59 protein-coding genes and 1 riboswitch (1 of these 60 running past the window's edge) are annotated in these 54,341 nt (G+C 69.3%); of the genes, 40 read left to right on the forward strand and 19 right to left on the reverse strand.

Annotated features, from left to right (window positions below; all coding sequences use genetic code 11):
• Positions 1–577: 577 nt before the first annotated feature.
• Together ASE10_RS20355 and ASE10_RS20820 are read left to right on the forward strand one after the other, a co-directional pair.
• Entirely contained in the window at positions 578–748 is a 171-nt protein-coding gene (locus tag ASE10_RS20355) for a hypothetical protein (RefSeq protein ID WP_157480988.1), read from the forward strand.
• The gene (locus ASE10_RS20820) at positions 745–1,902 is read left to right on the forward strand and encodes a sigma-70 family RNA polymerase sigma factor (RefSeq protein ID WP_055900927.1); all 1,158 of its coding nucleotides are present in this window, start codon (positions 745–747) and stop codon (positions 1,900–1,902) included. The genes ASE10_RS20355 and ASE10_RS20820 overlap by 4 nt, the downstream gene beginning before the upstream one ends.
• Positions 1,903–2,051: 149 nt before the next feature.
• Here the strand turns inward: ASE10_RS20820 and ASE10_RS16525 are convergent, their stop codons facing one another.
• A complete protein-coding gene (locus ASE10_RS16525) occupies positions 2,052–2,687 on the reverse strand; it encodes an EF-hand domain-containing protein (protein ID WP_157480989.1) in 636 nt (211 codons plus the stop codon).
• Positions 2,688–2,828: 141 nt separating this feature from the next.
• On the opposite strand from ASE10_RS16525, the gene ASE10_RS16530 reads away from it, so the two are divergent.
• The 4 genes from ASE10_RS16530 (at position 2,829) to ASE10_RS16545 (ending at position 6,105) form a co-directional block, all read left to right on the forward strand.
• Positions 2,829–3,572: an arginyltransferase gene (locus ASE10_RS16530; RefSeq protein ID WP_055900930.1), complete on the forward strand. Its 744-nt coding sequence runs from the start codon at positions 2,829–2,831 to the stop codon at positions 3,570–3,572.
• A gap of 113 nt (positions 3,573–3,685) precedes the next feature.
• Positions 3,686–4,015 carry a hypothetical protein gene (locus ASE10_RS16535; protein WP_056306801.1) on the forward strand — a complete coding sequence of 110 codons (330 nt, stop codon included), beginning with the start codon at positions 3,686–3,688 and terminating at the stop codon, positions 4,013–4,015.
• A 253-nt stretch (positions 4,016–4,268) separates the two neighbouring features.
• Positions 4,269–4,706, forward strand: a complete 438-nt coding sequence (locus ASE10_RS19760; RefSeq protein ID WP_082559562.1) for a hypothetical protein — start codon at positions 4,269–4,271, stop codon at positions 4,704–4,706.
• 178 nt (positions 4,707–4,884) lie between these two features.
• Positions 4,885–6,105, forward strand: a complete 1,221-nt coding sequence (locus ASE10_RS16545; RefSeq protein ID WP_082559585.1) for an endonuclease/exonuclease/phosphatase family protein — start codon at positions 4,885–4,887, stop codon at positions 6,103–6,105.
• Positions 6,106–6,860: 755 nt separating this feature from the next.
• Here the strand turns inward: ASE10_RS16545 and ASE10_RS20825 are convergent.
• On the reverse strand, positions 6,861–7,349 hold the full coding sequence (locus ASE10_RS20825; RefSeq protein WP_056305758.1) for a hypothetical protein: 489 nt from the start codon (positions 7,347–7,349) through the stop codon (positions 6,861–6,863).
• A gap of 48 nt (positions 7,350–7,397) precedes the next feature.
• Positions 7,398–8,597, reverse strand: a complete 1,200-nt coding sequence (gene purT / locus ASE10_RS16555) for a formate-dependent phosphoribosylglycinamide formyltransferase (protein ID WP_055900940.1) — start codon at positions 8,595–8,597, stop codon at positions 7,398–7,400.
• Between the two features lie 106 nt (positions 8,598–8,703).
• Here purT and ASE10_RS16560 point away from each other — a divergent pair, with 106 nt between their 5' ends.
• The 13 genes from ASE10_RS16560 to ASE10_RS16615 all read left to right on the forward strand — a co-directional run bounded on the left by ASE10_RS16560 (position 8,704) and on the right by ASE10_RS16615 (position 16,167).
• Positions 8,704–9,621 carry a hypothetical protein gene (locus tag ASE10_RS16560; protein ID WP_055900943.1) on the forward strand — a complete coding sequence of 306 codons (918 nt, stop codon included), beginning with the start codon at positions 8,704–8,706 and terminating at the stop codon, positions 9,619–9,621.
• 251 nt (positions 9,622–9,872) lie between these two features.
• Complete coding sequence (locus ASE10_RS16565) at positions 9,873–10,739, forward strand: SPFH domain-containing protein (protein ID WP_055900946.1); 867 nt, start codon at positions 9,873–9,875, stop codon at positions 10,737–10,739.
• Between the two features lie 3 nt (positions 10,740–10,742).
• Entirely contained in the window at positions 10,743–10,931 is a 189-nt protein-coding gene (locus tag ASE10_RS16570; RefSeq protein WP_055900949.1) for a hypothetical protein, read from the forward strand.
• Positions 10,928–11,110, forward strand: a complete 183-nt coding sequence (locus tag ASE10_RS16575; protein ID WP_055900953.1) for a hypothetical protein — start codon at positions 10,928–10,930, stop codon at positions 11,108–11,110. Before ASE10_RS16570 ends, ASE10_RS16575 begins: the two co-directional genes overlap by 4 nt.
• A 43-nt stretch (positions 11,111–11,153) precedes the next feature.
• Positions 11,154–11,300: a hypothetical protein gene (locus ASE10_RS20370; RefSeq protein ID WP_156087832.1), complete on the forward strand. Its 147-nt coding sequence runs from the start codon at positions 11,154–11,156 to the stop codon at positions 11,298–11,300.
• Between the two features lies 1 nt (position 11,301).
• Positions 11,302–11,847 (forward strand): hypothetical protein, encoded by a 546-nt coding sequence (locus ASE10_RS16580; RefSeq protein ID WP_055900955.1) that lies wholly within the window; start codon positions 11,302–11,304, stop codon positions 11,845–11,847.
• A 9-nt stretch (positions 11,848–11,856) separates the two neighbouring features.
• A complete protein-coding gene (locus tag ASE10_RS16585) occupies positions 11,857–12,657 on the forward strand; it encodes a M15 family metallopeptidase (RefSeq protein WP_055900958.1) in 801 nt (266 codons plus the stop codon).
• 28 nt (positions 12,658–12,685) lie between these two features.
• Positions 12,686–13,030 (forward strand): NIPSNAP family protein, encoded by a 345-nt coding sequence (locus ASE10_RS16590; protein WP_235565779.1) that lies wholly within the window; start codon positions 12,686–12,688, stop codon positions 13,028–13,030.
• A gap of 7 nt (positions 13,031–13,037) precedes the next feature.
• Positions 13,038–13,475, forward strand: coding sequence for a GNAT family N-acetyltransferase (locus ASE10_RS16595; RefSeq protein ID WP_200945820.1), 438 nt, complete (start codon positions 13,038–13,040; stop codon positions 13,473–13,475).
• Positions 13,476–13,490: 15 nt separating this feature from the next.
• Positions 13,491–13,976 (forward strand): hypothetical protein, encoded by a 486-nt coding sequence (locus tag ASE10_RS16600; RefSeq protein ID WP_055900961.1) that lies wholly within the window; start codon positions 13,491–13,493, stop codon positions 13,974–13,976.
• A 76-nt stretch (positions 13,977–14,052) separates the two neighbouring features.
• Positions 14,053–14,364, forward strand: a complete 312-nt coding sequence (locus tag ASE10_RS16605; RefSeq protein ID WP_055900964.1) for a hypothetical protein — start codon at positions 14,053–14,055, stop codon at positions 14,362–14,364.
• Between the two features lie 16 nt (positions 14,365–14,380).
• The gene (locus tag ASE10_RS16610; protein WP_055900967.1) at positions 14,381–15,481 is read left to right on the forward strand and encodes an acyltransferase; all 1,101 of its coding nucleotides are present in this window, start codon (positions 14,381–14,383) and stop codon (positions 15,479–15,481) included.
• On the forward strand, positions 15,478–16,167 hold the full coding sequence (locus ASE10_RS16615; RefSeq protein WP_055900970.1) for a methyltransferase domain-containing protein: 690 nt from the start codon (positions 15,478–15,480) through the stop codon (positions 16,165–16,167). The genes ASE10_RS16610 and ASE10_RS16615 overlap by 4 nt, the downstream gene beginning before the upstream one ends.
• Positions 16,168–16,286: 119 nt before the next feature.
• On the opposite strand, the gene ASE10_RS16620 is transcribed toward ASE10_RS16615, so the two are convergent.
• The 5 genes from ASE10_RS16620 to ASE10_RS16640 all read right to left on the reverse strand — a co-directional run bounded on the left by ASE10_RS16620 (position 16,287) and on the right by ASE10_RS16640 (position 20,774).
• Complete coding sequence (locus ASE10_RS16620) at positions 16,287–16,961, reverse strand: DNA-3-methyladenine glycosylase (RefSeq protein WP_055900973.1); 675 nt, start codon at positions 16,959–16,961, stop codon at positions 16,287–16,289.
• Between the two features lie 2 nt (positions 16,962–16,963).
• Positions 16,964–17,335 (reverse strand): DUF423 domain-containing protein, encoded by a 372-nt coding sequence (locus ASE10_RS16625; protein ID WP_055900976.1) that lies wholly within the window; start codon positions 17,333–17,335, stop codon positions 16,964–16,966.
• 177 nt (positions 17,336–17,512) lie between these two features.
• Positions 17,513–18,589, reverse strand: coding sequence for an SRPBCC family protein (locus ASE10_RS16630; RefSeq protein WP_055900979.1), 1,077 nt, complete (start codon positions 18,587–18,589; stop codon positions 17,513–17,515).
• A 290-nt stretch (positions 18,590–18,879) separates the two neighbouring features.
• Complete coding sequence (locus tag ASE10_RS16635; RefSeq protein ID WP_055900982.1) at positions 18,880–19,572, reverse strand: response regulator transcription factor; 693 nt, start codon at positions 19,570–19,572, stop codon at positions 18,880–18,882.
• Positions 19,569–20,774 (reverse strand): sensor histidine kinase, encoded by a 1,206-nt coding sequence (locus ASE10_RS16640; protein WP_055900984.1) that lies wholly within the window; start codon positions 20,772–20,774, stop codon positions 19,569–19,571. Before ASE10_RS16640 ends, ASE10_RS16635 begins: the two co-directional genes overlap by 4 nt.
• 193 nt (positions 20,775–20,967) lie before the next feature.
• Between ASE10_RS16640 and ASE10_RS16645 the strand changes: the two genes are divergently transcribed.
• The 10 genes from ASE10_RS16645 to ASE10_RS16690 all read left to right on the forward strand — a co-directional run bounded on the left by ASE10_RS16645 (position 20,968) and on the right by ASE10_RS16690 (position 30,885).
• On the forward strand, positions 20,968–21,582 hold the full coding sequence (locus ASE10_RS16645) for a GNAT family N-acetyltransferase (RefSeq protein ID WP_055900988.1): 615 nt from the start codon (positions 20,968–20,970) through the stop codon (positions 21,580–21,582).
• Positions 21,579–22,352: a septum site-determining protein MinC gene (minC, locus tag ASE10_RS16650; protein ID WP_055900990.1), complete on the forward strand. Its 774-nt coding sequence runs from the start codon at positions 21,579–21,581 to the stop codon at positions 22,350–22,352. The genes ASE10_RS16645 and minC overlap by 4 nt, the downstream gene beginning before the upstream one ends.
• Before the next feature lie 25 nt (positions 22,353–22,377).
• Positions 22,378–23,187 carry a septum site-determining protein MinD gene (gene minD, locus ASE10_RS16655; RefSeq protein WP_055901526.1) on the forward strand — a complete coding sequence of 270 codons (810 nt, stop codon included), beginning with the start codon at positions 22,378–22,380 and terminating at the stop codon, positions 23,185–23,187.
• Positions 23,188–23,189: 2 nt separating this feature from the next.
• Entirely contained in the window at positions 23,190–23,450 is a 261-nt protein-coding gene (minE, locus tag ASE10_RS16660) for a cell division topological specificity factor MinE (protein WP_055900993.1), read from the forward strand.
• Positions 23,451–23,564: 114 nt separating this feature from the next.
• Entirely contained in the window at positions 23,565–24,065 is a 501-nt protein-coding gene (locus tag ASE10_RS16665; RefSeq protein WP_056305759.1) for a hypothetical protein, read from the forward strand.
• Between the two features lie 1,089 nt (positions 24,066–25,154).
• Complete coding sequence (locus tag ASE10_RS16670) at positions 25,155–27,155, forward strand: M2 family metallopeptidase (RefSeq protein WP_056305762.1); 2,001 nt, start codon at positions 25,155–25,157, stop codon at positions 27,153–27,155.
• Positions 27,156–27,524: 369 nt separating this feature from the next.
• The gene (locus tag ASE10_RS16675) at positions 27,525–28,154 is read left to right on the forward strand and encodes a TlpA disulfide reductase family protein (RefSeq protein ID WP_082586130.1); all 630 of its coding nucleotides are present in this window, start codon (positions 27,525–27,527) and stop codon (positions 28,152–28,154) included.
• 1 nt (position 28,155) lies between these two features.
• Positions 28,156–28,380, forward strand: a complete 225-nt coding sequence (locus ASE10_RS16680) for a hypothetical protein (protein WP_055901004.1) — start codon at positions 28,156–28,158, stop codon at positions 28,378–28,380.
• 106 nt (positions 28,381–28,486) lie between these two features.
• The gene (locus ASE10_RS16685) at positions 28,487–29,590 is read left to right on the forward strand and encodes an aromatic ring-hydroxylating dioxygenase subunit alpha (protein ID WP_055901006.1); all 1,104 of its coding nucleotides are present in this window, start codon (positions 28,487–28,489) and stop codon (positions 29,588–29,590) included.
• Positions 29,587–30,885: an amino acid permease gene (locus ASE10_RS16690; RefSeq protein ID WP_055901010.1), complete on the forward strand. Its 1,299-nt coding sequence runs from the start codon at positions 29,587–29,589 to the stop codon at positions 30,883–30,885. Before ASE10_RS16685 ends, ASE10_RS16690 begins: the two co-directional genes overlap by 4 nt.
• Here the strand turns inward: ASE10_RS16690 and ASE10_RS16695 are convergent.
• The 5 genes from ASE10_RS16695 to ASE10_RS16715 form a co-directional block, all read right to left on the reverse strand.
• Positions 30,861–32,159, reverse strand: coding sequence for a M1 family metallopeptidase (locus tag ASE10_RS16695; RefSeq protein WP_055901012.1), 1,299 nt, complete (start codon positions 32,157–32,159; stop codon positions 30,861–30,863). The two genes, ASE10_RS16690 and ASE10_RS16695, sit on opposite strands and share 25 nt — an antisense overlap.
• Positions 32,160–32,239: 80 nt before the next feature.
• Positions 32,240–33,517 (reverse strand): DegT/DnrJ/EryC1/StrS family aminotransferase, encoded by a 1,278-nt coding sequence (locus ASE10_RS16700; RefSeq protein ID WP_055901015.1) that lies wholly within the window; start codon positions 33,515–33,517, stop codon positions 32,240–32,242.
• 14 nt (positions 33,518–33,531) lie between these two features.
• Positions 33,532–34,794, reverse strand: a complete 1,263-nt coding sequence (locus tag ASE10_RS16705) for a multidrug effflux MFS transporter (protein ID WP_055901017.1) — start codon at positions 34,792–34,794, stop codon at positions 33,532–33,534.
• A complete protein-coding gene (locus ASE10_RS16710) occupies positions 34,791–35,237 on the reverse strand; it encodes a VOC family protein (RefSeq protein ID WP_055901529.1) in 447 nt (148 codons plus the stop codon). The genes ASE10_RS16705 and ASE10_RS16710 overlap by 4 nt, the downstream gene beginning before the upstream one ends.
• Before the next feature lie 112 nt (positions 35,238–35,349).
• Entirely contained in the window at positions 35,350–36,195 is an 846-nt protein-coding gene (locus ASE10_RS16715) for a hypothetical protein (RefSeq protein WP_157480991.1), read from the reverse strand.
• 312 nt (positions 36,196–36,507) lie between these two features.
• Positions 36,508–36,674: riboswitch (glycine riboswitch) on the forward strand.
• A 40-nt stretch (positions 36,675–36,714) separates the two neighbouring features.
• On the opposite strand from ASE10_RS16715, the gene gcvP reads away from it, so the two are divergent.
• The 10 genes from gcvP (at position 36,715) to ASE10_RS16765 (ending at position 47,225) form a co-directional block, all read left to right on the forward strand.
• A complete protein-coding gene (gcvP, locus tag ASE10_RS16720; RefSeq protein WP_055901023.1) occupies positions 36,715–39,597 on the forward strand; it encodes an aminomethyl-transferring glycine dehydrogenase in 2,883 nt (960 codons plus the stop codon).
• 257 nt (positions 39,598–39,854) lie between these two features.
• A complete protein-coding gene (locus tag ASE10_RS16725) occupies positions 39,855–41,420 on the forward strand; it encodes an XVIPCD domain-containing protein (protein ID WP_082559564.1) in 1,566 nt (521 codons plus the stop codon).
• A 25-nt stretch (positions 41,421–41,445) separates the two neighbouring features.
• Positions 41,446–42,309, forward strand: coding sequence for a hypothetical protein (locus ASE10_RS16730; RefSeq protein WP_055901026.1), 864 nt, complete (start codon positions 41,446–41,448; stop codon positions 42,307–42,309).
• A 232-nt stretch (positions 42,310–42,541) separates the two neighbouring features.
• Positions 42,542–43,813 (forward strand): histidine kinase, encoded by a 1,272-nt coding sequence (locus ASE10_RS16735; RefSeq protein WP_235566522.1) that lies wholly within the window; start codon positions 42,542–42,544, stop codon positions 43,811–43,813.
• Positions 43,806–44,573, forward strand: coding sequence for a LytTR family DNA-binding domain-containing protein (locus ASE10_RS16740; protein WP_055901032.1), 768 nt, complete (start codon positions 43,806–43,808; stop codon positions 44,571–44,573). The genes ASE10_RS16735 and ASE10_RS16740 overlap by 8 nt, the downstream gene beginning before the upstream one ends.
• Positions 44,574–44,687: 114 nt before the next feature.
• On the forward strand, positions 44,688–45,089 hold the full coding sequence (locus ASE10_RS16745) for a hypothetical protein (RefSeq protein WP_055901035.1): 402 nt from the start codon (positions 44,688–44,690) through the stop codon (positions 45,087–45,089).
• 350 nt (positions 45,090–45,439) lie between these two features.
• Positions 45,440–45,796, forward strand: a complete 357-nt coding sequence (locus ASE10_RS16750; RefSeq protein WP_055901038.1) for a metalloregulator ArsR/SmtB family transcription factor — start codon at positions 45,440–45,442, stop codon at positions 45,794–45,796.
• 12 nt (positions 45,797–45,808) lie between these two features.
• On the forward strand, positions 45,809–46,306 hold the full coding sequence (locus tag ASE10_RS16755) for an SRPBCC family protein (protein WP_055901041.1): 498 nt from the start codon (positions 45,809–45,811) through the stop codon (positions 46,304–46,306).
• Between the two features lie 85 nt (positions 46,307–46,391).
• Positions 46,392–46,814, forward strand: coding sequence for a hypothetical protein (locus tag ASE10_RS16760; protein WP_055901045.1), 423 nt, complete (start codon positions 46,392–46,394; stop codon positions 46,812–46,814).
• A 39-nt stretch (positions 46,815–46,853) separates the two neighbouring features.
• Complete coding sequence (locus tag ASE10_RS16765) at positions 46,854–47,225, forward strand: VOC family protein (RefSeq protein ID WP_055901047.1); 372 nt, start codon at positions 46,854–46,856, stop codon at positions 47,223–47,225.
• 51 nt (positions 47,226–47,276) lie between these two features.
• Here the strand turns inward: ASE10_RS16765 and ASE10_RS16770 are convergent, their stop codons facing one another.
• From ASE10_RS16770 to ASE10_RS16790, 5 genes are all read right to left on the reverse strand, one after another.
• Complete coding sequence (locus ASE10_RS16770) at positions 47,277–48,368, reverse strand: serine hydrolase domain-containing protein (protein WP_055901052.1); 1,092 nt, start codon at positions 48,366–48,368, stop codon at positions 47,277–47,279.
• Between the two features lie 174 nt (positions 48,369–48,542).
• Positions 48,543–49,319 (reverse strand): LytTR family DNA-binding domain-containing protein, encoded by a 777-nt coding sequence (locus tag ASE10_RS16775; protein ID WP_055901055.1) that lies wholly within the window; start codon positions 49,317–49,319, stop codon positions 48,543–48,545.
• The gene (locus ASE10_RS16780) at positions 49,316–50,476 is read right to left on the reverse strand and encodes a histidine kinase (RefSeq protein WP_055901058.1); all 1,161 of its coding nucleotides are present in this window, start codon (positions 50,474–50,476) and stop codon (positions 49,316–49,318) included. The genes ASE10_RS16775 and ASE10_RS16780 overlap by 4 nt, the downstream gene beginning before the upstream one ends.
• 374 nt (positions 50,477–50,850) lie before the next feature.
• On the reverse strand, positions 50,851–51,978 hold the full coding sequence (locus tag ASE10_RS16785; RefSeq protein ID WP_162250421.1) for a histidine kinase: 1,128 nt from the start codon (positions 51,976–51,978) through the stop codon (positions 50,851–50,853).
• A gap of 28 nt (positions 51,979–52,006) precedes the next feature.
• The gene (locus ASE10_RS16790; RefSeq protein WP_200945821.1) at positions 52,007–52,843 is read right to left on the reverse strand and encodes a helix-turn-helix transcriptional regulator; all 837 of its coding nucleotides are present in this window, start codon (positions 52,841–52,843) and stop codon (positions 52,007–52,009) included.
• A gap of 141 nt (positions 52,844–52,984) precedes the next feature.
• Between ASE10_RS16790 and ASE10_RS16795 the strand changes: the two genes are divergently transcribed.
• On the forward strand, positions 52,985–53,962 hold the full coding sequence (locus tag ASE10_RS16795) for an alpha/beta hydrolase (protein WP_055901063.1): 978 nt from the start codon (positions 52,985–52,987) through the stop codon (positions 53,960–53,962).
• Positions 53,963–54,014: 52 nt separating this feature from the next.
• Here the strand turns inward: ASE10_RS16795 and ASE10_RS16800 are convergent, their stop codons facing one another.
• Positions 54,015–54,341, reverse strand: partial view of an HAD family hydrolase gene (locus tag ASE10_RS16800; RefSeq protein WP_056305764.1) — the 3' portion only. It continues 267 nt past the right edge of the window; the window shows 327 of its 594 coding nt (coding positions 268–594); its start codon lies beyond the right edge, outside the window — the gene reads right to left on this strand; its stop codon occupies positions 54,015–54,017.

The raw sequence follows: 54,341 nt of genomic DNA on the forward strand, positions 1-54,341 counted from the left end.
TCGCGGCTTACGCCGCTCCCACAGAAAGCGAAGCCAATCCGAATCGAAGCCAGCGCGGTAGCCGAAGGTCGCGGTCGCGGCTCACGCCGCTCCTACCCCAAGGCGGGTGGCAAGAGAAAGTGGCGCGCACGCGCAGCGGGCGGAAGCTGTTGCTTAAGAACGAAACCAACGCAGCAAACGGAATTCGCAATCGCGGCTCACGCCGCTCCCACAGAAAGCAGAAAGCGAAGCCAAGCCGAATCGAAGCCAGCGCGGCAGCCGAGGGTCGCGGTCGCGGCTCACGCCGCTCCTACCCCAAGGCGGATGGCAAGAGAAAGTGGCACGCACGCGCAGCGGGCGGAAGCTGTTGCTTAAGAACGAAACCAACGCAGCAAACGGAATCCGCGATTGCGGCTTACGCCGCTCCCACAGGAAGCAGGAAGCAGACCCGGAGCGAAACCCCGCCAGCAGACGGAGTTCGCGGTCGCGGCTCACGCCGCTCCTACCCCAAAGCCGAGGCCCGGAGCGCCAGCGCCACCCTCGGTCACATCTACCGCCTACGCGCGTCCCGGTCCAGGCACCCCAGCCCGAACCCGCCATGACGACCCCTTCTCTACTCGCCTGCGCCTGCCTCGCCCTCTCCGCCGTCCTCGACGCCCTCGGCCCGCTGAGCGCCGCCGCGATCGCCGCCGCACTCGCTATCCTGGGCGCGCTCGACGGCCGCCCGACCGTCGCCGACCTGCACGCCTGCCTGAGCTGCCTGCATTGAACGCCACCCTGCCCACCGCCGACGCCCTGCTCACCAGCATCGACGCCGACCTGCACGCCGCGGCTGCGGGCGATCGTGCCGCGTATTCGCGCATCGTCGCGTCCTGCCAGAACTCGGTCACGGCGATCGCCCTGGCGATCGTGCGCGACGTGCCGGCCAGCGAGGACATCGCGCAGGAGGCCTTTCTCAGCGCCTGGCAGAACCTGCGCCGGCTGCAGAGCCCGTCCAGCTTCCTGCCCTGGTTGCGCCAGATCACCCGCAACCTCGCCCGCGACCATCTGCGCAGCCAGCGCCGCGCGCCGCGCGGCGTGGACGATGTCGACGCCGCGATCGAAGCCGCGGCCGATCCGCATCCCAACCCCTGCGAGCAACTGCTCGACGACGAACGCCAGACCATGGCCGTGGAACTGATCTCGGCCCTGCCCGACGACAGCCGCGAAGTGCTGTTGCTGTACTACCGCGAAGGCCAGAGCTCGCAACAGGTCGCGACCCTGCTCGGGCTCAGCGACGCGGCGGTGCGCAAGCGCCTGTCGCGTGCGCGCGCCACGGTGCGCGCGGAGCTGCTGGCGCGGTTCGGCCGCTTCGCCCTCGACAGCGCGCCCTCGGTCGCGTTCACCAGCATGGTCGCGACCGCGCTGGCGATCGCCAGCCCGCCGGCCGCCGCGGCCGGCCTGCTCGGCGCCGGCGCGGCCGCCGGCGCCAAGACCCTGGGCCAGGTCGTGCTGGGCGCGGCCGGCAGCATCGCCTTCGCGATGGTGGCCGCGTTCGCCGGCATCTACCTGAGCCTGCGCAAGCAGCTCAAGGGCGCGATCGACGACGCCGAGCGCACCGCCCTGATCCGCAGCGCGGTGATCTGCGCGCTGGTCTCGATCGGCTTCGTCGTGGCGCTGCTGCTGGCGAGCCACTACACCCGCGGCTGGCTCGGGCCGACCGTGGCGACCCTGGTCTTCATGACCGTGGTCCTATGGCAGACCGCGGTCGTGCAGCCGCGCATCCTGCGCCGCCGGCACGCGCAGGAAGCGCAGCGCGATCCGGCCGCGGCGATGCGGCGGCGGCGATGCGAGCGCATCCAGTCCTGGATCGGCGTGGTGGTCGGCATAGGCTGCGGCCTGGGCGGGTTGATCTTCGGCCTGATCGAATCCGGCCGGCTCTAACGCCGCTCCACCACGGTCGCCGGCATGGAGGCGCCGCGCAAAAAAAACCCGTGCCGCTGGACGCGGCACGGGAATCTGGAGGGGCAAACCTTCCATTACTGCTGGGTACCGCGGGTGCAACGCAAAACGGTGGTGCGAACGGCCAGGCTTCAGCGATGCGGGCCGTGGCGCAGGTCGTCGCGGGTCAGGTAGCCGTCGCGGTCCTCATCCATGAAAGCGAAGGCCTTGGCCAGGTACGGCATCTTCTCGCCGACCTCGACCTTGCTCAGCTTGCCGTCGTGGTTGAGGTCGGCCTCGGCGAAGCGCTGGTCGAAGCGCTTGGCGCGCTCGGCTTCGCGCTGCGGGCGCTCGCGCTCGTGGAAGGCCCGCAGTTCGCTGCGCACCACGTAGCCGTCGCGGTTGCTGTCGATCTGGGCGAACTGGTCGCCGATCATCGGCAGCTTGGCGGCCTCGGCCTTGCTGATGCGGCCGTCGCCGTCGAGGTCGGCGGAGATCAGCCCGCCCATGCCGCCGCGGTGGCCGCGCTCGCCGCCTTTACCGCCGTGGCCGTGCCGGGACGGGCGCTCGTCGGCGCTGAGGCGGCCGTCGCCGTTCTTGTCGAGGGCGTCGAATTTCTCGGCCAGACGCGGCATCGCGGCGGCTTCGCTGCGATCGATCGCGCCGTCCTTGTTGCTGTCCAGCGACGGGCGCGCCGGACGGCCGGTACCCGGGTCCTGCGGCGCGGCCAGCGCGGCGCCGGCGACAGCGGCCGCCAGCGCGGCGACCAGCAAGGTAGAACGTTTCATTGCGGTGGCTCCTGCTTGAGCGCCGGGCGGCGCCGATGCAGTGGTCAACGCCCCGGCCCGCGCTCGGTTGACACGACCTGCACCGGAACATGAACGAAAAGACCACGCGCGGCGGCCCCGCGACGGCGCTATGCTCACGTTATGGGCACCCAACCGCAGCCTGAAAGCGAGGACCTGCGCCTGTTCCACACCGGCGAGCACGCCTGCGGCTATTGGCCGGAGCGCGTCGCCCGCGACCTGGTGCTGGACCCGCGCGATCCGCGCCTGCGCAACTGGTACCCGCACGCCCTGGGCTGGGGATTCCGCCGCTCCGGCGACATCGTCTACCGCCCGCACTGCGCCGGTTGCCGCGCCTGCGTGGCGGTGCGCATCCCGGTCGACCGTTTCCAGCCCGACCGCAGCCAACGCCGCTGCCTGGCGCGCAACACCGACGTCGAAATGCGCGTGCGCCCCGCCGAACGCAGCGAAGAACACCTGGCGCTGTACCGCCGTTATCTGGCCGCACGCCATGCCGGCGGCGGCATGGACGGCCACGGCGCGGCGGAGTTCGACCAATTCCTGATCGGCAGCTGGAGCGAAGGCCGCTTCCTGGAACTGCGCGAGCATCGCCGCCTGCTCGCGGTCGCGGTCACCGACGTGGTCGAGACCGCGCTGTCGGCGGTCTATACCTTCTACGAACCCGACGAGGCCGATCGCGGCCTGGGCACGCTGGCGGTCCTGCGCCAGCTCGAATGGGCCAAGCGCGAACGCCGCGAACACCTGTACCTGGGTTACTGGATCGCCGGCCACCCGAAGATGGACTACAAGCGCCGCTATCGCCCGCTGGAAGGCTTCGACGGCCACGAGTGGCGCGACCTGGACGCGCACGACTTCATCAGGCTGTAACCGCGTTCCTTTACATAGGCATGGAATTCGGCATAGGCGCGCGCTCAGCGGCGTCGGCCGGATGCGACGCGGCGACGGATCCCGCGCCCCTCGACTTGCTGCGAGCCATCGCCATGAATGCCCGACCCTGGAACCTGGCCGCCACCGCGGCCGCTACTGTGCTGATCGCCGCCTGCTCGTCCGCCAGCGGCAGCGGCGGCAAAATCGACGACGCGATCGGCGTCGTGCAGTGCGACGAATACCTGGCCAAAGTCGCGACCTGCATCAACGAAAAAGTCCCCGAAGCCCGGCGCCTGCAACTGCGCACCGACGTGTCCGCCGAATACGCGACATGGAAGGAGGCGACCGCCAACCCGACCCATCGCGCCGCGCTGCCGCAGGCCTGCGCAATCGCACAGGAACAGGCCAAGGACGAATACGCGCGCTACGGCTGCGCGATGTGATCGCGACGGCCGGCGCGAGCAGCACGATCACGCATCAATGTCGGTCGCCGATGTCCGCACGACAGCCGTATGCGCTCGCGGTCGACATGCCGATTGTCCCCTCGACATCGGGCGGTCGCGCATGGCGGCTTTACGAGTCGCTAACACAGAGTCCTGCCGACTCGTGTACCTAGTGGCCCGTCGTCTTCGCACGACCGAATCGGCACTGTGTTTGGCATGGAGCCGCCGCCTACCACTCTTATGGGGATATTTAATGAAGCACACCGCTCTGATTCTTGCCGCCGCCATCACCCTGGCGCTGGCCGCCTGCACCAAGCCGGCCGACAAGCCGGCCGATACCGCCGCACCCGCGGCCACCACCGAAACCCCGGCCGCCGCCGATCCGGCCGCAGCACCCGCCGCTGACACTGCCGCCGCCCCGGCCGCTGCCGATGCCGCTGCTCCGGTCGCCGCCGCCGACAGCGTCGGCATCCCCGAGTGCGACGACTACCTGACCAAGGTCTCCGCCTGCCTGGCCGACAAGGTGCCGGCCGAGCAGCGTGCGATGTTCCAGACCGGCCTGGATTCCAGCCGCACCGCGTGGAAGCAGGCGGCCGCGAATCCGGCTTCCAAGGCTTCGCTGGCCCAGGCCTGCTCGACCGCGCTGGCCCAGTCCAAGACCCAGTTCAGCGCGTTCGGCTGCACCCTGTAAGACCAGTTGCATCGCTCGACCCGACGCCCCGGTTCGCCGGGGCGTTTTTTTTCGGCCGATTGTTTGCGGCCGATTCTTTGTCGCCGCCCGCCGCGTGCGCGGCCGACTCCGGCCATCGGCCAGGCGCGGCAAACGGCCTGTCACCGCCCGCGCACGCGCGCATGCCATCATGCGCGCCATGCGCAACCGACACCCTGCTCTGATCTCCCTCGTCCTGCTCGCCGCGTTCGCCGCCGGCTGCGTGCGCGTCCAGGTCCACGGCGATCCCAAGGCGGCCGAACCCATGAGCCCAACCGCCACGCTGCGCGTCGCGACCTACAACACCTCGCTTTACGACGACGCCGACGGCGGCCTGGTGCGCCGCCTCGAAGCCGACGACGCCGGCGCGCGCAAGATCGCCGCCGTGCTGCAGCGCGCACGCCCGGACGTGGTCCTGCTCAACGAATTCGACTACGACGCCGACGGCCGCGCCGCCGACCTGTTCCAGCAGCGCTATCTCGAAGTCGCCCAGCACGGCGGCGAACCCTTGCGCTACCCCTACCGCTACCTCGCGCCGGTCAACACCGGCGTGCCCAGCGGCCTGGACCTGGACCACGACGGCCGCATCGGCGGCGACGGCCGCGCCCGCGGCAACGATGCCTGGGGCTACGGCCTGCACCCGGGCCAGTACGGCATGCTGGTGCTGTCGCGCTATCCGATCGACAGTGCCCAGGTGCGCAGCTTCCAACTGCTGAAGTGGAGCGCGTTGCCCGGCGCGCGCGAGCCGCGCGATCCCGCCAGCGGCTCGCCCTGGTACCCGGCGCCGATCTGGTCGCAGCTGCGGCTGTCGTCGAAATCGCATTGGGACGTGCCGGTGCGCACGCCGCTGGGCCTGATCCATGTACTGGCCTCGCATCCGACCCCACCGGTGTTCGACGGCCCCGAGGACCGCAACGGCGCGCGCAACCATGACGAGATCAGGCTTTGGGCGGAATACCTGTCGCCCGGCGACAAGCCCTGGCTGTGCGACGACCGCGGCCGCTGCGGCGGCCTGCCCAGCGACGCCGCGTTCGTGATCCTGGGCGACATGAACGCCGATCCCATCGATGGCGACGGCGCGCGCGGCGCGATCGCGCAGTTGCTGGAACACCCGCGCGTCGATGCCAGCCACGTGCCGCGCAGCGACGGCGCCCCGCAGCGCGCGGCCGACTACGGCCTACCGCGCAAGGGCGATACCGCCACGCATACCGGCGATTTCGGGCCCAAGGCCGGGACATTGCGATTGGACTACGTGCTGCCTTCGCGCGAATTGGGCCTACGCGATTCCGGCGTGTTCTGGCCGGCACGCGAAAGCGCCGATGCCGCGATCGCAGACGGCAGCGATCATCATCTGGTTTGGGTCGATCTGGGCGTGCGTTGATTTCCACGCGCACTGCGACGCGCGTGAGCGCTTGCGCCGGGAATAGCGGCTCGGTCGGCGGATCTCGCTGAAGCAACGGGATCCTCACCTGCAAGCAGATGACGACTAAGACCACGCGGGTCGCCGCGGCCGCGGTCGTGGTTGCGCCTTATGGCAGTGGCCGTTGCCGTTGCGGTTGCCGTTGCCGTTGCCGTTGCCGTTGCCGTTGCCGTTGCCGTTGCCGTTGCCGCGGCATTGAAACCCATTGAGCCGCACCACGACGAGCAACCGTAGACCCGAAGGGCGGCGCGCAGGACGCGCGCCGTTTTTCGAGGAACAGGATGTTCCTTCGAAAAATCACCGCGCAAGCTCCGAACCCGCAAGGGAGGGTTGTCAAGGTAAGCCCTTCTCTTTGGTTACCTTCTCTTGGGCTAGCAAGAGAAAGTGACCCGCAYGCGCAGCRGGCGGAAGCTGTTGCTTAAGAACGAAACCAACGCAGCAAACGGAATTCGCGATCGCGGCTTACGCCGCTCCCACAGGAAGCAGACCCGGAGCGAAACCCCGCCAACAGACGGAGGTCGCGGTCGCGGCTTACGCCGCTCCTACCCCAAAGCGAGTGACAAGAGAAAGTGGCACGCAAGCGAAGCCGATCCGGAGCGAAACTCAGGCAGCAGACGAAGTTCGCGGTCGCGGCTTACGCCGCTCCTACCCCAAAGCCGGCGCGGGCCGCAGATTGATTCGCTAGCGCAACCCTCGCAACTCCCACCGCGTCGGCATCACCCCGCCGGCTTCGGCTTCGCCGAGCCAGCATCCGCCTCCGCAGGCACTGGCGCCGCCATCGGCGCAGGAGCAGCAGGCGCCGGCGCCGGCGTGGGCACCTCTGCAGGAGCGACCGGCGCCGGCGCCGGCGTAGCGGGTGCAGGCGCGGGCGCAGCGGGTGCAGGCGTCGCCACCGGCACCACCACCGCCGCTGCAGCATACGGCGCATGCTCCGTCCGCGGCCCGAAGCCGAACGCCTCGTCGCTGCGCGCCGACACGATCATGCGCACCATGCTGGTCGGCACCATCAGTTCCAGCGACACCGGCCGACCTTCGCTGGTCTGCATCTCCAGGGTCATTTCGATCAGCGCTCCCGCCGTGTCGATTTCGCGGCACAGCACGTGCGGCCCGGCCGGACCGTCCAGCAGATAGGGCCGGATCGCCTCACCCAGGGCTTCCAGCGCCTGCGGGAATAGGAATACAGCGTAGCCTCGGGATTCTTCCATTGCCGATCCCCCTGTCAGGATCTTTGTTTCGATTGAGGATGGATGCGCTCAGCGCAGTTCGATGTCCAGTGCCGAGGCCGCGCGCCGCGCTTGTTCGCGGGCGCCGTCGATGTCCTCGCCCAGGGCCAGGGTCACCGCGACCCGGCGCTGGCCTTCCACGCGCGGTTTGCCGAACAGGCGCAACTGGGTGTCGGCCTGGCTCAGCGCGGCGTCGACGCCGTTGAACACCGGCACGCCGTGGCCCTGCGCCAGCACTGCGCAGGACGCGGACGGACCGTGTTCGCGTATCGTCGGAATCGGCAGGCCGAGGATCGCGCGCGCGTGCAGCGCGAACTCGCTCAGGTCCTGCGAGACCAGGGTCACCAGGCCGGTGTCGTGCGGGCGCGGCGAGACTTCGCTGAACCAGACCTCGTCGCCCTTCACGAACAGCTCGACGCCGAACACGCCCCAGCCGCCGAGATCGTCGGTGATGCCGCGCGCGATGCCCTGCGCTCGCGCCAGGGCGCGGGTCGACATCGCCTGCGGCTGCCAGCTTTCGCGGTAGTCGCCGTCGCGCTGCAGATGGCCGATCGGTGCGCAGAAGGTGGTGCCGCCGACGTGACGCACCGTCAGCAGGGTGATCTCGTAATCGAAGTCGATGAAACCCTCGACGATGACCCGGCCGGCGCCGGCGCGGCCGCCGGTCTGGGCGTAGTCCCAGGCCTTGTCGACATCGTCGGCGCTGCGCACCAGGCTCTGGCCCTTGCCCGAGGACGACATCACCGGCTTGACCACGCACGGCAGGCCGATCGCGGCGACGGCGCTGCGGTAGTCGTCGAGCGTGTCGACGAAACGATAGGGCGAGGTCGGCAGGCCCAGGGTTTCCGCGGCCAGGCGGCGGATGCCCTCGCGATCCATGGTCAGGCGCGCGGCGCGCGCGGTCGGTATCACCCGGGTGTGGGTGCCGCGCTCGGCGAACTCCTGCTCCAGCTCGACCAGGGTCTGGGTGTGGATGGCCTCGATCTCCGGCACGATCAGGTGCGGCCGCTCGGCCGCGATCAGGGCGCGCACGGCCTGGCCGTCGAGCATGTCGAGCACGTGGCTGCGATGCGCGACCTGCATCGCCGGCGCATCGGCGTAGCGATCGGCGGCGATCACTTCCACCCCGAAGCGCTGCAGTTCGATCGCCACCTCTTTGCCGAGTTCGCCCGAACCGAGCAGCAGCACGCGGAAGGCGTGCGGGGACAAAGGCGTACCGAGCGTGATCATGCGCGTTCCTGGAGTGGGGCCGTAGGCTGACGCTAGTCTAACTTTCCGCACGTCCCAGCGGGTCCGGACCTATGTCGGCATGCGCGCTGCATGCGATGCTGTGGGCATGCCGCGTTCCGTGCCGCTACCGCTGCGCGCCGTCGTTCTTGCCGCCGCGCTAGCCGCGGTGGGCGCTTGCGCGCGCCATGAAGCCGGCGAACCCGGCAGCGAGCTCAGCGGCATGCTGATCGACAGCCAGCTCGACGAGATCAGCGGCCTGGCCGCCTCGCGCCGGCACCCCGGCGTGCTGTGGATGATCGACGACGGCGGCAACCCCGAGCGCCTGTTCGCGGTCTCCGACGACGGCGAGCGGCTGGCCACGTTCCGGATCGAGGGCGTGACCAAGACCGACTGGGAAGACATCGCCGCGTTCCGCCTGGACGGCCGCAACTATCTGCTGATCGCCGATACCGGCGACAACGGCGGCCTGCGCCGCAGCCTGCAGCTGCACGTGGTCGAGGAACCGGCCACGCTCGAAAACGCGCGACTGCGCCCGGCCTGGTCGATCGCGTTCCGCTGGCCCGACGGCGCGCGCGACTGCGAGGCCGTCGCGGTCGACGCCGCCAACGGCCGCATCCTGCTGATCTCGAAAAAGCGCCAGCCGCCGGAGCTGTTCACCCTGCCGCTGCGCCCGGCCGACACCGGCCTGCTCACCGCGCACCGCAGCGGCGCCCTGGCCGGGGTGCCGCAGCCCAGCGAGGAGGCGCTCAAGCGCAAGCCGCGCACCGCGCGCCTGCAGAGCCAGGTCACCGCCGCCGACGTCTCGACCGATGGCCGCACCCTGGCGGTGATGACCTACCGCTACCTGCTGCTGTACCCGCGCCGCAGCGGCCAAAGCTGGGGCGCGGCGGTCGCCGAGCCGCCCAAGATCACCGCCCTGCCCTGGCTGCCGCAGGCCGAAGCCCTGGGCTGGGCCACCGACGGCCGCAGCCTGTACGCGACCGGCGAGTTCGTCCCGGCGCCGCTGTACCGAATCACGCCCTGAGCCCTGCCGGTTCGGCCTGCGGCTAGGCGCCGGCACGCCCGACCCGATCTGACCCACCCGCGATCCCAGGCCGCTGTCTGGCCTGCGCAGCGCGCCGGGGCGCCCTAAAAACGCCATCGGGCCAGGTCCGCGGCGTCCCAGCCCCCGAGGCAGCGCCGCGAACGATCTACCGTCCGTCCGAAATATCTTGCGACGACTGATATCATTTTGATATCAATACCTCGAACTCAACCAGGACCCGAGAACGCGCCATGAAAGAGAACCCGACCCGTTCCCTGCCCGGTATTCCGATCCTGCTGCTCCTGCTGCTGGTCGGCGCCTTCGTGTTCTGGCTGTTCGTCGGCGGCCTGGCGGCCAAGTCCGACCTGCAGATCGGCGCCGCGATCCTGATCGGCATCCTGGCCTTCTTCAGCCTGACCGGTCTGTACAAGGTCGAGCCCAACCAGGCCGCGGTGCTGAGCCTGTTCGGCAAGTACATCGGCACGGTCAAGGACAACGGCCTGCGCTGGAACAACCCCTTCTTCGCCCAGAAGAAGATCAGCCAGCGCGTGCGCAACTTCGAGAGCGGCAAGCTCAAGGTCAACGAGCTCGACGGCAGTCCGATCGAGATCGCCGCGGTGATCGTCTGGCAGGTGGTCGATTCGGCCGAAGCGGTCTACAACGTCGACGACTACGAGAGCTTCGTCCACATCCAGTCCGAGTCGGCGCTGCGCGCGATGGCCACCAGCTATCCCTACGACCAGCACGAGGAAGGCCAGCTCGCCCTGCGCAGCCACGCCGCCGAGATTTCCCAGCACCTCAAGGACGAACTCGCCGAGCGCCTGGCCGATGCCGGCGTGCAGGTGGTCGACGCGCGCATCAGCCACCTCGCCTACGCCCCGGAAATCGCCCAGGCCATGCTGCAGCGCCAGCAGGCCAACGCGGTGATCGCCGCACGCACGCGCATCGTCGCCGGCGCGGTCGGCATGGTCGAGATGGCGCTGGAGGAACTGCAGAAACACGGCACCGTGCAGTTGGACGAAGAACGCAAGGCGCAGATGGTCAGCAACCTGCTGATCGTGCTGTGCTCGGATCACCGCGGTGTGCAGCCGGTCGTCAACACCGGCACGCTCTACTGAACCGTGGCCGAGAAGAAAGCCTACCCGCTGCGCATCAACGCCGAAGTGCTGGCCGCGGCGCAGCGCTGGGCCGACGACGAGCTGCGCTCGCTCAACGCACAGATCGAATACGCCCTGCGCGATGCCCTGCGCAAGGCCGGTCGCCTGCCCGACCGGACCACTCCACCCAGCACGGATGAAAACGAACCATGAGCCACACGCAATGGAACTACCTGCTCAGCGAAATCGGCCTGCAACTGTTCGGCCCTTCGGCCGCCGATCGCATCCGCGAGGAACTCGGCAAGCGCGGCGCGCAGGGCTGGGAGCTGGTCACGGTGGCCTACGATTCCAACAGTTCGACCCATCGGCTGTACTTCAAGAAGCCGGCCTGAACGCAGGCGCCGAACCTTCGCCAGCCCCAACCGGGAGCCCCTCATGCTGCACATCATCAAGCTGATCGAACGCCGCTATCCGCGCCAGGGCGATGCCCGTCCGACGCCTGCGGCCCGGCTGGCCACGGTCGCGCTGCTGGCGCTGTCCGCGGCCGCGCTGATGGCCGGCGTCGTGCTGCAGCTGCGCTGACATGCGCAGCTACGCCGTCTCCGCGCCTGGCCGGCGCGCCCTGCTGGTGCCGGCGATTTCGCTGGGCCTGGCGGTGCTCGGCATCGCGTTCGCGCTGCTGCGCGCACGCGAGGATCCGAGCGTCGTCCAGCTGCTGTGGATCGCGGTGCCGACGCTGGTGCTGGTCGGCGGCCTGATCTGGCTCGGCGCGCGCCGGCGTGCGGTCGAACTCGAAGCCGGCCAGCTCACCGTCAAGGCCGGACCGCACACCTGCCGGGTGCAGATCGCGGCGCTGGACCTGGAGCGCGCGCGCATCGTCAACCTCGACGAACACACCGGCCTGCGCCCCTCGATCAAGACTCTCGGCACCTCCCTGCCCGGCTACCAGGCCGGCTGGTTCCGCATGCGCGACCGCTGGCGCAAGGCCTTCTATCTGCTGACCCAGCGCCGGCGCGTGCTGTGGCTGCCTGAGCGCGGCGACGGCCCCTCGCTGCTGCTGTCGCTGGAGCAGCCGCAAGCCCTGCTCGATGCGCTCAACGACGTAGCGCGACGCCGCCGCTCCCGCTAACCTGCGCGTATGCGCGGCGTCATTCCCGTACTGATCAACACGCCCGAGATCGAACTCTGGCCGGCCGGCCTGCTGCGTGCGCGCAGCAACCACGACGCCCGCGCCCTGGCGCGCGCGCGCCACGTGCTGCGGCGCAAGCGCGACGGCCAGTACCTCGCCGCCGACCTGCCGGAGGGGCTGCTGCCGCTGGTGCAGCGGCTGCGCCACGAACCCGGTCTCGAACAAGCCCTGGACGCGCTGGAACACGCTGCGACGCCACGCCGCGCCGGCCTGGAACGGGTCCGCGAACTGCCGCTGGACCGGCTCGAAGAACGCCTGCACGCGCTCGGACTGGACCACGGCTACGGCGAACGCACCGGCCTGAGCCTGGTCGCCGAACCCGACCGCCTCGCCTTCGCCGGCCACGACCGCTACCGCCGCCCGCTGTGGCTGCATCCGCTGGCCGCGCGCGCCTGGACCCACCTGCACGCAGCCGCGTTGCGCGACGGCGTGGTGCTGGAGGCCATCTCCGGCTATCGCAGCCACGACTACCAACTCGGCATCTTCGAACGCAAACTCGCGCGCGGCCTGGACGTCGAACAGATCCTCACCGTCAACGCCGCGCCCGGCTACAGCGAACACCACTCCGGCCTGGCCCTGGACATCGGCGCGCCCGACCAGCCGCCGGCCGAGGAATCCTTCGAAAGCACCGCCGCCTTCGCTTGGCTGCGGGCCCAGGCCGGCGGCTATGGCTTCGCGATGAGCTATCCCCGCGACAACCCGCACGGCATCGTCTACGAGCCCTGGCACTGGCGCTACGCGGCGCCCTGACCGCCCGCGACGGCGGAGCCACGCTAGGATGGCCGGACCGCGCCACGCGCCGTTCTGGAGCTTCGTCTTGATCACCTGCTACCTGCGCTACGTGCTGGATCCGGCCAAGCTGGCCGAGTTCGAAACCTATGCGCGCATGTGGATCCCGCTGGTCGAGCGCCTGGGCGGCAAGCACCACGGCTATTTCCTGCCCGGCGAAGGCCGCAGCAATATCGCCCTGGCGCTGTTCTCGTTCCCGTCGCTGGCGGCCTACGAAACCTACCGGACCCAGGCCGCAGGCGATCCCGAATGCCAGGCCGCGATGCGCTACTACGAAGACACGCGCTGCTTCCTGAGCTACGAGCGCAGCTTCTTCCGCCCGGTGATGGAGTAAGCGCGACGTGAGCGCCGCGCCGCAGGTGCGCCTGCTCGGCCGCGACGAGATCGCGGTGCTGGAACGGGTCGCGGCGGACGTGTTCGACCAGCCGATCGACCCGCGCTGGGCCGGCGAGTTCTTCGCCGATCCGCGCCATCACCTGGCGGTCGCCTTGCTCGACGGCGAGGTCGTCGGCATGGCCTCGGCGCTGCATTACGTGCATCCCGACAAGCCGCCGACGCTGTGGATCAACGAAGTCGGCGTGACCGCCGCGCTGCGGCGCCGCGGCATCGCCAGGCAGCTGATGGCCGCCTTGCTCGTGCACGGCCGGGCCCTGGGCTGCAGCGAGGCCTGGGTCGCCACCGAGTTCGACAACACCGCCGCACGCGGCCTGTACGCGGCGCTGGGCGGCCAGGAGGCGCCGATGCTGGCCATCGCCCTGCCGCTGGACGGCACCGACTGAAAACGCCGGCCGCCGATGCCCTTTACCCCGATCCACCTCGGCCCCGGTCTCGCGTTCAAGGTCATCGGCGGCCGCCGCTTCAGCTTCATGGTGTTCGGCGGCGCGCAGGTGCTGATGGATATCGAGCCCTTGCTCGGCATCCTGCGCGGCTGGCCGGTGCTGCACGGGCCCACGCATACGGTGTGGGGCGCGCTGCCGATCGGGCTGCTCGCCGGCGCGATCGGGCGGCCGATCAGCGCCGCCTGCCTGCGCTGGCTGCGCATCCCGCACGCGCCGTTCACCTGGCCGGCCTCGTTCGCGGGCGCCCTGCTCGGCGCCTATTCGCATGTGCTGCTGGACGCGATCATGCACTCCGACCTGCAACCCGTCTGGCCGCTGTCGCCGGCCAATCCCCTGTTGCGCTGGATCTCGGTGGACCAGCTGCACCTGGCCTGCGTGGCGCTGGGCCTGTTCGGCGTCGCGGCCATCGTCCTGCGCGCGGCCTGGAACCGGCTGGAGTAACCCGCCGCGCACGCGGCATGGGCCGGCCCGGTTCGGGCACAATGCGCCGAACCCGCTTCGCCCGCCAGGATCCGGCATGAAATTCCAGCAGGACGAAAACCAGTACGACGAGTGGCAGGCCTATTTCAGCTACGAACTGCTGCGCGCGATCAAAGAGCGTCTGGAGCAGGCGGCGCTGCCGTCGCAGCAGGTGCGCGAGCTGACCACCGCGATCGGCTTCGACCTCGCCTGCCTGATCGACGCCAGCGCGCCGTTCGAGGTCGAAGGCACCACGATCACGCCGGTGCTGACCTTCTCGGCCGAGCCGGACCTGCTGTTGCACCAAGGCGCACCTTCGGACCTGCACGAGTACGTGCACGGCAACGCCGACGAACTGTTCGGCGAATGAGCGCCGTGCCGATTCCATGACGCCGCGCACCCTGGCCGAAGGCCACGCCCAGCCCGACAACAACTTCAACCTGATCCGCCTGTTCGCGGCCTGGCTGGTGATCTACGGCCACAGCTATGCGGTCACCGCCAGCGGCGGCCAGGACCTGCTGCTGCAGCTGGTGCAGATCAAGTTCGCCGGCGGCATCGCGGTCGACATGTTCTTCGTGATCAGCGGCTTCCTGATCGCCGCGAGCCTGGAACGCAATCGCCTGCCCAGCTACCTGGCCGCGCGCGCGCTGCGCATCTTCCCGGCGCTGATCGTCTGCGTGGCACTGACGGTGCTGGTGCTCGGTCCGCTACTGACCACGGCCGCGGACTACTGGAGTTCGCCGCAGGTCTGGAACTATCTGCGCGCGAACGCCCTACTCGCCCGCGAAACCCAATACTTCCTGCCCGGCGTGTTCGAGACCCTGCCCAGCCACGCCATCAACGGCTCGCTGTGGTCGTTGCCGATCGAAGTGCGCCTGTACCTGTGGCTGGCGCTGATCGGGCTGCTGCGGCTGTTGCCGCGCAATCGCTTCAACCTGCTGTGCCTGGCGCTGCTGATCGCCGGCATCGTGAAGTACGGTGGCGAGGCGCTGAAGCCGGAGAAGATCAACTGGCTGTACTGCACCGCCTACTTCCTGACCGGCAGCCTGGCCTGGGTCAACCGCGAGCGCGTGCCGCTGCGCTGGTGGCTGCTGGCGCTGGTGCTGGTGCTGGCGGCGCTGCTGCGCGGCAGCAGTTACTACTACCTGGGCTATTTCGTCGCCCTGAGCTACACCACCCTGTTCCTGGCCTTCGTGCCGCGGCTGCCGCAGATCCGCCGCACCGATCTGTCCTACGGCCTCTACCTCTACGGCTGGCCCTCACAGCAGTTGGTGCAGTACTTCGCGCCCAGCACCGGCCCCTTGATGAACACCTTGTGGGCGACCCTGATCGCGGCAACGCTCGCGGCCCTGTCCTGGTTCCTGGTCGAACGTCCGGCGCTGCGGCTGAAATCGCGCTTCGGCACCCGCACCGACCCGCACGCGCCGGTGGTCGTCGCCGACGCGGCGGCGGCGGGGCCCGCAGCCGTGAGCCTGCGCAGCGAATGAGCGACGCGCACGACGATGCGGTGCTCGCGGCCTGGCGCAGCAATGCCGCGCCATGGACCCGCGCCGTACGCAGCGGCGGCATCGAAAGCCGGCGCCTGATCACCGACCGCGCGATCGTCGAGGCGGTATTGCGGCAACGGCCGCGCGAGGCCCTGGACCTGGGCTGCGGCGAAGGCTGGCTGGCGCGCGCACTGAGCGCGCACGGCATCGACGTTACCGGCGTCGACGCGATCGCCGAACTGGTCGAAGCCGCCCGTGCGGCCGGCGCCGGCGAGCGCTACCTGAACTTGTCCTATGCGCAGATCGCGCAAGGCGCGCTCGATGCGCGCTACGACGTCGCGGTCTGCAATTTCTCGCTGATCGGCGAGTACGACGTCGAAGCCCTGGTGGGCGCACTACCCGCGCTGCTAGGCGAGGACGGCCGCGCGATCGTGCAGACCCTGCATCCGCTGGCCGCCGGTGCCGAGCTGCCTTATGCCGATGGCTGGCGCGCGGGTTCCTGGGCCGGTTGCGACGGCGACTTCGCCGATCCGGCGCCCTGGTACTTCCGCACCCTGGGCGGCTGGTTCGCCCTGCTCGAGCGCTGCGGCCTGCGCGTCGTCGAACTGGAAGAACCGACCCACCCGCGTACCGGCCAGCCGGCGTCGCTGATCCTGATCGCGCAAGCGAAGCGCGGGGTTCCGTAGAGGCGCTGAGCGCCGCGGACCGCGACGCGGCCCGGGGCCTTGGTTGCGAGGTTTTCGTGTTGGGCGAGATGCGGTTCGCAGCGGTCACCGCATGCCGCTCGTGCCGATCGCGTACTGCCTCAATCCTGCGAACGCTTGGTCTCGGTCTTGCTCGGAGTCGCCAGGTCGGCGATGCGCCACAGATACAGGCTGGCGTAGGTGCGGTACGGTCCCCAGCGCTCGCCGGTTTCGGCAAGCTGCTTCGGCGTCGGCATCGCGTCGAGCTTGTCCACCGCTTGCGCGCCCTTGCGGATGCCCAGGTCGTCGACCGGCAGCACGTCCGCGCGCCCGAGCCGGAACATCAACATCATTTCGACCGTCCAGCGGCCGATCCCGCGCACCGGCACCAGCGCCGCGACGATGGCGTCGTTGTCCATCACGCTCATGCGGCGCAGGTCGGGAATCTCGCCGCGCGATTCGCGCGCGGCCAGATCGCGCAGCGCCAGCAGCTTGTTGCCCGACACGCCGCAGGCGCGGATCGCGGCATCGTCGCAACGGGCCAGGGTGTCGCAATGGAAACGGTCGCTGGCGATCGCGGCTTCGACCCGCCCGACTATCGTCGCCGCGGCCTTGCCGCTGAGCTGCTGGTAGAGGATCGCGCGCGCCAGCGCGTCGACCGGATCGAAGGACTTGCGCCAACGCGGGTCGGGTCCGAGCGTGCCGACTTTCTTCATCCAGGCGCCGAGCTTGCGGTCGCGCTTGGCGAGGTGGGCGTAGGCGGCCTGGGTATCGAAGCCGCGGGCATGGCGTGGCATCGTCAGCGCCTCGCGGCGTCGGCTGCGTACAGCAGCCAGGCCAGGATCATCAGGCTGCCGCCGAACGGCAGCATACGGGTGGTGGTGCCGAAGAAATACGCCGAGGCCAGACCGCCGGCGAACAGCAGCACGCCGATCAGCAATGCGGCCAGTGCGATCCGCGCCAGCCGGCGCGCGGCCCCGGGCGCGAGCGCAGCCAAGGCGATGCCATGGCCGAACGCGAACAATGCGGCCATCTGCAGGCGCGATTGCGCGGTCGGATCGGCGACGTGCGCGGCGTAGGCCGACAGCGCGACCGAGAGCGCGGCGAGCACCGCACCGGCGGCGGCCAGCGCGCGCGTGAAAGGAAGAGAGGTGGAATTGGACGGCGTCATGCGTGGGGTGTCCGCTCGTGCGTGTCGGCACGATAGCAGGCGGCGCATGTGCCGCAAGCGGCCGTTCTTGCGATTCGCCGCCCCACTGCTCGACGCCGGCGCGCCTCCGGGACGAAGCAAAAAAAAACGCGCCGCGGAATCCGCGGCGCGTTTCGTATTGCGAGCTGCCTGGACGGCTTACTGCTTGATGGTCCAGTACACGTCGAAGTCGCCTTCCTCGGTGAAGCTCTTCTCGATGCCGGCCTTCCAGGTTTCGTACGGACGGTCGATGGTCTCGGTGCCCTGGGTCATGGCCCAGGCGCGCAGCGCGTCGCGGACCTTCGGCAGGTTGGCCATGTGGCCCTTGAACGGCACCGCGGCGACCTTGGCCGGGCCCAGGAACACGGCCTTGACCGGGCCCTCGACCTTGACCGCCAGCTCGGTGGCCGGACCGGTCTCGCCGATCTTGCGGACCGGCTGGGCGACGTCGAACGAATAGGTTTCGGCGCCGAACTCGTTGGTGATGATGCGCACCGGACCGGCGGCTTCCAGGCCGTTGGCGGCCATCACCTTCTTGATCCACTCGATATTGCTGTTCATCTGCGCCTGGACCTTGGCGTTGTCACGGTCGACGGCGGCGGTGACGATCAGCAGGTTCTCGGCGTCGCGCTGGACGAACTTCGGCGCGTTGGCCGGGTTGTCCTTGCTCAGATCGGCGTAGTCGTAGTTCGGCACCGCGGCGAGCATGTTGCTCAGGCGCGAGAGGCCGAGCTTGATGTCTTCGCCGACGCTGCTGCTGACGTACAGGCCGGAGTAGCGGCCGAGCATGTTCCAGCCGTATTCGACGTCGTAGGTCTGGGTGATCTCGACGTTACGGTTGTTGCGGCCGGTCGGACGCAGGGTGAATTCGGTGCGCTTGTTGTTGCCGCGCAGGATGTCGTCGATCTTGTAGGCGACGCGCTTGCCCGGCTCGGAAGCGGTGATTTCCCAGCTGCCGTTGCCCAGGTTCTTTTCCTTGGAGGAATACTCGAGGCGCGCGCCGACGCCCGACTCCGGACCGGCGAGCTTCAGCTGCATGTTCGGGTCTTTCATGACCAGCGGGTTCCAATCCTTGAACCGGTGCAGGCTGTTCAAGGTGTCAAACACGATCGTCAGCTTGCGGTTGGTCTCCACCGAGTGCGACAGGTGGCGGCTGGACGGCAGCACGACGCCGACGACCAGGAACAGCACGGCGACGATCGCCAGGGAAATCAAAAACTCGATCAGACGGGTCATTCAGGTTTCTCCAAGGCCGGGACCCGGATCGGGCCGGGGCGCAGACCCACAATCGTATCAAGGAAGCCGCGGCCCGGGCAGTCATCCGTTGCAACCGGCCGATGCGGGCAAGCGGGGCCGGAGCGCCCCGGGGCCGCGGGCGCCGGGCGAAATCGCAACATGCGGCTAGGCACGGTTTCGGTGCGGGCGCCGAACGCGCCGCGAGCCGCCCCGATCGGGAACGGAACGGGCCGCTTACGCGCGGCCCGGGGGAACGCCCGGCGCGCTGCGCCGGGCCGGCAGGACTACGCTCAGACCAACTGCAGCTCGAAGGCCTTGAGCACCGCCCGGGTGCGGTCGCGGACGCCGAGTTTCGACAGAATATTGGACACGTGGTTCTTGATCGTGCCCTCCGCCACGCCCAGCGAATTGGCGATTTCCTTGTTGGAGAAGCCGCCGGCCATCAGGCGCAGGATCTCGGTCTCGCGCTCGGTCAGCGGGTCCGGGCGGTCCAGGCTGACGAAATCGTTGCGCATGTGCTCCAGGCCCGACAGCAGGCGCTGGGTGACCGCCGGCTGCACCAGCGAACCGCCGTCGGCCACGGCCTGGATCGCACCGACCAGCTGTTCCAGCGAGACGTCTTTGAGCAGGTAGCCCTTGGCACCGGCCTTGAGCCCGGCCAGCACCAGTTGGTCGTCGTCGAAGGTGGTCAGGATGATGGTCGGCGGCAGGTTACCGGCGCGGGCCAGGGCCTGCAGGGCCTCCAGGCCCGACATCACCGGCATGCGCATGTCCATCAGCACCACGTCCGGGCGAACCTGGGGCACCATTTCTACGGCCTGGCGGCCGTCGCCGGCCTCGGCGACCACTTCGATGCCCTCGGCCAGCGCCAGCAGCGAACGCACGCCCTGGCGGACCAGGGTCTGGTCGTCGACGAGCATGACGCGGATGGTGCGCGCGGGACGGGTGTTATCGGCGCTGGCATTGCTGGAGCTGGGGGTCATGCAGTGACTCCTTCACAGGCGGCGGCCGCGGCCGCCGAGGCCGGCAACGTGAGGTGCAGGCAGAAGCCCGCCTCCGGCCGGGTTTCGATACGCAGGTCGCCGCCGTGCTGGACCAGGCGCTCGCGCATGCCGCGCAGGCCGTTGCCGGAGACGGGGTTGTCGGCGCCGTGGCCGTCGTCGCGCGCGTCCATCACGATGCAGTCGTTGTGGCGACGCACCTGGATGTCGAGATGGCGCGCGCCGGCGTGACGCACGGCGTTGGTGATGATTTCCTGGGTGCAGCGCATCAGCACGTGGGCGCGCTCGGGGTCGTCGAGGGTCAGCGGGGTCTCGATGTCCATGCGGATGTCGAGCGCGGGGACGTTCTCGGCCAGCGGGCGCAGAGCCACGGCCAGGTCGATCGCGCCGTTCTCGCGCAGCTGGCTCACCGCTTCGCGCACGTCGGTCAGCAGCAACCTCGCCAGAGTATGCGCCTGCTGCACGTGCTCCTTGGCGCGGCCGTCGGAAAGATGTCCGGCGACCTCCAGATTCAGGCTCAGCGCGGTCAAATGGTGGCCGAGCAGATCGTGCAGCTCGCGCGAAATGCGGGTGCGCTCGTTGATGCGCGCGCTTTCGGCCAGCAGAGCGCGGGTGGCGCGCAGCTCCGCGTTGAGCCGGCGCTGCTCCTCGCGCGCCTGGGTCTGCTGCAGCGCGACCAGCGCGGTCACGAACACGAAGCTGGAGAAGCCCATGTACAGCAGCGACTGCAGCACCGCAACCAGCGGCGGGATGTCCAGCGCCTGCACGAACACCGGGGTGATCGCCAGGTTGCCCACCAGCAGCCAGACGATGCCCACCCGCAGCGGCAGCATCCAGGGCAGCAGGCCGGCGATGACCATGAACAGCACGCTGCCCAGGCCGGTATTGGAGTAGTAGCTGACCCCGATCGCGCAGCCGGTCAGCACCAGCAGCAGCAGATGGTCGACGATGCCGGTCTGGCGCTCGCCCAGCGAACGGGTGATCCACCAATAGACGATGCCGAAGGTCAGGTAGACCGCGACCCAGCGCAGCACCTGCAGGTAGACCGGCACCAGCGACTGGCCCGGTTCGACCTGGAAATAGCCCGGATCGAGCCAGATCGACAGCAGCCAGCAGCCCAGCAGGCCCCAGGTGAACAGGCCGGCGTAACGCAGCAGTCGGGTGTGGGTGAGGCGCGCCAGCATGAACGCATGCTAACGGCTGCGGCTGCGCTCGGAGCCGTCCGAAAGTAATGGAACGCCGCTGGCGCCCGCCAGCGGCCATATCCGGCATTCCGGCGCCCTGTCCGCCCAGCGGTCGCCGGGATGGGGCGGCCATGCGATAATCGGCCCGCCGGCCACATATCTCGTGGCCGGCTTGCGAATACTGGAGCCCGGAATGTCGATCGTCGTCCGCGACGTGCGTGAGCACGAGCTGGATTCCGTCCTTGCACTCAACAATGCTGCCGGGCCCGCGATCCTGCCGCTGGATGCGGCGAGACTGCGTCACTTCTTCGACCACGCCGAGTATTTCCGGGTCGCCGAACGCGACGGGACCATGGCCGGCTTCTTGATCGGCATGGGCAGTCACTCCGAGCACGACAGCAGCAATTTCCGCTGGTTCCGTGAGCGCTACCCGGACTTCTTCTATATCGACCGCATCGTGGTGGCCAGCCGCCGTCGCGGCGGCGGCGTCGGCCGCGCGTTCTATGCCGACGCTCAGAGCTATGCCGAGCTGCGCTACCCGCAGCTGGCCTGCGAGGTGTTCCTGGAAGGCGGCAACGACCCGGCGCTGCTGTTCCACGGCAGCTTCGGCTTCCGCGAGGTCGGCCAGCACGTCATGGCCGAGGCCGACGTGCGCGCGGCGATGCTGATGAAACCGCTGTGCAGCTACCCCTGGGTGCGCGAAACCTACGGCGACCAGCTGCCCGAGCAGCCCTGGCTGACCCGACCGCGCGTCGCCATCGCCCACGACGATTCCCTGGCGCAACGCCCGACGGGAACCTGTCCGTGAGCGTGGCGGTGGATTACGAACAGGCCGGCGAACTCAAGATCGGTCAGGTCGGCATCGCCAACCTGCGCGTGCGCACCCTCGACGTGCCGCGCCTGATCGAGGAAATGCGCGGCCGCGTGCAGCGCGCGCCCAAGTTGTTCGGCCGCGCCGCGGTGGTGATCGACTTCGGCGGCCTCAGCCACACCCCCGACGCCGCGACCGCACAGGCGCTGCTGGACGGCCTGCGCGCCGCCGGCGTGCTGCCGGTGGCCCTGGCCTACGGCACCAGCGAGACCGAGCGGCTGTCCGAGGCCCTGGGCCTGCCGTTGCTGGCGAAATTCCGCGCCCAGTACGAGCGCGGCGACGACGAATCCGCGCCGCCGGCCGCTGCGCCGGCGCCCGCGCGCCGGGAAGCGGCTGCTCCCGCTCCGGCACCGGCCAAGGCCGCCGCGCCCGCCGCCGCGCCCGGGCTGATCCAGTCAGCGCCGGTGCGCTCGGGCCAGCAGATCTACGCCGAAAACCGCGACCTGACCGTGCTCACCGCGGTCGGCGCCGGCGCCGAGGTGATCGCCGACGGCTCGGTGCACATCTACGGCCCGCTGCGCGGCCGCGCGCTGGCCGGGGCGCAGGGCAATCCGCAAGCGCGCATCTTTTGCCGCGAGTTCCATGCCGAACTCGTGGCCATCGCCGGCCACTACAAAGTGCTGGAAGACATCCCCAAGACCTTGCGCGGCAAAGCCGTGCAGGTCTGGCTCGAAGACGAACAGATCATGATCGCGGCGCTGGACTGAGGCCGCACTTTTGGAGGAATACAACTTGGCCGAAATCATCGTAGTCACCTCGGGCAAGGGCGGCGTGGGCAAGACCACGACCAGCGCCAGCGTCGCTTGCGGCCTCGCCCGCCGCGGCCACAAGGTCGCCGTCATCGACTTCGACGTCGGTCTGCGCAACCTGGACCTGATCATGGGCTGCGAACGCCGCGTGGTGTACGACTTCGTCAACGTCGTCAACGGCGAAGCGACGCTCAAGCAGTCGCTGATCAAGGACAAGCGCTTCGACAACCTGTTCGTGCTGGCCGCCTCGCAGACCCGCGACAAGGACGCGCTGACCAAGGAAGGCGTGCAGAAGGTGCTCGACGATCTGATCGCCGAAGGTTTCGACTACATCGTCTGCGATTCGCCCGCCGGCATCGAAAAGGGCGCGTTCCTGGCCATGTACTTCGCCGACCAAGCGGTGGTGGTGGTGAACCCGGAAGTGTCCTCGGTGCGCGACTCCGACCGCATCCTGGGCCTGCTCGCGTCCAAGACCCGCCGCGCCGAGAACGGCGAGCGCGTCAAGGAACACCTGCTGCTGACCCGCTACAGCCCCAAGCGCGTGGAAACCGGCGAGATGCTCAGCGTCGGCGACGTCGAGGAGATCCTCGGCCTCAAGACCATCGGCGTCATCCCCGAATCCGGCGACGTGCTCAACGCCTCCAACAAGGGCGAACCGGTGATCCTGGAAACCGAATCCGACGCCGCCCAGGCCTACGACGACGCGGTCGCGCGCCTGCTCGGCGACACCCGTCCGATGCGCTTCGTGCAAGTGGAAAAGAAAGGCTTCTTCAGCAAGATCTTCGGAGGCTGAGCATGGGACTGTTCGACTTCCTGCTGGCCAAGAAGCAGACCGCCTCGGTCGCAAAGGACCGCCTGCGCATCATCGTCGCGCACGAGCGGGCCGGACGCGGCGGCCCCGAGTATTTGCCGATGCTGCAGCGCGAGCTGCTCGAAGTGATCCGCAAGTACGTCAACGTCGATGTCGAGTCGGTCAAGGTCGACGTGGTCAAGGAAGGCGAGCACGACGTGCTCGATATTTCCGTGGCCCTGCCCGATCGCCCGAGCCCGGCTTAAGGCTAGTAACGAGTAGCTAGGAATTAGTAGTTAGGAACTAGCAAGTAGTTGGCGGCGAAAGCTTGCCCCGTGCCTCTACTAGTTCCTATTTCCTAACGACTATTTCCTAGCCCCATGCTAACCCTGTCCGACATCGACTTCGACGCCGTCGCCGCGCTGCTCGCGCGCTACGGCCTGGTCTTGTCGCGGGTCGCCGACGGCGACGCCATTCCCGGCAGCTACTGGGGCGAGTGCGAAGCCGGACTGATCGGCAGCACCGTGTACGCACGCGCCGACACGCCGGTGCATTCGCTGCTGCACGAAGCCGCGCACCTGATCGTACTGCCGCCGCAACGCCGCGCCGCCGTGCACACCGACGCCACCGATTCGGTCGAGGAAGAAGACGCGGTGTGCGTGCTGCAAAGCCTGCTCGGCGACGCCCTGCCCGGCGTGGGCCGCGAGCGCGTGCTCGCCGACATGGACGAATGGGGCTACACCTTCCGCCTGGGCTCGGCCCGCGCCTATGTCGAGCACGATGCCGAGACGGCCTGGCAATGGCTGCACGAGCGCGGCCTGGCCGATGCGGCGCGGCGCGGCTTGATCCTGCCGGCGCTTTCCCCGGCGATTACCGTCTGATATCCGACTGCTACCGCGGCGCCGCCGCGCAGCGCGCCCACAGGCGCTGCCCGGCGACGGCCACCGCGGCCGTCGCGCACGCCCTCCGGGCGCACGCATTGGGGCTCGCTACAGCCCCGCATTCGATACCGTCCCTGGCACGGCCGATCCAATGGGTACTCGCGTCGTGCGTTGCGGCCTTGCGGCCCGCGCCGAAAGCGTTCCTTCGCCGCGGCCGCCGTCTCCAGACGGTGCCGCCGAGTCCTTGAGCTCCCCACCCACCATCATCGCCGCTGACGTCCCGACGGCATCCCTTGCCGCCGGCGACCGGTCCATCTCCTACCTCGCGCCCGAGGGCTCGCTAGAGCCGCGTCGGACGAGCATCCATGGCTCGGCGCGGCCATCCGGGCGCACGCCGTCGAGCATTTCACTACCTCTCCCTGAAACCCCGTAACGCAAACAGGACATTCCCACCCGGCACTCCGACACCCTCCCCGGCGTCGGCTGGTCGGTCCTGCGCAGCGCGTCTGGCGCCGGCGCGAATCGGACCTTCCTGGGCGTACCGGGCGACAACCCCGGTGTCCTGGAGCGTCACCTTTCCTGCTTCTGGGTCACAAATCAAATTATTCTTTTGTGACTGCTGTCGGTTGTAGTCGATGTTTTGCGGCCCAGCAAGCCTACATTCAGGAATTTGCGTGGCATCGCATTTACCGGTAGTTAACGGCTTTAGACCGCGTGTAGCCGCCAAATTAGCGGCAATCTGCAGGCAAGGTTCATGTAACCTTCACGGAAACATGAACGCTAGCTGTACGGAGTTGGCACGGCTGTTGCCGCTATGCGTCACCCATTGCGTTATCCAATCGCCCGTTGGCAGCGGGTCCTGCGCGAAATTGCGCGAACCCGCGCGGAAGGCCGCGACCGGACCAGGCGCCCGGCAACTTGCGCACAGCCGCGCGGCAGGTGCCGGCAAGAGCCGCAGCGGAACCGCCGCACAGGCCGGATATTCACCCGCATACGGGCCTTTCCGGCCTTGCGCGGCACCGGACGGGCCTCTAGCCTCGGGGCACCCCGCGCCCGGCGCGGCGTAATTCGTCCCGGAGAGAACACCCTATGAAACCCTTACGCGCCCTGCTCGCGCTCAGCATTACCGCCGCCGTGATCGGCCTGGCCGGTTGCAAGAAAGAACCGACCCCGACCACCACCGGCACCGCGCCGACCACCGTGCCCAAGGGCGAGACCGCCGACCAGTTCATCGCCCGCGTCAACGCCGAGTACAAGGCGATGTATCCGGAGATGAGTTCGGCGCAGTGGCTGTCGAACACCTTCATCAACGACGACAGCGCCATGATCGCGGCCAAGAGCAACGAACGTTGGCTGACCCAGCTCAACAGCTGGATCGAGCAGTCCAAGCGCTTCGAAGGCCAGCAGATGACGCCCGACACCGCGCGTTCGATCCAGCTGCTCAAGCTGCTGACCGCGATGCCGGCGCCGAAGGATCCGGCCAAGCTCGCCGAGCTGACCAGGATCGCGACCAAGATGGACGGCATGTACGGCGCCGGCAAGTACTGCACCGGCGAAGGCGACGCCAAGACCTGCCGCCAGCTCGGCGACCTCGAAGACGTGCTGCGCAGCAGCCGCGACTACGACGCCCAGCTCGACGCCTGGCAAGGCTGGCACACCATCGCCCAGCCGATGCGCAAGGACTACACCCGCTTCGTCGAGCTGGTCAACGAAGGCGCGCGCGACATGGGCTACGCCGACACCGGCGAGATGTGGCGCTCGGGCTACGACATGAGCCCGGCCGAGATCGCGGCCGAGACCGATCGCCTGTGGGGTCAGGTCAAGCCGCTGTACGAGCAGCTGCACTGCTACACCCGCACCAAGCTCGAAGCCACCTACGGCGCCGACAAGGGCCACGTCGCCGGCAACATGCTGCCCGCGCACCTGATGGGCAACATGTGGCAGCAGGACTGGGGCAACCTGTGGGACGTGCTGGCGCCGTACAAGAACGCCGGCAGCCTGGACGTCACCGCTGCGCTGGCCGCGCAGTACCAGGAGCAGTTCGATGCACAGATGGCCAAGAACCCGGACTCGCGCGAGCCCGAGGAGCAGGCGCAGCTGCAGGTCGACGCCCAGCTCGCGACCGCGCGCGAGATGACCGAACGCGCGCAGGACTTCTACGTCTCGCTGGGCATGCCCAAGCTGCCCGAGACCTATTGGAGCAAGACCCAGTTCATCAAGCCGCGCGACCGCGACGTGGTCTGCCACGCCAGCGCCTGGGACATGAACATGGCCGGCGACGTGCGCACCAAGATGTGCATCAAGGCCAACGAAGAAGACTTCACCACGATCTATCACGAACTCGGCCACGTCTATTACTACATGGCCTACAACAAGCAGCCGCCGCTGTTCCAGGGCGGCGCGCACGACGGCTTCCACGAGGCCATCGGCGACACCATCGTGCTGGCGATGACGCCCAAGTATTTGCAGTCGATCGGCCTGGTCGGCGATCAGCAGCAGAGCAATGAGGCGCTGATCAACGCGCAGATGCGCATGGCCCTGGCCAAGGTCTCGTTCCTGCCGTTCGGCCTGATGATCGACCGCTGGCGCTGGGGCGTGTTCGACGGCTCGATCAAGCCGGGCGACTACAACAAGGCCTGGTGGGACCTGAAGGCGAAGTACCAGGGCGTGGCCCCGGCGACCGCGCGCGGCGAAGAGTTCTTCGACGCCGGCGCCAAGTACCACGTGCCGGGCAACACCCCGTACACGCGCTACTTCCTCTCGCACGTGCTGCAGTTCCAGTTCTACAAGGCGCTGTGCGATGCGTCGGGCTACAAGGGCCCGCTGTACGAATGCAGCTTCTACGGCAACAAGGCAGCCGGCGCGAAGTTCCAGGCCATGCTGAGCAAGGGCCAGAGCCAGCCCTGGCAGAAGACCCTGAAGGAACTCACCGGCGGCGAGAAGATGGACGCCTCGGCGGTGCTGGAATACTTCGCCCCGCTGCAGACCTGGCTGAAGCAGCAGAACGAAGGCAAGACCTGCGGCTGGCAGGCCGACGGCAAGGTCGCCGCGGCCAAGCCCGCAAGCAAGCCGGCCGGCGGCAAGGGCTGATCGCCCCGCCGCTACGTCGCAACGCCTCGAAAGGCCGGCGCATGCCGGCCTTTCGTATTTTCGGGTAACGACATCCTGAGGAAGCGATGCTCGCGCGGGTCCCGACCTTATGTGGGAGCGACGTGAGTCGCGATTGCGCAGCCCCGTGCGACGACGAATCACGATTCGCATTGCTTCCGCAGTCGTCCGATACCGAAGCCGCGCAACATGCGATCGCCGCGACGGCATCGCCATCCACGGCAGACTTCGAACATCGCTAAAGCGTTCCGACGATTGACCAGGGCAAGCGCGAACAACGTCGCAATCCGCATCGCCTCGATGTGAGCCTCGTCAAGTTATGCGTCGGCGCGCGCTGCTACGGTCGCCGACATGTCGAACCCCACGCCTGCGGATAGCCGGGTCGTCTCGCGCTGGACCGTGCCCTTGCTGATCGCCGCGCTCGCGCTGGCCAGTGCGCTGGTCGTCGCTCTGGGCTGGCAGCTGCATCAGGCCCGCGAGAATCAACGCTGGTTGTCGCAACGCGCGACCCAGCCCTACATCGGCATGTACGTGCCGCGCATCGCGATGGCCTCGCTGGACGGGGCCAGCCGCACCCTCGGCCAGCCCGCCGGCGACTATCAGGTGCTTTACTTCTTCACCACCGGCTGCCCGCACTGCCGCGCTTCGGCGCCGCTGGTGAAGGCGATCGCGGGCCAGCTCGACGCCGCCTCGGGCGGCCGCGCCGAGATGATAGGTGTGGCCCTGGACCCGGCCGCCGCCGCAGACGCCTACGCGCGCGAGCACGGCTTCGCGTTTCCGGTGATCGCCAGCCAGGACCGGCGCAGCGCGATGCTGTTCCGCGCGCGCAACGTGCCGCTGCTGCTGGTGATCGGCCGCGATGGCCGCGTGCGCTACGCGCGCGTGGGCGAGATCAATACCAAGGAAGGCGTCAACGGTGTACTGACCGCGGTACGGCGCAAGGAAGCGTCGCCAGCGGGCCCCACCACCAAGGAGAGTTGAGATGAAGCATCGGACACGCAGTGTGCGCATCGCCCTGGCTGCCTTGCTGTTCTCCACCGCGATGAGCTTCGGCGCCTTCCAGGTCGTCGCCGGCGACGGCGCCGGCGTACAGGCCGAAAGCGAAGCCTGCAGCGCCTGGGCCTGTCGCCAGGAATGCCAGGGTTTCGGCGGCGACCTCGGTCCCGGCGGTCCGGGCCAGCCCCTGCAGTGCTATTGCTGCGGCTAAGCCCGACGTTCGGCACCACGCAAGTCCGCAAGCGGCCGGCGCAACCGCGTCGGCCGCTTGCCTGCCCCCTTTGCGAAGCGCGCGCCGGCGGCGCAATACTGCGGCCATGAGCACGCGCCCCGCCCCCGCAGCTGCCGACCTGGCGCCGCAACCGCTGCAGCACGCCACCGCCCTGCCCGCGCATTACTACACCGACCCGGGCATGGCCGCGCTGGACCGGCGCCTGATCTTCGATCGCGGCTGGCAGCTGATCGCGCACGTTTGCCAGTTGCAGAACCCGGGCGACCACGTCGTCGCCGACTTCGCCGGACTGCCGGTGCTCGCGGTGCGCGGCGAGGACGGCGACATCCGCGTGCTGCACAACGTCTGCCGCCACCGCGCCGGCCCGATAGCGAGCTGCGACGGCCTGGCCGCGCGCGCGCTGCGCTGCCGCTACCACGGCTGGACCTACGGCCTGGACGGCGTGCTGCGCTCGGCTCCTGAGATGGGCCAGACACCGGACTTCGCCCCCGCCGACATACGCCTGCCGCAGCTGCGCGTGCAGGTGTGGCAGGGCATGGTGTTCGCCTGCGTCGGCGAGCCGGCGATGGGTTTCGACGAACTCGTACAGGACATCGACGCGCGCATCGGCGCCGGCCGCGGCCTGGCCGGCTACGGCCATCACCACCGGGTGAGTTACGACGTGGCCTGCAACTGGAAGGTCTACATCGACAACTACCTGGAGGGCTACCACGTCCCGCACATCCACCCGGGCCTCAACCGCCTGCTCGACTACCGCAGCTACGTCACCGAAACCGCGCGCTGGTATTCCTACCAATGGAGCCCGCTGGAAAGCGGCGACGGCCTCTACGGCGACGGCGACGCGCTGTACTACTGGCTGTGGCCGAACACCATGCTCAACATCCTGCCGGGGCGGCTGCAGACCAATCGGGTGGTGCCGGTCGGCGTGGATCGCTGCAGGGTGGTGTTCGACTTCTACTACACCCGCGACGATTCCGGCGAAGCGCGCGCACGCCGCGACGCCGACCTCGCCTTCAGCGACGAAGTGCAGCTCGAAGACCTCACCATCTGCGAGGACGTACAACGCGGACTGGCCTCGGGCAGCTACGTCGCCGGACGCCTGAACCCGCTGCGCGAGAACGCGGTCCACCACTTTCAAGAACTGCTGCGTGCGACCTATCGCGACGCCGCCGACGCGAACGGCGCATGAGCGCCCAGGGCCGACCGCTCGGTATGTGGTCGGCCACCGCGCTGGTTACCGGCAGCATGATCGGCAGCGGCGTATTCCTGCTGCCGTCGGCGCTCGCGCCCTACGGCTCGGCGACCCTGATCGGCTGGGCGATCACCCTGTGCGGCGCATTGCTGCTGGCGCTGACCTTCGCGCGTCTGTCGGCGCGCTGGCCGCATAGCGGCGGCCCCTATGTCTACGCCCGCCGGGCCTTCGGCGACACGCCCGGTTTCGTGATCGCCTGGAGTTACTGGATCTCGATCTGGTGCGCCAACGCCGCGATCGCGGTCGCCTTCGCCGGCAGCCTGGGCGCGGTGTTTCCGGCGGCGACCGCGACTCCGGCGCGCGCCGCGGCCTGCGCGCTCGCGGCGCTGTGGATCTGCAGCGCGGTCAACCTGGCCGGCATCCGCGAGGCCGGCCGCATGCAACTGCTGACCACCGCGCTGAAGCTGTTGCCGTTGCTGCTGTTCGGCGGGGTCGCGCTGTGGTTCGCATATGCACACGCGGCGGATACCCATGCGGCGGCAGCTTTCAATCCCAGCGGCGAATCCCTGTCGCAGGTCGCGCACGCGACCGCCGCGCTGACGCTGTGGGCCTTCCTCGGCCTGGAAGCGGCGACCGTGCCGGCCGGCGCGGTGCGCGACGCCGCGACCACGGTGCCGCGTGCGACCCTGCTCGGCACCCTGATCGCGGGTGCGGCGACCATCCTGGCCTGCACCGCCGTGCTCGGCGTGCTGCCGGCGTCGGTCCTGCAGACGTCGCAGGCCCCCATGGCCGACGCCGCGCGCGCCTTGTGGGGGCCGCAGGCCGGGATCGCGGTGGCGCTGGTGGCCGCGGTGTCCTGCTTCGGCGCGCTCAATGGCTGGGTGCTGTTGTCGGCGCAGTTGCCGCTGGCGGCCGCGCGCGACGGCCTGTTCCCGCAGGTGTTCGCGCGCGTCGATGCGCGCGGCACGCCGGTGGCGGGCGTGCTGATCGGCAGCGCGCTGGCCTCGGCGCTGGTGCTGTCGAACTACAGCCGTTCGCTGGTGCAGCTGTTCACCTTCTCGATCCTGCTGTCGACCGCCGCAACGCTGCTGCCCTACGTGGCCGGCAGCGCGGCCTGGGCGCTGCGCGGCCAGGGCCGCAGCCGCGCGGTCGCGGCCGCGGCGCTGCTCTACAGCCTGTACGCCCTGTTCGGCATCGGCGCGCAGGCCCTGCTATGGGGCGCGGCGCTGGTCGCCGCCGGCCTGCCGCTGCACTACTACCTGCGGCGTCAGCGCGCGGGCGCGGCCGGATAAACCCAGGTCGCGAAGAACGCCGACAGGTCACGGCCGCTGACCTGTTCCATCGAGCGCTGGAAATCCTGGGTGACCACGGCAGTGCCGCGGTGGGCGCGGGTGTACTCGCGCAGGCCATGCCAGAACAGCTCGTCGCCGAGTTCCTCGCGCAGCAGGTGCAGCACGTAGGCGCCCTTCTGGTAGACCACGGCGCGATCGTCGCCGCTGGGCTTGTCCCAGTCCGGGAACACCAGCGGTTTGTCCTTGCCGGTTTCCTTGAGCTTCTCGTAGCGGCGCTTCCAGCCCTCGACCTGCTTGAGGTAGTCCTCGCGGCCGAAGCGCTGCTCCATATAGCTGGCGGCGAGGAAGTTGGCGAAGCCCTCGTTGAGCCAGAAGTGGCCCCAGTCGCGGCAGGTGACCAGGTTGCCCCACCACTGGTGCGCGGCCTCGTGCGCGATCAGCGATTCGTCGCGGCGGTCGGCGAGCACGCCGCGGCCGTAGTCTTCCGACATCAGCGAGAAGCCGGCGAGTTCCTGGCCGATCGTGCGCGCGACCAGCGCCTGGGTGTAGACGCCGCCCGGATACGGCACGCCGGCGCGGCGTTCGAAGTAGCGCAGCATGTCGCCGCTGTCGGCGAAGACCCGGCGCAGCTCGCTTTGGCTGTAACCGGCGCCGAGGTAGCGCAGGCGCACGCGGCTGCCGCGGTCGCTGGCTTCTTCGAACGGGCCGGCGGCGAAACCGTAGGTGTAGGCCGGCATTGGCACGGTCTGGCGCCAGCGGTGCAGTTCGAGGCCGTTGCCCAGGCTGCGGCGGCCGACCAGATAGCCGTTGCCGACCGCCTTGAGTCCGGTCGGCAGAGCCACGCTCAGGTCCAGGGTCGCGCGCTCGTCGGGCGCGTCGATACCGACCAGCCATTGCGCGGTCGAGAACAGGGTGTAGACCTGGCGCCGCTCGGGATGGAACTGCAGGCCGAACTTGGGCGTGCCGTGGTAGTTGACCGTGACCTCGCGCAGCTGCCCGCGCAACGCCGGCCGCGACAACCGGATCTTGAGCACGCGCCCGGTCTGGTCGAAGGACAGCGAACGCTCGCCCTCGCGCACCCGGTCGATGTCCAGGCCGTCGCGGTCGAGCACGATCAGGTCGGTGGAATCCACCGTGGCGACGAAGCGCACCGAGACCTCGCCCTTGACGCTGCGGGTCTTGAGATCGGGTTCGATCCGGGCGACGTAATGGCGCACGTCGATATCGCGCGCCGGCGCGGCGGCCGCCCAGGCCAAGGCCAATACCAGGCCCATGCGCCGGATCGTGCGCGCCTGCGGTCGTATCCGCGCTGGGTTTCTATCCCTGCCTACTGCCATGCCGTTCCGTCATGCCGTCACTCGTCGGGGCGAAGTCTAGCGTCCCCGGACGCGGCCCGTTTGAACGCGTCCGTACCGGTGTCCGGGCCGCGGCTCATGCCGGTCGGGCGCCGGCCACGGTCGCGCGCACGGCCTCGGTCAGACGCAGCAGATCGCGCTCGCCCTCCGGCGGGCAGGTACACGACCGCAGCCATGCAGCGGCGCAGGTCGCCCGCGCCCGGCTGCGCCTCGCCGGGCACCGGGTACAGGCTGGACGCGCCGCAAGTCGCGTCGAAGCCGCGCGCGAGCAGGCCGGCGATCAGCCGCGGCGGGTCTTCGCTGAGTACCGGCAGCACCCAATGCGTCGAGCCGGTCGCCGCGCGCCCGGGCCGCGCTAGCGGCAGCGCCGCCAGCAGCCGCTCGCCGCGCTGCGTGCGTGCCGCCACGCGCGCCGGCGGGTAAGCGCGCAGGCGCCGCAGCAACAACCGCGACTGCGCCGCGCACGGCCGGTGGCGGATGCGCTGGAACAGCTCGCCACCGGCGAAGCCGCGCACCGAACGATTGATCAGGGCGTCGTGGTCGACGCCGAACGCACAGCAGGCGCGATAAAACAGGCAGTAAGCAACGCGACCGGTCAAGGCTTTGAGCAGCGCGTACTTGCCGACCCGCTGCGCGAATGCGAGGGTCGGCTGCAACGGCAGGCCCGCCTGCGCCGCGCGCACGCGCTCGCCCAGGTCGGGATCGGCAAAGCGCAGCAAGGCGCCGCCGAGCGCGGTCGCGGTCTTGATCGGGCCGAAACTGAGCAGGCTGACATCGCAGCCCGCCTCGCCGAACCAGCCGTCGCCGGTGTAGGCCTGGGCACCGTCCTCGACCAGCAGCAGACCGTGCCGGCGCGCGAACGCCAGCGCGCCCTGCAGCGGCATGCGGCTGCCGAACAGATGCGCGACGAGCAGCATGCGGCTGCGCGGCGTGAGCGCCGCGGCCAGTGCGGTTTCGTCCAGGCTCAGCGTGTCGGCGTCCACGTCCACCGGCACCGCCTTCAGGCCGTGCCGTTCGATTACCGCGATCATGTCGCGGATGGTCACCGCCGATACCAGCACCTCGCTGCCCGGCGCCAGTTGCAGGGTCGCGAGCAGACGATCGAAGCCGCTGCGCACCGACAGGCTGATGAGGCTGCAGCGGCCGTCGCCGGCGAGCGCATCGGCGCCGGCCTCGGCCGCGGCCTGGGCGCGTTCGGGATCGCCGCCGCGCAATGCATAAGCCGCCGCGTGGGCGAGGTCGAGCCAGCCGATATCGGGCCGTTGCCGCGGCAGCATCGCTGACGCCTGCGTCAGAGCGTTTCCGGCGGTTCGATCGCGGGCGCGTCCGGGGTCGTCGGGGCCTGCCACGAACGCGCGGCTTCCCAGCGCCAGAACGCCCAGCCCACCACCACGAACGCCAGTCCGGCGATCGCCAGCGAGACGCCGCTGCCGCTGACCATCGGCGACAGCACGCCGGCGATCAGTGCGTTGAGCACCAGGCCGGTGAAGGCCTGCAGGGACGAAGCCGAACCGCGCTGGCGCGGGTACATGTCCAGGATCGACAAGGTCACGATCGGGAACACCAGGGCCACGCCGAACGAACACAGCGAAATCGGAATCACCGCCCACGGCACCTGCGGGGTGGCGTCGAACAGGTTGTAGGCGACGTTGAGCGCCATCGCCAGGATCGTGCAGGCGAAACCGATCCGGACCATGCGCTGGCCGCCGACCTTGCCGGCCGTGCGGCCGGACACGAACGCGCCGACGACCATGCCGCCGATCATCGGCACGAAGAACCAGGCGAACTCGCGCTCGTTGAGACCCAGCAGATCGAGCACGAACGCCGGTGCCGACGAGATATATAGGAACAGGGCGCCGAAGTTGAAGGCGCTGGCCGCGGTCAGGCGCTGGAAGCGCGGGTTGATGAAGATCGCGACGTAGTCGCGCAGCAGGCGGCGCGGCACCAGCGGCAGCCGCGACGCCGGCGGATGGGTTTCCGGCAGCACGCGCAGGGTCGCGATCAGCAGCAGCACCGAGAACGCGACCAGGAACCAGAAGATCGCCGGCCAATGGCTCCAGCCCAGGATCCAGCCGCCGATGATCGGTGCGATCGCCGGGGCGATGCCGAAGATCATCGAGACGTTGCTCATCAGCCGTTGCGCGTCGTCGCCCTGCAGCACGTCGCGGATCACCGCGCGTCCGACGATCAGGCCGACGCCGGCCGACAGGCCCTGCACCGCGCGGAAGATCAGCAAGGTGCCCAGGTCGCGCGACAGCGCGCAGCCGACCGAGGCCAGGGTGAAGACGACCAGGCCGCCGATGATCACGCGGCGGCGCCCGATCGCGTCCGACAGCGGGCCGTGGACGATGCTCATCAGCGCGTACGCGATCAGATAGACGCTGATGGTCTGCTGCATCGCCAGCTTGTCGGCGCCAAACTCGGCCCCCATCGCCGGAAACGCCGGGAAGATGGTGTCGATCGAGAACGGCCCGAACATCGCCAGGCCGGCGAGCAGCGGCGCCAGATAGCGCGCCGGCTTGGCCGCCGGCCGCGGTGTCGCGGGATCGCTCATCCGTTCGTCGCCGTCGCAGCGGGCAGCGGATCCGGCGGGCCCTTGAGTTCGACCAGGTTGCCTTCCGGATCGAACAGATACTGCGAAGGACCCTCGCCCTGCGCGCCGTAGCGCGAACCGAAATCGCCGACACGCACCTCGTGCGCGTGCAGGTGGGCGAGGATCGCGTCGCGGTCGAAGGGATCGGCGCGCAGGCACAGGTGGTCCATGTTGCGGCCCTCGGCCCCGGGCGCGGCGCCGCCCATGCGGCCGAGCTTGCCGTCGACGCCGACCAGGTCGATCAGCGACTGGCCGGCGCGCAGCTGGATCAGGCCGATCTCGTCCTGGCGACGCTCCACGCTGCAGCCGAGCACGTCGCAGTAGAACGCGACCATGGCCTCGGGATCGCGCACCCGCAACACGATGTGATCGAGTTGCAACAGCTGAAACGGGGGTGCGCTCATGCGATGCATCCGCGGGATCGAGGGGATCGCGACAGCATACAACCGCGTCGTCGCGACGGCGTCATGCGAGCTTGTCCGGATCGGTCGTTCGATCGTCGCGATGGTGCGGCATTCAAGGCTCGGCGGTAGTCGCGGCGGCCGGCGCCGTCGTCTTGGCGGGCGCGGAGTCGCGCTTGCGGACGAACCCCAGCGCCTGCAATCGGCCGATGCTCTCGATCGGCACCGCTTCGGCGCGCCGCGCCTGCGGCCACCACAAGAACACGTAGGCGCTGCTGGTGCCGAGCAGGCGCGCACTGCCGGGCAGCGCAGCGGCCTCGCCGGCCAAGGTCACGCGCACCGAATGACCGGCGCCGTGGTCGCGGATCAGGTTGGCCTTGCCGATCACGTAGGAACAGATCGCACCCGCCAAGCCCAGGCACACCCCGATGGCGATGCCGGTCTCCGGCTTCAGCCGCATGAGGGTCCAGCGGAACACGTCCGATTCCGGAAACACCACGCGGCCCCACCAGCGTCGCTGGTATTCGCGCACCCGGCGCGGGTGTTGCTTGCGGAAGATCTCGGGCCAGCTGATCAGCCACGACACCACCACCGAGCCGGCCAGGACCAGCGCATACAGCGGGTCGCGCAGCCCGGCGACCAGATAGTCGCTGGCCTGCATGTACTCCAGGATCGGCAGGCCGAACTGGCGATAGAACCAGTAGTTCGCCCACAGCCCGATCATCGACACCAGCAAGTAGGCGACGCTCAGGCCCAGGCTGGGTTCGTCGATCAGGCGACGCCAGGCGCGTATCGCCCAGGCATCGCCCGCAAGACGCGCGTCCGCCGCGGCCTCGACAGAGAGCGGCGGCCGGGAGGGTTTGGCCGCCGTCGGGGACGAGCCCTGGGCGCCGCCCCCGTCGGCGCGATTGCGCTTGCGCTTCGCCCGCTTCGGCGCGGGCGCGCCCGATCCGTCGCTCATGGCGTCGCGCTCCATGCCCGGCGGCGCGCTTGCGGGCGGCGCTGGCGTTGCGACGATGCGGCCTGTCGATCCCCCTGGATCCTTTCGACCTGGCAAGGGTGCATAGACGATGGACTGGCCTACAGACGGCGGAGTCCCATGGTACGACCTATCGCCGCAAACTGAACCGCTCGGCCGCTGACCCGGCCGCGGCAAGCGGCTATAATCCCGAGCTTGAAACACGCGGTGGGAGAAGCCGGCCGGCCCCGCAAGGGAACCGACCGCTGCCGAAGGCGCAACGCCCGTAATCGCTCAGGCCCCATACCGCCGCGTGTACAAAACTCTGGAGAGACCGACCGCCCGGATCGATCAGGCGGAACCGGCGCCGAAGGGGCACGAAGCGAGCCGTACAGGAGCGATCCTACCCAGGATGCCCTCCCCCAGCTGCCTGTATGCAGCGGCGCTTCCAAACTCTCAGGCAAAAGGACAGAGGGGCGCCTCGCGTGCGGCACCGCACGCTGCCTTCGGACGCCCCCTGCCATGACCCATGCTTCCCTGCGCGATGCTTCCCTGCGCGACCTCGAGCACCACGACGCCTTCCTGGAACGCCATATCGGCCCCAACGACGCCGAGATCGCGCACATGCTGCGCGCCGTCGGCCACGAGTCGCTGGAAGCGCTGACCGACGCGATCGTGCCGGCCAAGATCAAGTCGCCCGCGCCGCTGGCGCTGTCGGCGCCGATGACCGAAGTCGAGGCGCTGGCCAAGATCCGCGCCGTCGCCGACAAGAACCAGGTCTTCCGCAGCTTCATCGGCCAGGGCTACTACGGCACGCTGACCCCGAACGTGATCCTGCGCAACATTCTCGAGAACCCGGCCTGGTACACGGCCTACACGCCCTACCAGGCGGAAATCTCGCAGGGCCGCATGGAAGCGCTGATCAACTTCCAGACCATGGTCGCCGACCTGACCGGGATGGAGATCGCCAACGCCTCGCTGCTCGACGAAGCCACCGCCGCGGCCGAGGCCATGACCCTGGCCAAGCGCTCGGCCAAGTCCAAGTCCAACTTGTTCTTCGTCTCCAAGGACGTGCACCCGCAGACGCTGGAAGTGCTGCACACCCGCGCCGAGGCCATGGGCATCGACGTCCAGGTCGGCGACGACAGCGCAGCGCTCAACGTCGACAGCTTCGGCGTGCTGCTGCAGTACCCCAACACCCGTGGCCAGATCGGCGACCACAAGGCCCTGGCCGACGCCGTGCACGCGCGCGGCGGCCTGGTCGCGGTCTCCACCGACCTGCTCGCCCTGACCCTGATCGCCGCGCCCGGCGAATGGGGCGCCGACATCGTGGTCGGCAACAGCCAGCGCTTCGGCGTGCCGTTCGGCTTCGGCGGCCCGCACGCGGCCTTCATGGCCTGCCGCGACGCCTACAAGCGCTCGATGCCGGGCCGCCTGATCGGCGTCTCGATCGACGCCGAAGGCAAGCCGGCCTACCGCCTGACGCTGCAGACCCGCGAGCAGCACATCCGCCGCGAGAAGGCGACGTCCAACATCTGCACCGCGCAGGTGCTGCTGGCGGTGATGGCCTCGATGTACGCGGTCTACCACGGCCCCGAAGGCCTGACCCGGATCGCGCGCCGCGTGCACCGGCTGGCCGCGATCCTGGCCGGCGCGCTGCGCCAGGCCGGCATCGCCGTCGGTCCGGACTTCTTCGACACCCTGGACATCGTCGGCGTCGACGCCGAAGCGGTGCGCGCCAAGGCGATCGCGGCAGGCATCAACCTGAATTATTCCGGCGACCCGAACCGGGTCGGCATCAGCCTGGACGAAACCACCACCCGCGCCGAAGTCGTGCAACTGGCGGCGTTGTTCGGCGCCCGCATCGACGATATCGATGCGCTCGACGCGATCACCGCCGACGCTCTGCCGTCGGGCCTGGTGCGCACCAGCGCGTTCCTGCAGCATCCGGTGTTCAACACCCACCACAGCGAACACGAACTGCTGCGCTACATGCGCGCGCTGGCCGACAAGGACCTGGCGATGGATCGCACCATGATCCCGCTGGGCAGCTGCACCATGAAGCTCAACGCCACCGCCGAGATGATCCCGGTGACCTGGCCGGAGTTCGGCAACCTGCATCCGCTGGCCCCGGCCGACCAGGCCACCGGTTACAAGCAGCTGATCGACGAACTCGAAGCGATGCTGGTCGAGTGCACCGGCTACGACGCGGTCAGCCTGCAGCCCAATTCCGGCGCGCAGGGCGAATACGCCGGCCTGCTGGCGATCCGCGCCTACCACCGCTCGCGCAACGAAGGCCATCGCGACATCTGCCTGATCCCGGAATCCGCCCACGGCACCAACCCGGCCTCGGCGCAGATGTGCGGCATGCAGGTCGTGGTCACCAAGTGCGACAGCAACGGCAACGTCGACGTCGAGGACATCCGCCGCGCCGCCGAGAAGTACAGCGACCGCCTGGCCGCGCTGATGATCACCTACCCGTCCACGCACGGCGTGTTCGAAGAAGACGTGGTCGAGATCTGCGAGATCGTCCACGCCCACGGCGGCCAGGTCTACACCGACGGCGCCAACATGAACGCCCTGGTCGGCGTGGCCAAGCCCGGCAAGTGGGGCTCGGACGTGTCGCACCTCAACCTGCACAAGACCTTCTGCATTCCGCACGGCGGCGGCGGTCCCGGCGTCGGCCCCTGCGCGGTCAAGTCGCACCTGGCCCCCTTCCTTCCGCGCACCCTGGGCGCGGAAGGCGCGGTCGGCATGGTGTCGGCGGCCAGCTTCGGCTCGGCTTCGATCCTGCCGATCTCGTGGATGTACATCACCCTGATGGGCGCATCCGGCCTGCGCAAGGCGACCCAGGTCGCGCTGCTCAACGCCAACTACATCGCCAAGCGCCTGGCGCCGCACTACGAGACCCTCTACACCGGCCGCAACGGCCTGGTCGCGCACGAGTGCATCCTCGACCTGCGCCCGCTCAAGGACGCCACCGGCATCGGCGCCGAGGACGTGGCCAAGCGCCTGATCGACTTCGGCTTCCATGCCCCGACCCTGAGCTTCCCGGTCGCCGGCACCCTGATGGTCGAGCCGACCGAGAGCGAATCGCAGCACGAGCTGGACCGCTTCATCGACGCCATGATCCAGATCCGCGACGAAATCCGCGCGGTCGAGGAAGGCAAGCTGGACCGCGAGGACAACCCGCTCAAGCACGCCCCGCACACCGCCACCGCGGTCTCGGCCAGCGAGTGGACCCACGCCTATCCGCGCGAGCTGGCCGCGTTCCCGCTGCCCAGCCTGAAGCTGCAGAAGTACTGGCCGCCGGTCGCGCGCGTGGACAACGTCTACGGCGACAAGAACGTCATGTGCGCCTGCATCCCGGTCGACGCCTACAAGGAAGAGGAAACCGAGGCCTGATCCGCCCCGCTCCGCCGTAACGAAAGAGCCCCGCGACGCGGGGCTTTTTTGTGTCCATGCCATCGGCCGGCGAATCGCCGCGCCGGACCACCGTCCCGGCGCAGCCCGCGCACGCCCCCGCCCGCCGAGATGTAACGGCCGCGGGCCGGTGTTAACCTCGGCCGCAACCGGTCCGCCTCGCGTGGGCCGACCGGCCGCGCCGGCCCGCCAGGGACGCAGCACGACCGAACATCGCTCAATCGGAAAAGGACTTTCCCATGCCCGAACTCGACATCAATGCCTCGGCCGACGAAGTCGTCGCCCTGCTCAACCGCGGCCAGAACCGCGAAGCCGCGGCCCGCCTGGACGCGCTGCGCCTGGACCAGGACGCAGTGGTGCAGGAGTCGCTGGACCGCTACGTCGCCGTCCGCGCCCAAGAGCGCCTGACCGCGCTGCGCGCGCCGGACGCACTCTCGGGCGAGGACGCGACCGCGCTCAACCCGACCCTGGAGCGACTGCGCGGCGCAACCGCGGCGCCGCGCTTCCCCACCGCCGACGAGACCCGCGAGCTGTCGCAGGCGCAGCAGTACGACGTCTACGCCAGCGTGATCGGCACCCGTGGCAACCAGGCCGCGCGCGATGCCTTGAACGGCCAGGACCGAGTCATTCTGGGCCTGCGCAATGAAACCCAGACCACCGAGCGCAACGGCCAGGGCGTCTACGACGACCGCATCGCGGTGGTCTGGAAGGACGCCAACGGCGAGCGCCACGCGCGCGAGTTCAACAGCGTCACCACCGAACCCACCGCGCAGTACGATCATCACGCCGGCAGCGACGGCAACCGCATCTACGCCGACACCCAGCGCCAGGCGCCGCGCCTGGAAGCGTCGCCCGGCTACGAGGACGTGACCCGGCGCAAGATCGAAGGCGACGACGTCAACGGCGACGACGTGCGCGACCTCGGCCGGCTCGGCGAGGGCACGACCGAGATGCTCCAGACCACCCACCCGCGCCGCAACCATCCCGCCGAGTTTTCGCTGCGCCCGACCCCCGAGGCGGTGCGCGACGGCGCCGGCCGGGTCCAGCGCGACACCAACGCCGACGGCTGGTTCGACGCTCGCGACGTCGGCGGCGTGCAGGACCTCAACAACACCTTCAAGATCCATCGCGGCAGCAACAACAACACCGACTCCGCGGGCTGCCAGACCATCGGCGGCGGCGAGTACGACGCGTTCGTGACCACCGTCCGCGGCAACGAAAACCAGACCCGCTGGCAATACGTGCTGACCTCGGTGGCGCCGGCCCAGCAACAGGAGCGCGCCCAACCCGAAGCCGGCCAGGCGCGGCCGCAGGGCGAGCCCGCGCAACCGCCGGCACGCGAAGGCGCACAGCCGCCCGCGCGAGAGAACGCGCCCAATGGCGAACAGGAACCAGCGCGCCACCCTTCCGATCCGCGCCATGTCGATCACCGTATGCACGGCCAGATCGACGGCCATGTGCGTGCGCTCGGCGAGCCCTACACGCAGCGCGTCGATGAGATCAACCTGAGCCTGTTGAACGCGGCCAAGATCAACGGCCTGACCCAGGTCGATCATGTGGCGCCGAACCGCGCCACCGATCAACTGCGCGCCGGCGAGATGCTGTTCCTGGTCCAGGGCCGCATGGGCGATCCTGCGGCGCAGCGCGTGGCCTTGTCGGTCGACGTCGCCGCCAACACGCCGGCGCACACCAGCCTGGCGCGATTGGATGCCTTCAACCAGACTGCCGCGCAGGAACCAGCGCTGGCCCAGCCCGCGCAGTCGCAGTCGCAAACCCAGGATTCGCCCGTGCGTCGGATGGGCTGAGCCGATGCGCGAATCAGGAGCGTTCATGCGTTCGAAACTCGGCCTGCTGTTCGGCCTGCTGTTGGCGGGTTGCGCCAGCACCTCGGTGTCGGCGCCGCGCAACGCCGGCGAACGCCTGCCGGGCCTGTCCGGGGCGAGCGGACTGCAATCCGACGCAGGCCGCTACCAGGCGGCCCCGGCGGCGATCGCCGAGTTCCTGCTCTCGCTGCCCACCCGCGACGTGCTGGTGCCGCGCGAACTGCGGCAGCGCTATCTGCAGGGCAAGGCGTACGTGGTCGAGGTCGCCCTCCCCCAGGGCGCCGCGGATTATCTGGTCATCGACCAGAACGGACCCAAGTTCGGTTTCTGGCTACGCTCGTTCCAGGGCAGCACGCCAGGCGTGACCGGCTATCTGCTGCAGGTACGCGCCGCCTGCGGCGACATCGTCGGCGCCAGCTTCAGCGAACCGGCGGCCGAAGCGCAGCGCATCTGCGGCCAGCCGCGCGCCGAATACGTCGATTCCGGATTGCGCGCCTACCGCATAGTCGCCGGCAAAGCGCCCGTGGACGTGACGCATACCCTGGCCAACCCGAACAAAACCCTGGGCGGCAAACGCCTGCAGCGCTATCGCGCGCTGGGCGCCAACGCCGTCGCGATCGACGACAGCCGCCTGGACCGGGTTCCGGCGCTGCGCTGGGTGGTGGAATCCGATCCCGAACAGCCCTTGCCCGTCGACGACGAGCGCAGCTTCGAGGCCGGCGGCATGGCCCATGGCGGCTTCCTGGTCTGGACCGGCGACCGCTTCATAGTCCGCGACAGCGTCCCGCGCTCGCTGTGGCCCTGCGCCGCGGACGACCAGGCCCACTGCGCCGATCCGAACAACGACCGCTTCGTGACCCCGGGCAAGTAAACGCCCCTGACGCGACCGGCCGCTGGCCGGTTCGCGCTGAGACTCCTGGGAACACGGCAGCGACCTCCAGCCGGATCGCTCGCCGCAAACAGCGAACACATCGCATCCCCGCGGACGCCCGGTTCCCGCGCCGGCCGCTTTCGTCGCCCCACGCCCGGTTTCGTCGCCGCCCCCCTATGCCCGGTGCGGCGCGTCGCTATGCTTCATCGCAATAACGCCGACGGACCACCCCGTGATCAAGAGCATCCTGTTCCTAGCCCGCATCATTGCCGCTTGGGTATTGCTGTTCTTCTTCCTGGCCCTGATGTGGTCGGCGCTGCCCAGCCCGCAAGGCGGCTACCACGGCGACAACGATCCCTGGCCCGTGTTCCTGGTGGGATTCGTGGTCACCGCGTTCGTCATCACCGGTGCGTTCTCGCACCTGCGCCGGGTGCGCCTGATCGCCGGGCACATCGACGGCGGCACGCTGGCCAACCGCCAGCGCCGCCAAATCGAGGTGCCGTTCGAAGCCGGCGAAACCTTCGACCTGCTCGACGCCGCGATCCGCGAACTGCCGCGCAGCGAGGAAATCGAAAGCGCGCGCGACAGCCTGCAGGTACGCGCCAAGGTGCGGCGTCCCGACACTTACGGCCGACGCCCGCTGGGGCGCTACAACCCGCTCAACTGGTTCAACGTGCCGCGCAACCAGATCCTGGCGATGGTCGCGCCGCGCGCCGGCAGCGGCAGCGTCACCCTGGTCTGCGAACCCGAAAGCGGCGCGTGGAGCGACTGGTTCCGGGTCGACGACGGCACCAACCTGGAGAACGCCGAGGCGATCTCGCGAGCGATCACCCGCCGCGTCGCCGAGCGGCGCCGCAACGAACAGGCCGCAGTCGCCCAGACCGTGACCGAGAAGGAACTCACCGTCGCCAAGCTCAACCTGCTGCACGCCCAGGTCGAGCCGCACTTCCTCTACAACACCCTGGCCAGCGCGCAGTACCTGACCCGCAGCGATCCGGCGCGCGCCGACGAGATGCTCGGCCATCTGATCCAGTACCTGCGCCACTCGCTGCCGCGCACCGAGGATTCGATGTCGACGCTGGGCGAGGAACTCGAACGTGCCCTGGCCTACCTGGAGATCCTGCGCATCCGCATGGGCCCGCGCCTGTCGCTGCAGATCGACGTGCCGGAGATCCTGCGCGCCACGCCGCTGCCGCCGATGATGCTGCAGACCCTGGTCGAGAATGCGATCAAGCACGGCCTGGAACCGCGCAGCGGCGGCGGCATGGTCTGGATCCTGGCCCGTCGCGACGGCGCCAACGTCGCGGTCACGGTGGCCGACGACGGCGAAGGCTTCGGCAGCCAGCCCGGCGGCACCGGCATCGGCCTGAAGAACGTGCGCGAACGCTTGCGACTGCTCTACGGCAACGACGCGTCGCTGGCCGTGGTCGCCAATTTCCCCAACGGCGTGGCCGCGACCATCACGGTCCCCGCCGCTTTTCATCGAGACGCACATCATGGCTAAGGCCGTCATCGCCGAAGACGAAGCACTGTTGCGCCAGGCCCTGGTGGATCTGCTGGCCCAGGCCTGGCCGGAGCTGGAAGTGATCGTGGAATGCGAGGACGGCGCCGAGGCGCTGGAGGCCATCGCCACGCACCAGCCCGAGGTCGCCTTCCTCGACATCCGCATGCCGGGACTGAGCGGACTGGAAGTGGCGGCGGCCGCAGCCGAAGCGGGTCCGCGGACCCGCATCGTGTTCGTCACCGCCTACGATCAATATGCGGTCGACGCCTTCGAGCGCGGTGCGATCGACTACCTGCTCAAGCCGATCGCCCCCGAGCGCCTGGCCGCCACGGTCAAGCGCCTGCAGGCCAGCCGTGCCGGCGACAACCCGGATGCGGCGGAGTTGGCCGCGCTGTTGCGCCGGCTCGGCGCCGAGCTGCCGCGGCCGGAAGCGCCCGCGCTGACCTGGATCACCGCCAGCGCCGGCCGCGAGACCCGTCTGATCCTGATCGACGACGTCGCCTATTTCCGCGCCGACCACAAGTACACCACCGTAGTCACCGCCGACGGCGAAGCGCTGTTGCGCACGCCGATCCGCGAACTGCTGTCGATGCTGGACCCGAATGCGTTCAAGCAGATCCATCGTTCGACCATCGTCAACCTGAAAGCGATCGCGGCGATCATGCGCGACGACAGCGGCCGCGGCACGGTGCGGCTGAAACAGCGCCCGGAAACGCTCAGCGTGAGTCAGCCCTTCATGGCGCTGTTCCGGCACATGTAGTCCGGCACAAGCAGTCCGACATGGAGCCGCGCCGCAAACGGCTCCGATCCGCAGTTCCGTCGCATGCGACCGCGTCGCGTGCCGGCGGCGTACGCCCACGCTCCGAGGTGCTGTATGCGCAACCTGATCGCCATGCTCTATTTCCTGTGCGCGCTGCTCGGCTGCGACACCGGCGGCACCACCCTGGTCACGCGAACCAGCATCGACGGCCACGACACCCTGCATGCCCGCAGCCGCATGCGGGCCGGTATCGGCCGCTTCGAGTGCATCGCCAGCGACAGCGGTCACTGCCACTACGCCCTGTTCGCGCACGAATGCCCGCCGAACCGGCCCGAATGCCGCGCCGAGCCCTTCGAACGTTTCAGCATGACCGCCGGCGGCAGCCGCGAGATCGTCGGCCTGCCCGCGCGCTTCGACCTGTGCGTGAGCCGCAAGGCGGCGGCGCTGAGCCCGGATTGCAAGTTTCTGCAAGCCGAGGGCTCGGTCGCCGCGGCCGCCGCTTCGGAGGCGCAATGAACATAGCCGCTGCGAATACCTCCGGCCTGCGTGGCGGGCTCGCCGCCGATCGGCATCGCGGCCTGGTTCCTGGCGCGGCGCCTGCGCGCGCATGAGCGCCTGCCGACGCGGTGCGCGCGGCGCCGCATCGGTCCGCCGCGAGGCCTGAGTCGAAGCCGATCCGCGCGTGCCGCCTGAGCGGCCACCGCGACCCCGCGCGAGTTCCAGCGGCCAGTCGCGCCGCGGCCTGCGGCCGCCGCCACCGGGCCGCGTCGCCCCCGCCTCTCATCGAATTCGCAAAAACAGCGCTTGACGCCGGCCTCGTCTGGATATATATAACCCACAAGTTATGTAACTTGTAGGTTATCAAAATGCAGCCGCAACGTCTCGACGCCACCTTCGCCGCCCTGGCCGATCCCACGCGACGGGCGATCCTCGCCCGCCTCGCCAGCGGCGAAGCCACGGTGACCGAACTGGCCGAGCCGTTCGCCATGAGCCAGCCGGCGATCTCCAAGCACCTCAAGGTGCTCGAACACGCCGGCCTCATCAGCCGCGGCCGCGATGCGCAGCGCCGCCCCTGCCGGATCGAAGCGCAGCCGCTGGCCGAAGCCAACGTCTGGCTGGAGCACTACCGCCGGATATGGGAACAGAACTATCAGCGCCTCGACGCGCTGCTCGGCGAAATGCAGGCCGAACAGCGACCCACACCACGCAGGAAAAAACCCTAAGGAATCCCGCCCATGCACGCCCATAACGCCCTCAGCCTCACCGCCCCCGGCGAACGCGAGATCGTGATCACGCGCGCGTTCGACGCGCCGCGCGAACTGGTGTTCGACGCCCTGACCAAACCCGAGTTGCTCAAGCGCTGGTTCCACGGCCCCGACGGCTGGACCCTGAGCGTATGCGAAGTCGACCTGCGCGTCGGCGGCGCCTACCGCTTCGTCTGGAACGGCCCGGAAGGCGTGGAGATGGGTCTGGGCGGCGTGCACCGCGAGATCGAACGGCCGCAACGCATCGTCCGCACCGAGCGATTCGACCAGGACTGGACCGGCGGCGAAACCGTCGGCACCGCGGTGCTGAGCGAACGCGACGGCAAGACCACCCTGGTCACCACGGTGGTCTACGCCTCACGCGAGGCCCGCGACGGCGCGCTCGCCAGCAACATGGAACAGGGCATCGCCGCCGGTTACGACAAGCTCGACGCGTTCCTGGCCGGCGCTGCGCAGGCAATGGGCTGAGCGCGTGGACCGAACTCGCACGCGGGCCGCTGCGCCCGCGTCCTCTCTCGCAGTTCCCGATCGCGCGCGGCGCGAAGGCGAATCCATGAACGCTCAAACTACAACTTCCGTACAACCGCGGCGGCGCCTGGGGCGCAGCATCGGCGCGGTGCTGCTCGGCCTGATCGCGGTGATAGTGCTGTCCACCGTCACCGACCAGGTCATGCATTCCACCGGCGTGTTCCCGCCGCAGGGCCAAGCGATGAGCACCGGCCTGTGGCTGCTCGCGCTCGGCTACCGCGCGGTTTACACCGTGTTCGGCGGTTATCTCAGCGCGCGCCTCGCGCCCTACCGGCCGATGGCGCATGTGTGGACCTTGGGCCTGATCGGCACCGTGTTCGGCATTGCCGGCGTGGTCGCGACCTGGGGCATGGGTCCCAAGTTCGGCCCGCTCTGGTATCCGATCCTGGTCGCGGTCACCGGCCTGCCCTGCTGCCTGATCGGCGGCCTGCTGTTGCGCCGTCGTTGAAACCCGCCGCACGTCGCTCACCCAACCGGAGATGCACGCATGTTCAGGAAGGTCGCGTTCACCATGTACCCGATCCGCGACGTGCCGCGCGCACGCAAGTTCTACGAAGAGACCTTCGGCCTCAAGCCGGGCTCCAGCGGCAACCGGGGCGATAACTGGTGGATCGAATACGACCTGCCGGACGGCGGCTGCCTGGCGCTGACCAACTTCGTCCCCGACGCGCCCAGCGACGCCGCCGGCGGCACCATCGCATTGGAAGTCGAAGACCTCGACGCTCTGATCGCCGACCTCAAGGGCAAGGGCGTGAGCTTCAAGAGCGACATCATCCACAGCCCGGTCTGCCGCATGGCGGTGTGCCTGGACAGCGAAGGCAATTCGATCCTGCTGCACCAACTCAAGCCCAAGGCCTGAATCCAGGATCGAACCGCAGGCCGGACGCGCGCGCGTCCGGCCGATGCCGGTTCAATGCGCCGACGCGCCGACATGCCTCGCGATCTGCGCGACGAATTCGTCGAGATCGGCGGTGCCGGCGTTGCCCAGGATCACCACGCTGATGCGCGGTTCGATCACGCGCAGCAACTGGGTGCGCGCGCCCATGATCTGGCCGGGGCGCTTGGCCACTTTCAGCCTGCGCCCGCCGATTTTCATCTCGTAGCTCCACAGGCCGTAACCGTAATCGTCCAGGCCCGGACGCAGCATGCGCGCGAGCGAGTCCGCGCCGATCAGGCGGCCGCCGTAGAGCGCGTCGGCGAAGGTCGCCAGGTCCTGCGCGCTGGAATACATCGCACCGGCGGCGTACCAGTTTTCCGGATACGCAGGCAGGTCCGGCGCCATCGCGCCCAGGTCGTCGCGCTGGAAATAGGTATCGGCCAATCGCTCGACCACGACGCCCTGGCGCAGCAGACCGGTGTCGGCCAGGCCCAGCGGCTGCAGGATGCGCTCGCGCAGCGCCTGTTCGTAGCTCTGCCCGCTCACGCGCTCGACGATCTTGCCCAACACGATGTAGTCGCAGTTGTTGTAGTCGAACGCGCGCCCCGGCTCGGCGACGAGCTTGCCGCTGCAGTACTGCGACAGCAGCGCGTCGCTGCTGTGCGGCAGCTGGTACACCGGCAGGCCGTCGCGGATCGCGGTCTGGGCATCCTTGACGGTGTCGAGGTTGCTGAGACCGGAAGTGTGGTTGAGCAACTGGTGCAGGCTGATCCGATGCGCGCCCTCGCCGCGGTAGTCGGGCAGGTAGGCGTCGATGCTGCGCTCCAGATCGAGCTTGCCCTGGTCGCGCAACTGCAAGATCAGCACCGCGGTGAAGGTCTTGGTGATCGAGGCGATCTTGTAGCGGGTCTGCGGCGTGTTGGGCACGCCGAACGGCAGGTTGGCCAGACCGAAGCTGTGCAGGTACTCGGTCCTGCCGTCGCGCGCGATCAGCACGGTGCCGCTGAAGTCGTGGCTCCTGGCGTAGTCGGCGACGAAGGCATCGATGGTCGGCGCGGCGGTGGGCGCCGCCGCGGCAGCGGTGGGCGGCCAAAGCAGGGCCAGGCTCAGCAGCAGGGATTTCATCGGCGGCTCCGGTGTGTGCGGGACGCCCGGCCGCATGCGGGCGGCCGCCGTCCCCGGGCTCGGCACGCAAGGCGCCAAGGTCGGGACCGGAGATACCGGCGCCGCGCCGGCGGTTGCAGCAGGTCGACGGCCGACCCGGAGCGGCCCGCCCGACGAGGCCATGGGGCGGAAGCCTTAGCCGATGAAGCCCACGCGGCCGCGCAGGCGCTCCTGCAGCGGCTCGATGTAGGTGCGGCTGGCGCGCACCGGGGTGCCGTCGCGCAGGCGCAGCATGGCGTCGCGGTTGGACAGCGGCTGCAGTTCGGCCACGCAGTCCACGCGCACGATGGTGGACCGATGCACGCGCACGAACTGCGCCGGATCCAGGCGCCGCGACAGGCGCCCCATCGACTCGCGCAGTAGGTAGCCGCGGTCGCCCACGTGCAGGGTCGCGTAGTCGCCGTCGGCCTGGATCCACTCGACTTCGGCGGCCTCGACGAAGGCCACGCGCCGGCCCACGCGCACCACGAAGCGGGTCAGCCACGAGTTCTCGTCGTCGTTATGCGGCGGCGGCGCGGCGGCGGTGCCGGGCGGCAGGCCGCCGCGCCGGTAGGGATGGGCCTGGCGCGCGCGCTCCAGCGCTTCGGCGAAACGCTCGTCGTCGATCGGCTTGAGCAGGTAGTCGACCGCGTGCAGCTCGAACGCGCGCACGGCGAAATTCTCGTAGGCGGTCAGCAGCACCGCCAGCGGCCGTTGCTCCGGTTCCAGCGCGGCCAGCGCTTCCAGCCCGGTCATGCCGGGCATCTGCACGTCGATGAAGACCAGGTCCGGGGCCAGCGCGGAGATGCCGGCCAGCGCCGAGGGGCCGTCAGCGAATTCGCCCACCACCTGGATGTCCGGGTGCGCCGCCAACCGCGTGATCACGCCGCTGCGGGCCAGGGGTTCGTCGTCGATTACCGCTACTCGCATCATGCTTGGGTCTCCTTGATCACCAACGTCGCCGGCGCCTCGCTGTACGGCAGCGACATCCGCACCTCGTACCCGCCGTCGGCGCGTGCGCCGGCGGCAAAGGAATGTTTGTCCGGATACAGCGCCTGCAGGCGCTCGGCGATATTGCGCAGGCCGATCGCGCCGGCGCGGCGCGCGGCTTCCTCGGCCGGCGCCGGCGCGGCCGCGCCGTCGTTGCCGACATGCAGGTGCAGGCGCCCGCCTTCGCGTTCGATCCGTATATCCAACCGCCCCGGCTCGCTGCGCTGGGCGATGCCATGGCGGATCGCGTTTTCGACCAGCGGCTGCAGCAACAGCACCGGCACCTGCGCGCGCAAGGTGTCCGGGCCGATGTTCCACTTCAGCAGCAGGCGCTGGCCCAGGCGCGCGCGCTCGATCTCCAGATAGGTGTCGGTCAGCGCCAGCTCGTCGGCCAACGCGACCTCGTGGCCTTCGCCGCCGTCCAGGGTCACGCGCAGGAATCCGGCCAGGCGCACGATCATCTGTTGCGCCTCGCGATTGCGGTCGTCGGCGACCAGCGCCGAGATCGCATTCAGGGTGTTGAACAGGAAGTGCGGATTGATCTGGTAGCGCAGCGCGCGCAGCTCGGCGTCCTGCGCCAGCACCAGGGCCTGGCGGTTGCGCTCGCGCGCGTCCTGCAGGTCGGCGTAATAGGTGATCACCGCCTGGATCGCGCAATACGCGATCAGCACCAGCCAGCAGCCGCCGACGCCGCCGAAGATCAGGGTCCAGTCGGTCGGATCGCGCAGCTGCGAGCCCTGGGTATTGGCGATCCAGTGCGCGGCCAGGTTGCTCAGCACCGACATCGCGTAGGTGATCGCCAGCAGCGCCATCACCATGGTCCACTTCGAGGTGCCGCGGCGCCAGAACACGTGCTGGATCGCGGTCAGCGGCGACATCCAGATCAGGTTGGCGAGCAGGAACGTGGCCCAGTAAGCGATCTCGTGCGGGTCGTTCAGCGACGGCAGCGCGATCAGCAGCGTGCACGCGCCCAGCAGCAGACGCGCCAGCAGCGACAGCCACAGCCGCGCCGAACCGGGCGGGTCCTGCGGCTGCGCGCCTGCCGGGTCGGCGGACGCTGCGTCGATGCGGGTGTCCGGGGTCGCGGCAGGCGGGATCATGTCGGTTTCGGCGAGTCGTAACGGAGCGGCAAGCCGATTCTCCAGCGTGCGCCGTCTCCGACCAAGCCCGAGGCGCCGGCCGCAAACCGGCGCGCCAGCCGGCGGAGCGGCAGAAAGTGTCGCCGTCCCTGGCAACAGAATAGACGCTCGAAACGGTTCCGCCGGGCCGTGGACGCGTGACGGAACGACGGTACCGATTCGAGCGAACGATCATTTGAGCCCAGGCGGGCGGGCGCGGCCACGATGCGCGCGTGCCGTTGCGGCGAAACGGTAGCTGCTTGCGACGGGACGAAATCGGCCGGAGCCGGGCCCCAACGACAACACTGGCTTCCGGCCGTCCGCCTGAACGGCGCCGGCCGAGCCTTGCGCCCGCATCATCCCGCCGCGGGCGGCGCCGACTCCTGGAACGGCAACGACAGCCGCACCTCGTAGCCGCCGTCCGCGCGCGCGCCGGCCGCGAAGGCGTGCGCACCCGGGTACAGCGTACGCAGGCGCTCGACGATGTTGCGCAGGCCGACCGGGGCGTTGCGTCGCCCCGCTACGACCGGCATCGGGACGCCCGCGCCGTCGTTGCCCACGTGCAGGTGCAGACGGCCCTGGTCGCGCTCGATCCGGATATCGAGCTGCCCCGGCTCGCTGCGCGCGGCGATGCCGTGGCGGATGGCGTTTTCGACGAGCGGCTGCAGCAGCAACGCCGGCACCCGCGCGCGCAGGGTGTCCGGGCCGATATTCCATTTCAGCCGCAGGCGTTGGCCCAGGCGCGCGCGCTCGATCGCCAGGTAGGTCTCGGTCAGGGCAAGCTCGTCGGCCAGCGCGACTTCGTGGCGGTCGCCGCTCTCCAGGGTCGCGCGCAGGAACTCGGCCAGGCGCGCGATCATCTGCCGGGCATCGGCGCTGCGCTGCTCGGCCACCAGCGTAGAGATCGCATTGAGGGTGTTGAACAGGAAATGCGGATGCAGCTGGTAGCGCAACGCGCGCAGTTCGGCTTCGCGGGTCAGCGCCAGCGCCTGGCGGTTGCGCGCCTTCGCCTCCTGCAGCTCGGCGTAGTAAGCCGAACCCGCATGCACCACGCAGAACGCGACCATCACCAGCCAGCAGGTGTCGAAGCCGCTGAGCAGCAGGCTCCAGTCCAGCGGATAGTCCGACGGCCAGCCGCGCGCGCGCGCGATCGCGTCGCCGGCCACGTTGTTGGTCACCGACATCAGATAGGTGGCGGGCAGCAGCACGCTCGCCATCGCCCATTTCGAGGCGCCATGGCGGCGCATCGTGGCCTGGATCGCGGTCAGCGGCCACATCCACAGCAGGTTGGCGAGCAGGAACACCGACCAATAGAACATGGCCCGTTCACGTCCCAGCGAAGGCAGCGCCAGCAGCAGCGTGCAGACCGTCAGCGGCAAGCCTGCGAGCACCGGCAGCCAGTACGGCGACATCGGCTTGGGCAACAGGGCGCTGACCAATCCGCCCGCCGGCATCGCGTCGCCCGGGCCATCGCCGTGTGGCATCGCGTAACGGTCCATATCGGCCGCGCCGCTATGCGTCCGCGTCGTGGGCGAGCGTGCGGCAGAGTTCGACGGTGGCATCGTCGACCGGGAAGCAGCATTCGATGTGCAACTCGTCGATGGTGACGTCGCGCGGAGTGCCGAAGGTGGTGATGGTCGAGAAGAACCGCAGCAGATGGTCGTCGCGACGCAGCACCGTAGTCAGCAGCGGGGTCGGCGCGGTGCCGAGTTCGCGATGGCGCCAGCGCGCGGGCACGCCGGGATAGGCCAGCACTTCTTCCAGCAGGGCACGCGCGGACGCGTCGCCGGGCGAAGCCGCGACTTCGTCGTGCAGGTGGCGGATCAGATCGCCCGCGACCTCCTCCCAGTTCGCCACCGCCGGGCGCAGATCGTCCGGATCGAAGATCTGCCGGATCATGTTGCCGTGCGCGCTGGCGCGGCCGCGCATCACATAGGCGTTGACCCGCATCGCCGCGGCGTTGGCCATCAGCACATCCCAGCGCCGGTTGAGCACGAAAGCCGGATACGGCTCCTGCTGCGCCAGGATGAACTCGATCGCGCGCCGCACCTGCGACAGCTCGGGCGTGTTGAGCGCGGTCTCGGGGTACTTGGGCGCGTAGCCGGCGGCGACCAGCAGCGCGTTGCGCTCGCGCAGCGGCATCTCCAGCGCATCGGCCAGGCGCGCGATCACCTCGCGGCTGGCCTGGGCCTTGCCGGTCTCGACGCAGCTGAGGTGGCGTGCGGACAGGCCCGCGTCCAGGGCCAGATCGAGCTGGCTCAGGCGCCGCGCCGCGCGCCATTCGCGCAGCAAGGCACCGACCTGGGTGGGCGCGGACGACGGTGTGGCGCGGGCGACGGCAGTATCCATCGTCGGCATCTTACGACGCCTGGTTGCGAAAACCATGACCTGCCAGGTCATGAAAGCATGACCTGCGACGGCATTGAGCACATGACCCCGGAAGCGAATCATGGCCGCCAACGAAGGACGGTCCTTCGACGGAGACACGACATGAATCGCAGGCGCTTTCTCGCACTCGCCACCGGCGCGCTGGCCGCCGGTGCCCTCGCCGGCGGCCTGAGCCTGGCCGCGGCCGCCGCACCCGCCGCGAATGGCCCGCTCGACGCCGCCGGCTTCCGCGCCGCGCGCCGTTTCGTGCGCACCCGCTACGGCCGCATCGCCTATGTCGAACGCGGCCGCGGCGCGGCGGCCCTGTTCCTGCACGGCTTCCCGCTCAACAGCTTCCAATGGCGCGGCGCGATCGAGCGGCTGGCGCCGCACCGCCGCTGCGTGGCCCCGGATTTCATGGGTCTGGGCCATACCGAAGTGGCCGACGGCCAGAGCGTCGCCCCCGATGCCCAGGTCGGGATGCTGCTGGCCTTGATGGACAAGCTGTCGATCGACCGTGCCGACGTAATCGCCAGCGACAGCGGCGGCGCGGTCGCGCAATTGCTGCTGGCGCGCCATCCCGAACGCGTGCGCTCACTGCTGCTGGCCAACTGCGACACCGAGATCGAATGCCCGCCCGCGGCGATGCTGCCGGTGATCGCGCTGTCGCGCGAAGGCAAATTCGTCGACCAGTGGCTGGCGCCGTGGCAGGCCGACAAGCGCCTGGCGCGCTCGCCGGACGGCATCGGCGGCATGTGCTATCTCGATCCGGACAATCCCACCGACGAAGCCATCGACAGCTATTTCCTGCCGCTGCTGGCTTCGGCGCAGAGCAAGGCGCGCGTGCACGCCTATGCGGTCGCGCTGGACCACAACGTGCTCGAAGGCGTCGGCGAGGCGCTCAAGCGCAGCACCGCGCCGACCCGCGTGGTCTGGGGCATGGGCGACACGATCTTCTCGCCGGCCGGCGCCGAACATCTGCAGCGCAGCTTCGGCCGTTTCCAGGGCCTGCGCCGGCTCGAAGGCAGCAAGCTGTTCTGGCCGGAAGAGCGCCCGGACGTGGTCGCCGAGGAAGCGCTGCGCCTGTGGGCCACGGTCTGAGCGATGCCGTCGCGGCATTCCGGCGATCCCGGGATGCCGCAGCGCGCGGACTTCAGGCGACTTCCTGCCAGCGGTACCAGCGCCGGTGCGCAAGCGCCAGCATGTCCAGGTCCTCGCGGGTATCGCCGTAGGCGTAGATCTGTGCGTAGTGCGACAGGTCGTAGCGTTCGCTGACGCGGCGCGATTTTTCCGCGCCCACGCATTGCGCGCCACGGTAGCGGCCGGTCAGCACGCCGTCTTCGGCTTCCAGCGCCGAACAGATCCAATCCAGGCCGTGATGCTCGCACCAGTGGCGCAGGTAGAGGTCGAAAGCGCCGGACACCACCGCCACGGTATCGCCCTGCTCGCGGTGCCAGGCGATGCGCTGCAGGGCCTCGGG

It is taken from the genome of Lysobacter sp. Root76, from assembly GCF_001428685.1.
GTDB lineage: Bacteria > Pseudomonadota > Gammaproteobacteria > Xanthomonadales > Xanthomonadaceae > Lysobacter.

What these genes read in the sequence shown, in the direction of transcription:
- ASE10_RS16525 (WP_157480989.1), bottom strand. Translation starts at nt 2,687, where the DNA reads ATGAAACGTTCTACCTTGCTGGTCGCCGCGCTGGCGGCCGCTGTCGCC.
- ASE10_RS16760 (WP_055901045.1), top strand. Translation starts at nt 46,392, where the DNA reads ATGAACGCTCAAACTACAACTTCCGTACAACCGCGGCGGCGCCTGGGG.
- ASE10_RS20370 (WP_156087832.1), top strand. Translation starts at nt 11,154, where the DNA reads ATGCTGCACATCATCAAGCTGATCGAACGCCGCTATCCGCGCCAGGGC.
- ASE10_RS16600 (WP_055900961.1), top strand. Translation starts at nt 13,491, where the DNA reads ATGCCCTTTACCCCGATCCACCTCGGCCCCGGTCTCGCGTTCAAGGTC.
- ASE10_RS16715 (WP_157480991.1), bottom strand. Translation starts at nt 36,195, where the DNA reads ATGAGCGACGGATCGGGCGCGCCCGCGCCGAAGCGGGCGAAGCGCAAG.
- ASE10_RS16790 (WP_200945821.1), bottom strand. Translation starts at nt 52,843, where the DNA reads ATGGATACTGCCGTCGCCCGCGCCACACCGTCGTCCGCGCCCACCCAG.
- ASE10_RS16705 (WP_055901017.1), bottom strand. Translation starts at nt 34,794, where the DNA reads ATGAGCGATCCCGCGACACCGCGGCCGGCGGCCAAGCCGGCGCGCTAT.
- minE (WP_055900993.1), top strand. Translation starts at nt 23,190, where the DNA reads ATGGGACTGTTCGACTTCCTGCTGGCCAAGAAGCAGACCGCCTCGGTC.
- ASE10_RS16625 (WP_055900976.1), bottom strand. Translation starts at nt 17,335, where the DNA reads ATGACGCCGTCCAATTCCACCTCTCTTCCTTTCACGCGCGCGCTGGCC.
- ASE10_RS16535 (WP_056306801.1), top strand. Translation starts at nt 3,686, where the DNA reads ATGAATGCCCGACCCTGGAACCTGGCCGCCACCGCGGCCGCTACTGTG.
- ASE10_RS20825 (WP_056305758.1), bottom strand. Translation starts at nt 7,349, where the DNA reads ATGGAAGAATCCCGAGGCTACGCTGTATTCCTATTCCCGCAGGCGCTG.
- ASE10_RS16590 (WP_235565779.1), top strand. Translation starts at nt 12,686, where the DNA reads ATGGCCGGACCGCGCCACGCGCCGTTCTGGAGCTTCGTCTTGATCACC.
- ASE10_RS16640 (WP_055900984.1), bottom strand. Translation starts at nt 20,774, where the DNA reads ATGCTGGCGCGCCTCACCCACACCCGACTGCTGCGTTACGCCGGCCTG.
- ASE10_RS16605 (WP_055900964.1), top strand. Translation starts at nt 14,053, where the DNA reads ATGAAATTCCAGCAGGACGAAAACCAGTACGACGAGTGGCAGGCCTAT.
- ASE10_RS16560 (WP_055900943.1), top strand. Translation starts at nt 8,704, where the DNA reads ATGCCGCGTTCCGTGCCGCTACCGCTGCGCGCCGTCGTTCTTGCCGCC.
- ASE10_RS16685 (WP_055901006.1), top strand. Translation starts at nt 28,487, where the DNA reads ATGAGCACGCGCCCCGCCCCCGCAGCTGCCGACCTGGCGCCGCAACCG.
- ASE10_RS16730 (WP_055901026.1), top strand. Translation starts at nt 41,446, where the DNA reads ATGCGTTCGAAACTCGGCCTGCTGTTCGGCCTGCTGTTGGCGGGTTGC.
- ASE10_RS16775 (WP_055901055.1), bottom strand. Translation starts at nt 49,319, where the DNA reads ATGATGCGAGTAGCGGTAATCGACGACGAACCCCTGGCCCGCAGCGGC.
- ASE10_RS19760 (WP_082559562.1), top strand. Translation starts at nt 4,269, where the DNA reads ATGAAGCACACCGCTCTGATTCTTGCCGCCGCCATCACCCTGGCGCTG.
- ASE10_RS16580 (WP_055900955.1), top strand. Translation starts at nt 11,302, where the DNA reads ATGCGCAGCTACGCCGTCTCCGCGCCTGGCCGGCGCGCCCTGCTGGTG.
- ASE10_RS16670 (WP_056305762.1), top strand. Translation starts at nt 25,155, where the DNA reads ATGAAACCCTTACGCGCCCTGCTCGCGCTCAGCATTACCGCCGCCGTG.
- ASE10_RS16795 (WP_055901063.1), top strand. Translation starts at nt 52,985, where the DNA reads ATGAATCGCAGGCGCTTTCTCGCACTCGCCACCGGCGCGCTGGCCGCC.
- ASE10_RS16710 (WP_055901529.1), bottom strand. Translation starts at nt 35,237, where the DNA reads ATGAGCGCACCCCCGTTTCAGCTGTTGCAACTCGATCACATCGTGTTG.
- ASE10_RS16780 (WP_055901058.1), bottom strand. Translation starts at nt 50,476, where the DNA reads ATGATCCCGCCTGCCGCGACCCCGGACACCCGCATCGACGCAGCGTCC.
- ASE10_RS16530 (WP_055900930.1), top strand. Translation starts at nt 2,829, where the DNA reads ATGGGCACCCAACCGCAGCCTGAAAGCGAGGACCTGCGCCTGTTCCAC.
- ASE10_RS16630 (WP_055900979.1), bottom strand. Translation starts at nt 18,589, where the DNA reads ATGACCCGTCTGATCGAGTTTTTGATTTCCCTGGCGATCGTCGCCGTG.
- ASE10_RS20355 (WP_157480988.1), top strand. Translation starts at nt 578, where the DNA reads ATGACGACCCCTTCTCTACTCGCCTGCGCCTGCCTCGCCCTCTCCGCC.
- ASE10_RS16725 (WP_082559564.1), top strand. Translation starts at nt 39,855, where the DNA reads ATGCCCGAACTCGACATCAATGCCTCGGCCGACGAAGTCGTCGCCCTG.
- gcvP (WP_055901023.1), top strand. Translation starts at nt 36,715, where the DNA reads ATGACCCATGCTTCCCTGCGCGATGCTTCCCTGCGCGACCTCGAGCAC.
- ASE10_RS16750 (WP_055901038.1), top strand. Translation starts at nt 45,440, where the DNA reads ATGCAGCCGCAACGTCTCGACGCCACCTTCGCCGCCCTGGCCGATCCC.
- ASE10_RS16610 (WP_055900967.1), top strand. Translation starts at nt 14,381, where the DNA reads ATGACGCCGCGCACCCTGGCCGAAGGCCACGCCCAGCCCGACAACAAC.
- ASE10_RS16785 (WP_162250421.1), bottom strand. Translation starts at nt 51,978, where the DNA reads ATGCCACACGGCGATGGCCCGGGCGACGCGATGCCGGCGGGCGGATTG.
- ASE10_RS16620 (WP_055900973.1), bottom strand. Translation starts at nt 16,961, where the DNA reads ATGCCACGCCATGCCCGCGGCTTCGATACCCAGGCCGCCTACGCCCAC.
- ASE10_RS16575 (WP_055900953.1), top strand. Translation starts at nt 10,928, where the DNA reads ATGAGCCACACGCAATGGAACTACCTGCTCAGCGAAATCGGCCTGCAA.
- ASE10_RS16635 (WP_055900982.1), bottom strand. Translation starts at nt 19,572, where the DNA reads ATGACCCCCAGCTCCAGCAATGCCAGCGCCGATAACACCCGTCCCGCG.
- ASE10_RS16700 (WP_055901015.1), bottom strand. Translation starts at nt 33,517, where the DNA reads ATGCTGCCGCGGCAACGGCCCGATATCGGCTGGCTCGACCTCGCCCAC.
- ASE10_RS16745 (WP_055901035.1), top strand. Translation starts at nt 44,688, where the DNA reads ATGCGCAACCTGATCGCCATGCTCTATTTCCTGTGCGCGCTGCTCGGC.
- ASE10_RS16690 (WP_055901010.1), top strand. Translation starts at nt 29,587, where the DNA reads ATGAGCGCCCAGGGCCGACCGCTCGGTATGTGGTCGGCCACCGCGCTG.
- purT (WP_055900940.1), bottom strand. Translation starts at nt 8,597, where the DNA reads ATGATCACGCTCGGTACGCCTTTGTCCCCGCACGCCTTCCGCGTGCTG.
- ASE10_RS16765 (WP_055901047.1), top strand. Translation starts at nt 46,854, where the DNA reads ATGTTCAGGAAGGTCGCGTTCACCATGTACCCGATCCGCGACGTGCCG.
- ASE10_RS16585 (WP_055900958.1), top strand. Translation starts at nt 11,857, where the DNA reads ATGCGCGGCGTCATTCCCGTACTGATCAACACGCCCGAGATCGAACTC.
- ASE10_RS16615 (WP_055900970.1), top strand. Translation starts at nt 15,478, where the DNA reads ATGAGCGACGCGCACGACGATGCGGTGCTCGCGGCCTGGCGCAGCAAT.
- ASE10_RS16755 (WP_055901041.1), top strand. Translation starts at nt 45,809, where the DNA reads ATGCACGCCCATAACGCCCTCAGCCTCACCGCCCCCGGCGAACGCGAG.
- ASE10_RS16770 (WP_055901052.1), bottom strand. Translation starts at nt 48,368, where the DNA reads ATGAAATCCCTGCTGCTGAGCCTGGCCCTGCTTTGGCCGCCCACCGCT.
- ASE10_RS16740 (WP_055901032.1), top strand. Translation starts at nt 43,806, where the DNA reads ATGGCTAAGGCCGTCATCGCCGAAGACGAAGCACTGTTGCGCCAGGCC.
- ASE10_RS16675 (WP_082586130.1), top strand. Translation starts at nt 27,525, where the DNA reads ATGTCGAACCCCACGCCTGCGGATAGCCGGGTCGTCTCGCGCTGGACC.
- ASE10_RS16665 (WP_056305759.1), top strand. Translation starts at nt 23,565, where the DNA reads ATGCTAACCCTGTCCGACATCGACTTCGACGCCGTCGCCGCGCTGCTC.
- ASE10_RS16645 (WP_055900988.1), top strand. Translation starts at nt 20,968, where the DNA reads ATGTCGATCGTCGTCCGCGACGTGCGTGAGCACGAGCTGGATTCCGTC.
- ASE10_RS16565 (WP_055900946.1), top strand. Translation starts at nt 9,873, where the DNA reads ATGAAAGAGAACCCGACCCGTTCCCTGCCCGGTATTCCGATCCTGCTG.
- ASE10_RS16695 (WP_055901012.1), bottom strand. Translation starts at nt 32,159, where the DNA reads ATGGGCCTGGTATTGGCCTTGGCCTGGGCGGCCGCCGCGCCGGCGCGC.
- ASE10_RS16680 (WP_055901004.1), top strand. Translation starts at nt 28,156, where the DNA reads ATGAAGCATCGGACACGCAGTGTGCGCATCGCCCTGGCTGCCTTGCTG.
- ASE10_RS16545 (WP_082559585.1), top strand. Translation starts at nt 4,885, where the DNA reads ATGCGCAACCGACACCCTGCTCTGATCTCCCTCGTCCTGCTCGCCGCG.